The 57,671-nt window shown below is 46.1% G+C and carries 43 protein-coding genes; 24 read left to right on the forward strand and 19 right to left on the reverse strand.

Features of this window, described 5'->3' with window-relative positions; translation table 11 throughout:
• Positions 1 to 153: 153 nt before the first annotated feature.
• From Q0852_RS09410 to Q0852_RS09430, 5 genes are all read right to left on the reverse strand, one after another.
• Positions 154 to 549, reverse strand: a complete 396-nt coding sequence (locus Q0852_RS09410) for a hypothetical protein (RefSeq protein WP_299017533.1) — start codon at positions 547 to 549, stop codon at positions 154 to 156.
• Positions 550 to 836: 287 nt separating this feature from the next.
• Positions 837 to 1,577, reverse strand: a complete 741-nt coding sequence (locus tag Q0852_RS09415) for a phosphatase (protein WP_299017536.1) — start codon at positions 1,575 to 1,577, stop codon at positions 837 to 839.
• Between the two features lie 59 nt (positions 1,578 to 1,636).
• A complete protein-coding gene (locus Q0852_RS09420) occupies positions 1,637 to 3,733 on the reverse strand; it encodes a GNAT family N-acetyltransferase (RefSeq protein ID WP_299017539.1) in 2,097 nt (698 codons plus the stop codon).
• A 146-nt stretch (positions 3,734 to 3,879) separates the two neighbouring features.
• Entirely contained in the window at positions 3,880 to 4,854 is a 975-nt protein-coding gene (locus Q0852_RS09425; protein WP_299017545.1) for a ParB/RepB/Spo0J family partition protein, read from the reverse strand.
• 8 nt (positions 4,855 to 4,862) lie between these two features.
• Entirely contained in the window at positions 4,863 to 6,077 is a 1,215-nt protein-coding gene (locus Q0852_RS09430) for an AAA family ATPase (protein WP_299017548.1), read from the reverse strand.
• Positions 6,078 to 7,337: 1,260 nt separating this feature from the next.
• On the opposite strand from Q0852_RS09430, the gene Q0852_RS09435 reads away from it, so the two are divergent.
• From Q0852_RS09435 to Q0852_RS09450, 4 genes are all read left to right on the forward strand, one after another.
• On the forward strand, positions 7,338 to 9,338 hold the full coding sequence (locus tag Q0852_RS09435) for a replication initiator protein RctB domain-containing protein (RefSeq protein ID WP_299017551.1): 2,001 nt from the start codon (positions 7,338 to 7,340) through the stop codon (positions 9,336 to 9,338).
• Positions 9,339 to 9,602: 264 nt separating this feature from the next.
• Positions 9,603 to 11,891, forward strand: coding sequence for a patatin-like phospholipase family protein (locus Q0852_RS09440; protein WP_367278126.1), 2,289 nt, complete (start codon positions 9,603 to 9,605; stop codon positions 11,889 to 11,891).
• A 488-nt stretch (positions 11,892 to 12,379) separates the two neighbouring features.
• Positions 12,380 to 13,453: an efflux RND transporter periplasmic adaptor subunit gene (locus tag Q0852_RS09445; RefSeq protein ID WP_299017554.1), complete on the forward strand. Its 1,074-nt coding sequence runs from the start codon at positions 12,380 to 12,382 to the stop codon at positions 13,451 to 13,453.
• The gene (locus tag Q0852_RS09450; RefSeq protein WP_299017558.1) at positions 13,453 to 16,551 is read left to right on the forward strand and encodes an efflux RND transporter permease subunit; all 3,099 of its coding nucleotides are present in this window, start codon (positions 13,453 to 13,455) and stop codon (positions 16,549 to 16,551) included. The genes Q0852_RS09445 and Q0852_RS09450 overlap by 1 nt, the downstream gene beginning before the upstream one ends.
• Positions 16,552 to 17,023: 472 nt before the next feature.
• Here the strand turns inward: Q0852_RS09450 and Q0852_RS09455 are convergent, their stop codons facing one another.
• The 3 genes from Q0852_RS09455 to Q0852_RS09465 all read right to left on the reverse strand — a co-directional run bounded on the left by Q0852_RS09455 (position 17,024) and on the right by Q0852_RS09465 (position 21,957).
• Positions 17,024 to 17,233, reverse strand: a complete 210-nt coding sequence (locus Q0852_RS09455; protein ID WP_299017561.1) for a hypothetical protein — start codon at positions 17,231 to 17,233, stop codon at positions 17,024 to 17,026.
• Positions 17,234 to 17,697: 464 nt separating this feature from the next.
• On the reverse strand, positions 17,698 to 20,544 hold the full coding sequence (locus Q0852_RS09460; protein ID WP_299017564.1) for a cation:proton antiporter: 2,847 nt from the start codon (positions 20,542 to 20,544) through the stop codon (positions 17,698 to 17,700).
• Between the two features lie 45 nt (positions 20,545 to 20,589).
• Positions 20,590 to 21,957 (reverse strand): ABC transporter substrate-binding protein, encoded by a 1,368-nt coding sequence (locus Q0852_RS09465; protein ID WP_299017566.1) that lies wholly within the window; start codon positions 21,955 to 21,957, stop codon positions 20,590 to 20,592.
• A gap of 210 nt (positions 21,958 to 22,167) precedes the next feature.
• On the opposite strand from Q0852_RS09465, the gene Q0852_RS09470 reads away from it, so the two are divergent.
• Together Q0852_RS09470 and Q0852_RS09475 are read left to right on the forward strand one after the other, a co-directional pair.
• The gene (locus tag Q0852_RS09470) at positions 22,168 to 23,952 is read left to right on the forward strand and encodes an adenylate/guanylate cyclase domain-containing protein (RefSeq protein ID WP_299017569.1); all 1,785 of its coding nucleotides are present in this window, start codon (positions 22,168 to 22,170) and stop codon (positions 23,950 to 23,952) included.
• 14 nt (positions 23,953 to 23,966) lie between these two features.
• On the forward strand, positions 23,967 to 25,106 hold the full coding sequence (locus Q0852_RS09475; protein ID WP_299017573.1) for an ABC transporter substrate-binding protein: 1,140 nt from the start codon (positions 23,967 to 23,969) through the stop codon (positions 25,104 to 25,106).
• A 74-nt stretch (positions 25,107 to 25,180) separates the two neighbouring features.
• On the opposite strand, the gene Q0852_RS09480 is transcribed toward Q0852_RS09475, so the two are convergent.
• The 3 genes from Q0852_RS09480 to Q0852_RS09490 form a co-directional block, all read right to left on the reverse strand.
• On the reverse strand, positions 25,181 to 25,516 hold the full coding sequence (locus Q0852_RS09480) for a hypothetical protein (protein ID WP_299017576.1): 336 nt from the start codon (positions 25,514 to 25,516) through the stop codon (positions 25,181 to 25,183).
• 132 nt (positions 25,517 to 25,648) lie between these two features.
• Complete coding sequence (locus tag Q0852_RS09485) at positions 25,649 to 25,867, reverse strand: helix-turn-helix transcriptional regulator (protein ID WP_299017579.1); 219 nt, start codon at positions 25,865 to 25,867, stop codon at positions 25,649 to 25,651.
• Between the two features lie 56 nt (positions 25,868 to 25,923).
• Positions 25,924 to 26,460 carry a dihydrofolate reductase family protein gene (locus Q0852_RS09490; protein ID WP_299017582.1) on the reverse strand — a complete coding sequence of 179 codons (537 nt, stop codon included), beginning with the start codon at positions 26,458 to 26,460 and terminating at the stop codon, positions 25,924 to 25,926.
• Positions 26,461 to 26,705: 245 nt separating this feature from the next.
• Here Q0852_RS09490 and Q0852_RS09495 point away from each other — a divergent pair, with 245 nt between their 5' ends.
• Complete coding sequence (locus tag Q0852_RS09495; RefSeq protein WP_299017585.1) at positions 26,706 to 27,719, forward strand: manganese-dependent inorganic pyrophosphatase; 1,014 nt, start codon at positions 26,706 to 26,708, stop codon at positions 27,717 to 27,719.
• A 100-nt stretch (positions 27,720 to 27,819) separates the two neighbouring features.
• Here Q0852_RS09495 and Q0852_RS09500 read toward each other — a convergent pair whose 3' ends face one another.
• Complete coding sequence (locus Q0852_RS09500; RefSeq protein ID WP_299017586.1) at positions 27,820 to 28,449, reverse strand: CatB-related O-acetyltransferase; 630 nt, start codon at positions 28,447 to 28,449, stop codon at positions 27,820 to 27,822.
• 398 nt (positions 28,450 to 28,847) lie between these two features.
• Positions 28,848 to 29,783, reverse strand: a complete 936-nt coding sequence (gene rihA / locus Q0852_RS09505; RefSeq protein WP_299017588.1) for a pyrimidine-specific ribonucleoside hydrolase RihA — start codon at positions 29,781 to 29,783, stop codon at positions 28,848 to 28,850.
• Between the two features lie 302 nt (positions 29,784 to 30,085).
• Here rihA and Q0852_RS09510 point away from each other — a divergent pair, with 302 nt between their 5' ends.
• From Q0852_RS09510 to Q0852_RS09530, 5 genes are all read left to right on the forward strand, one after another.
• Positions 30,086 to 30,532, forward strand: coding sequence for an HAD family phosphatase (locus tag Q0852_RS09510; protein WP_299017590.1), 447 nt, complete (start codon positions 30,086 to 30,088; stop codon positions 30,530 to 30,532).
• A 142-nt stretch (positions 30,533 to 30,674) separates the two neighbouring features.
• Positions 30,675 to 31,922: an L-2-hydroxyglutarate oxidase gene (gene lhgO / locus Q0852_RS09515; protein ID WP_299017592.1), complete on the forward strand. Its 1,248-nt coding sequence runs from the start codon at positions 30,675 to 30,677 to the stop codon at positions 31,920 to 31,922.
• Between the two features lie 88 nt (positions 31,923 to 32,010).
• Positions 32,011 to 32,349, forward strand: a complete 339-nt coding sequence (locus Q0852_RS09520; protein ID WP_299017594.1) for a hypothetical protein — start codon at positions 32,011 to 32,013, stop codon at positions 32,347 to 32,349.
• A 76-nt stretch (positions 32,350 to 32,425) separates the two neighbouring features.
• Positions 32,426 to 32,842 (forward strand): VOC family protein, encoded by a 417-nt coding sequence (locus tag Q0852_RS09525; RefSeq protein ID WP_299017597.1) that lies wholly within the window; start codon positions 32,426 to 32,428, stop codon positions 32,840 to 32,842.
• Between the two features lie 139 nt (positions 32,843 to 32,981).
• Positions 32,982 to 33,674 (forward strand): DUF4336 domain-containing protein, encoded by a 693-nt coding sequence (locus tag Q0852_RS09530; protein ID WP_299017600.1) that lies wholly within the window; start codon positions 32,982 to 32,984, stop codon positions 33,672 to 33,674.
• Positions 33,675 to 33,732: 58 nt separating this feature from the next.
• On the opposite strand, the gene Q0852_RS09535 is transcribed toward Q0852_RS09530, so the two are convergent.
• Positions 33,733 to 34,266, reverse strand: coding sequence for a hypothetical protein (locus Q0852_RS09535; RefSeq protein ID WP_299017603.1), 534 nt, complete (start codon positions 34,264 to 34,266; stop codon positions 33,733 to 33,735).
• Positions 34,267 to 34,600: 334 nt separating this feature from the next.
• On the opposite strand from Q0852_RS09535, the gene Q0852_RS09540 reads away from it, so the two are divergent.
• The 6 genes from Q0852_RS09540 (at position 34,601) to Q0852_RS09565 (ending at position 40,573) form a co-directional block, all read left to right on the forward strand.
• On the forward strand, positions 34,601 to 35,533 hold the full coding sequence (locus tag Q0852_RS09540) for a LysR family transcriptional regulator (protein WP_299017608.1): 933 nt from the start codon (positions 34,601 to 34,603) through the stop codon (positions 35,531 to 35,533).
• A 234-nt stretch (positions 35,534 to 35,767) separates the two neighbouring features.
• The gene (locus Q0852_RS09545) at positions 35,768 to 36,781 is read left to right on the forward strand and encodes a substrate-binding domain-containing protein (RefSeq protein WP_299017611.1); all 1,014 of its coding nucleotides are present in this window, start codon (positions 35,768 to 35,770) and stop codon (positions 36,779 to 36,781) included.
• Positions 36,781 to 37,539, forward strand: a complete 759-nt coding sequence (locus Q0852_RS09550; RefSeq protein ID WP_299017613.1) for an ATP-binding cassette domain-containing protein — start codon at positions 36,781 to 36,783, stop codon at positions 37,537 to 37,539. Before Q0852_RS09545 ends, Q0852_RS09550 begins: the two co-directional genes overlap by 1 nt.
• Positions 37,536 to 38,519, forward strand: a complete 984-nt coding sequence (locus Q0852_RS09555) for an ABC transporter permease (protein ID WP_299017615.1) — start codon at positions 37,536 to 37,538, stop codon at positions 38,517 to 38,519. The genes Q0852_RS09550 and Q0852_RS09555 overlap by 4 nt, the downstream gene beginning before the upstream one ends.
• 10 nt (positions 38,520 to 38,529) lie before the next feature.
• Positions 38,530 to 39,897, forward strand: coding sequence for an alpha-glucosidase/alpha-galactosidase (locus Q0852_RS09560; protein WP_299017618.1), 1,368 nt, complete (start codon positions 38,530 to 38,532; stop codon positions 39,895 to 39,897).
• Positions 39,898 to 40,081: 184 nt separating this feature from the next.
• A complete protein-coding gene (locus tag Q0852_RS09565) occupies positions 40,082 to 40,573 on the forward strand; it encodes a hypothetical protein (protein WP_299017621.1) in 492 nt (163 codons plus the stop codon).
• 43 nt (positions 40,574 to 40,616) lie between these two features.
• Here the strand turns inward: Q0852_RS09565 and Q0852_RS09570 are convergent, their stop codons facing one another.
• The gene (locus tag Q0852_RS09570; RefSeq protein ID WP_299017623.1) at positions 40,617 to 41,066 is read right to left on the reverse strand and encodes a DUF3429 domain-containing protein; all 450 of its coding nucleotides are present in this window, start codon (positions 41,064 to 41,066) and stop codon (positions 40,617 to 40,619) included.
• A 1,453-nt stretch (positions 41,067 to 42,519) separates the two neighbouring features.
• On the opposite strand from Q0852_RS09570, the gene Q0852_RS09575 reads away from it, so the two are divergent.
• A complete protein-coding gene (locus Q0852_RS09575; RefSeq protein WP_299017628.1) occupies positions 42,520 to 43,488 on the forward strand; it encodes a porin in 969 nt (322 codons plus the stop codon).
• 86 nt (positions 43,489 to 43,574) lie between these two features.
• Positions 43,575 to 45,230, forward strand: a complete 1,656-nt coding sequence (gene ushA / locus Q0852_RS09580; RefSeq protein ID WP_299017629.1) for a bifunctional UDP-sugar hydrolase/5'-nucleotidase UshA — start codon at positions 43,575 to 43,577, stop codon at positions 45,228 to 45,230.
• A gap of 105 nt (positions 45,231 to 45,335) precedes the next feature.
• Here ushA and Q0852_RS09585 read toward each other — a convergent pair whose 3' ends face one another.
• The gene (locus tag Q0852_RS09585; RefSeq protein WP_299017632.1) at positions 45,336 to 46,256 is read right to left on the reverse strand and encodes a VirK/YbjX family protein; all 921 of its coding nucleotides are present in this window, start codon (positions 46,254 to 46,256) and stop codon (positions 45,336 to 45,338) included.
• Positions 46,257 to 46,458: 202 nt separating this feature from the next.
• Here Q0852_RS09585 and Q0852_RS09590 point away from each other — a divergent pair, with 202 nt between their 5' ends.
• The 3 genes from Q0852_RS09590 to Q0852_RS09600 all read left to right on the forward strand — a co-directional run bounded on the left by Q0852_RS09590 (position 46,459) and on the right by Q0852_RS09600 (position 51,705).
• A complete protein-coding gene (locus tag Q0852_RS09590; RefSeq protein WP_299017635.1) occupies positions 46,459 to 47,115 on the forward strand; it encodes an epoxyqueuosine reductase QueH in 657 nt (218 codons plus the stop codon).
• Between the two features lie 76 nt (positions 47,116 to 47,191).
• Positions 47,192 to 47,710: a GNAT family N-acetyltransferase gene (locus tag Q0852_RS09595; RefSeq protein WP_299017638.1), complete on the forward strand. Its 519-nt coding sequence runs from the start codon at positions 47,192 to 47,194 to the stop codon at positions 47,708 to 47,710.
• A gap of 776 nt (positions 47,711 to 48,486) precedes the next feature.
• Positions 48,487 to 51,705, forward strand: a complete 3,219-nt coding sequence (locus tag Q0852_RS09600; RefSeq protein WP_299017641.1) for an Ig-like domain-containing protein — start codon at positions 48,487 to 48,489, stop codon at positions 51,703 to 51,705.
• A gap of 65 nt (positions 51,706 to 51,770) precedes the next feature.
• On the opposite strand, the gene Q0852_RS09605 is transcribed toward Q0852_RS09600, so the two are convergent.
• Together Q0852_RS09605 and Q0852_RS09610 are read right to left on the reverse strand one after the other, a co-directional pair.
• Positions 51,771 to 52,673, reverse strand: a complete 903-nt coding sequence (locus Q0852_RS09605; RefSeq protein ID WP_299017644.1) for a prohibitin family protein — start codon at positions 52,671 to 52,673, stop codon at positions 51,771 to 51,773.
• A gap of 330 nt (positions 52,674 to 53,003) precedes the next feature.
• Positions 53,004 to 54,539: a bifunctional GNAT family N-acetyltransferase/carbon-nitrogen hydrolase family protein gene (locus tag Q0852_RS09610; protein ID WP_299017647.1), complete on the reverse strand. Its 1,536-nt coding sequence runs from the start codon at positions 54,537 to 54,539 to the stop codon at positions 53,004 to 53,006.
• A 758-nt stretch (positions 54,540 to 55,297) separates the two neighbouring features.
• Here Q0852_RS09610 and Q0852_RS09615 point away from each other — a divergent pair.
• Entirely contained in the window at positions 55,298 to 56,581 is a 1,284-nt protein-coding gene (locus Q0852_RS09615; protein WP_299017649.1) for an HD domain-containing phosphohydrolase, read from the forward strand.
• Between the two features lie 114 nt (positions 56,582 to 56,695).
• On the opposite strand, the gene Q0852_RS09620 is transcribed toward Q0852_RS09615, so the two are convergent.
• The gene (locus Q0852_RS09620; protein ID WP_299017652.1) at positions 56,696 to 57,577 is read right to left on the reverse strand and encodes a LysR substrate-binding domain-containing protein; all 882 of its coding nucleotides are present in this window, start codon (positions 57,575 to 57,577) and stop codon (positions 56,696 to 56,698) included.
• Positions 57,578 to 57,671: the final 94 nt, after the last annotated feature.

Genomic DNA, 57,671 nt, shown 5'->3' on the forward strand with positions numbered 1-57,671 from the left:
ATAACATTATTGGCATTGGTGATATTTGGGCACAAAATTCGCTTATTTATAAAGACCAGCCTCGGACTACAAATTACACATTGCTGTTAGTTCCCCCGATTCAACAGCATGTCTTAGTCCAATCTTGCCCCGAACTTCGGGGCATTTTTTTACTTATTCAAAATCGATAGCTAGCTTCATCAACTGATCGTCTGTAAGCCATGTATTTGAATGAAACTGGTAACAGTAGTGAGTTTTGTCCGAACATTCTCGATCCATCAGCGTTAGATAACCCGCCAAAACATCAAAACTTTGTAACGCAAGTTCATACGAAGCTTTCAGCTCCAGTGGTGATGTCGCTTTCAAATAGATATAGCGCTTATTAAAACGAGACACCGAGACTTTCGCGCCAACTTCGCATGGACTTATATCACAATCAATCGAGCACTTACGAAGGCGGGCAGCCATCCCATCCTTGCCAGGAGAATAATCAATATCACGATGCACACAAGGTGGTACAGGCATCATTAACTTTTTAAGGGCTTTGCTTTGAACTTTCACTAGACTCATGGCACCCCCATAATCAATTAATCCATCATCTATTATAAAAATTTATGACAAATATTTATTACCTAAGTCTATTAACTCTAGACTATTTTTGACAATCAATGCCAAAATTTTTACGTTAATAAATATTAATACAGATACGTATTGTGAATTTTAGAGGAGATAAAAATGAGATTAAGAAGAGGGATAGGTACAGTGTTTATATACGAAGTGATTTACACTGTAAACCGAACGTTCAACTAAAAAGAGATTCGAATTTACAGTGTAAATAAATGAGAAACAGGACGACTTTACAATGCTGAAAATTCTTCAATTGGTTGCTGCCCACGCTCTTCTAGAAAATCAAGAAAACAACGTGGATGGCGAGTCACTACCAGATCTAACGGAAATTGAACTTTCTGCAGAAGTTGATTGACTCGGGTAAAGTTACCGACATCTGGAGCAAAGTGAGCATCGGACCCCGTAGTAATACGCGCCCCACATTCTTTAGCAATCGCTGCAATGTCTTCACAACGACACTCACTTCCCGAACGTGAGCCAGACAGCGACGAATTATTAATTTCAACCAAAACACTGTGTTTTGCCGCTTCGCTGATCACAGCTTCAAAATCAAAGTCAAAGTTGGGATTTCCAAGATGGCCTAACGCATGAACCCGTCCAGAACGAATCACATTAATTAAAGTATCGGTATGGGTTGTTTTTGTTGCTGGCTTATAAACAGGCTCATGGAAGCTGGCGATAACCCAATCAAGTTGCTCGGAGATCCGTGAGTCAATATCAATCTCGCCTTCTGAATTGAGAATGTTCGCTTCGACACCACGTAAAATTCCAACCCCATGAACGAATCGCGGCAATATACGCTGATTAGCAAAATGCCAAAAATGTGGAGCTCCAGGCATCGTTGGCGCGTGATCAGTTACACAAAATAAAGCAAGACCTTTATCCGCAGCCGCCTTGGCATTCTCTAACAGGGTGCTATAAGCATGGCCACTCGAAATAGTGTGGGTGTGGGTATCAATAACAAACGGCATAAACTCTACTCCTAATAATTTAAATTCGACAATCTAGTCACATCACCATACAAACAACACTAATCGGGAAATAGCAATAACTGAGATGCGACCCAATCACGCAACGCTTTCTCGGCCATCTTTTTACTGGCAAAACCGTAATCAACAACAACCTTGTCCCAGCTTTGCCGCTGCATGACTTTTGACACAGCCATTCTGACTACAGGGGCAGATTCCACAAGATATTCGCCGAGCTTATTCTGCAGCCAATATTCAAGGTTTGCCACAACGAGATCATAACCAAGCCCGCCTCTGGCATAGGTCTCTAACTGTTGCAGAATCAGGGGATTTTCATCCGTTAGGCCAGAGTCATGGAACGCCTTAACAAAACAGTGTAATTTCAGAAAAAGTTCGGTATCCAAATCGCTGAATTGCTCTACCCGCTGAGCCTGAAAATTCAGCGCAAATATAACCAGAGCTTGACTAACCCAAATATGAGCCGGACGCGAAAGCGGCAATACCATAAGCAATGAATGCGCACCACTGGCCGCATCCTTCTTTATCCCGAGACGTACAGCTAAGTAACCCGCCTTATGCCAGAAATCAAATAATTCGGATACCAAGCCAAAACTGGTACCAAGATAATCCAGCTGCTGCTCTTCGGCCAAACGTCGACAAAACACCAACAATTCAAGGCCGATCCCCTGTTGCTGCAACTCTGGGTGAACAGCGATCCGCATAATGCGCGCACTACGCTGAACCGCACCTTGCGTTAGGCCGATATGTGCCGCAACAGACTGAGCCAGTAAATGTCCCTTCGGTCTCCGTTTGCCCAGCATGATGTCGTTCGCCATCTCGTCAGAGAAACCGCCCTCAAGGCTAAGCAAACAACAGCCTACAATGACATCATCCAGCTCTGCCACTACCAGTTGGACAGTATTATCGTCCAGTAACTGGACCATATCCGCAGGCGAAGTCTGATAATGAGCATTAATTAACAGTCCGAAGACTTGCGCCAACAAATTCTCATCTTCAACCAGTTCATTACTGGCAACGACTCGGTATTTAATAACGTCATCGCCAGATGCCATATTTGCAAGTGAGGGGTAATCAGCGTCAAGCAGCAATGTCCTGAAAGTCCATTTTTCCAATGGGTCCGGCTCAGCCCAACGAATAGGCTGACAAAGCTGTAGCTGGCGCCATTGTGGTGATACGACATCAAGTTGTTGACGGAATTTAATTGCAAACCCTCTCCCCGTACCTTCATAACCATGAACGGTACTGGCAAATGCAATCCGGTTATAACGGCTCAGCAAACGCGTTAAGATCGGGGCAGGAATAGCAGCTGCTTCATCCACAATAAGAAAATCCAGCGCCACCGCTTCAGCCAATAACAAATCAGGGGCAAAAAACTGAAGCTGACTACCATCATATTCGAGTAATTTCTGTTGGTGATAATCCAACTGTAGCCGACGAGCAACATGCGAAATCAATGTATCAGCATTGGCAAAAGCAGGAGCCGTAACTCCAATACGAATCTTTCGCTCAGTCATCAAACTGGCAGCCGCAATCCCCAGAGCTGTCGACTTCCCGCGTCCGCGATCAGCAGTCAGAACTAAAGGGCGTTTACGATGACCAGTGACAACCCGACGGATAGCAGCAACAGCTTCATGCTGATCTGCGGTTAGGCATCCGAATTCCGAATCCGAATAGGCTTCGCTAACTACCGGCAGTTCCGGCAAAGGTGGCAAAGGTTGCCCCTGACGTACATAAAGCACTTCAGGCAAAGAAAGCAACTTGGTTAAGCGACGGATAGATGGACTCTGGCACTCGTGTTTATTAAACCACTGAGGTGGGAGCAGCATTAACATTCCCCCACCACCAATCACGGTGCCAGACAACGCACCAAGAGCTTCTACATCAAACCCATGATAGGCGTTAAAAATAAGGCAATCACACTCCTGGCCAAGCCATTTCTTGGCCTTTTTTAGCGCAACCGAATTCAATAACTCCGGAGCCAAATCTCCGGCCCAAAGCGGATAGTTATGTAGAGAAGCAAATTGACAGGCAAGCTCACTTCCCCACTCAAATGTCCCCTCAATAGCAACTAAGTAACGGACGTTTGCCTGCTTAGCGCGAATGATCAGCGCAGAGCAGAAATCGGTTAGTTCTGACATTTCAATACTCAACAACTTCTGACACGCCGATCATAGCATGCCACTGTTGCTGAACAGCATAATTTAAGTACTTGAGTCTGTTGTACCAAATACAGGCAGGTATAAAAAAACCACGCCGGTTGGCGTGGTTTCGAGAAGGTAAGTAGCTATTTTAGATAATCTGCCAGATAAGCAAGAATATCGTCGGCCTGACGTTCAGTTAACTTTTTCAGCCTTAACTGCAATTTATCACCGTCACGGGTAAAGCTGGCTTTACCCTTGATCAGCTCCTGCGCTTTTGGTTTTTCAACTTCAACTTTTGGCTGAAGCGCATCACTCATCTGCTCGAGCTGCATGGTAACTTCACGAGTAATGCGGGTGATACCCTGAGCATCAATCTGTTTCCACATCGCCGTCTCACCATCAGTGATTTTACTAACCAACCGCTGTTGCTGTTCGTTATCCAAACCGAAGTACAAACGGTGCAACTTCACGATAGTTGGACGCCCCAATTCACCGACACTTGGGTATGCCATCAGCAGCTCCATTGGTAAGCTCGCCGCTTTCAGCGCGCCGCTCACCAATGCCTCACTGCACTGGCAATATTTTGCCAGCTCTTTCTGATCAGTAACTTTTCCCGACGTCAGCAACAATTGCATCTCTTTACCCCTTTCATACAGAGAAAGCGGCTTATGAGCATTTGCGACATCAGACAGAAATTTTGCATGTTCACCATTGATACCCTTGGCAACATAAACCAGGAAATCTTTATTAGCCAGAATACATGACATACGACGGCGGCTACCGTCCAAGACTTCGATATCACCATCATCAAGCCAACGGCCGACAGCCGGATATTGCTGGCCACGATCTTTAAGTGTGGACAGAATATCAGCCAGAGCATGCTCATTCAGGAACGCTTGCTCACGGGCATTTTCAGCAAAAACGCGGGTTTTATTTTCAACCTCGCCAGCTGCGATCTTAACCAGCTCAAAAGCAACGGTGTCTTCACCGGCCACTGCCAGCTCGATCACGGCCGCTTTATCACGTGCTGCAGTCTGCGCCTCAGTCACATTTGTCGCCCGGCGCTTATCAGCTTTTCCGAACAGACGAGCATTGAGATCTTTGGTTTTGATTGCCATCTGTTATATTACTCCTGATTCAAATTTGCCCAATGGCTGTGCATGACACGCTCAAGTTCCAGTCCGACACGCTGTATTGCTTCCTGGGCTGTAGACAAAGTTTTTTTGCCACCTTCAAATTCTGCCGCAGTCAAATCAAACACCGTACTGTAGGTATCAGCGCAGGTTTCAAAAGCACGGCTTCGCGGTACGGTCGCCATCATAACTTGATCTCGAAGCAGGTAATTCATCTCGGTCAATACCGATACCTGCTTCTTATTATCATCCTCGAACATCGTTGGCATCAAACGAATAAACTCCAGTCCGTGCCACTCCTGCGGGAACATTTCATAAACCGTTGGTAGGTGCTGGAAAAAGTTCACCGTCGATGCCCAGTCCAGGCGCTTGGCCGCACATGGAATGATCAGCGCGTTTGATGCATACATTGCATTCCATACCAGCGGATCGATGTGCGGGCCGGTATCAATCATAATAATGTCGAACTCATCTGCAATCTGATCGATAACGCGTTCTTTCAACAAACGAACGATATCGAGATCCTGATTAACCGCCAAATCCTGCCACGCATCGGCATTGAACATGGCATCTTCCGGGAAAGCAGCAATCGTTTTCAAGTTCGGATATTGGGTTGGCATCACAACGTTGTCCATCATGAAATCTTTATTCATTTCCTGGCCTTCAGGCACGTTACCCAACATAACATCGACCGCAGAATAGATCGTTTCCTGATCACCAACGCTGATTTGCGGGTTAAGGAATAAACGAAGTGACCCCTGCGGGTCAAGGTCGATAAGGCAAATCCGATAACGCTTATCCAAGTCCAGCGCCAGGCATGCTGCCAGGTGGACTGCTGTCATTGATTTACCAGTCCCACCTTTTTGGTTCTGAACATTAACCACCCAAGGATTACGGCCAGCTCCCTCTCGTTCGTAAAAAGCAGGCTTCTTTGCAGCTTCCATCAACTGATGAGCTTCTTCAAGCGTAATAGAGTAGTGGTTTGCATTATTCTTAGTGAACTGATGCCCCTTCGCTTCCATACGAGAAATTGCATCATCAAGTTTGCGACGGGTAAGCCCTGAACGCGTTTCCATTAGCGCTTTTGACATTGGCGGGAAAAGCTCTTCTCGACGCTCTTCCAATACAATTTCGATTCGGTCAGCCTGAACCTGTTTCGTTTGCTCAGCAATGTTGAGCAAATTTTCAATCGTCTGTTCCCTATTCATTATTATTGTTCGCCATCGTTAGTATTTCCCTACATTGTACAGCATATAAGACCACATACAATAAAAAGCTGAACAAACCTGTGTGATATTCATCTCAAGTGAAAATAAGTAAACTAAACAAAAAACATCATATTTTAAGGCAACGATTTATTAATCCTTACGAACATTTGTCCGACCAAATGGATTTAATAAAAATGTTACGACGTCACTATTTTACAATGTAAATTACATATATCACCGGAAGCGTATAAAAAACGCCTAATTTACGGAGAGTGTGATTTCAATTCTCAAGACAACAGCTTCAATCATTAGCTTTAGCTGCAATTTCATATTGAAACGATAAAATTTAAATGAAATCAGCCTGAAAATGAACTTACAACCGAGATTGACATTTGCTGCGTAATCTTTATCCAGTATCACTTGATCATCGTTCCAAGATATATCGACTGATCTGAAACAATGATCAAGGAAACTTATGCTGTAAATCCAAACGTAAAAGAAGAGAGGATCGATAGAAACAATACGGAAAAATGATCAAGTATTAGATCACGGTTTAGTTAATAAGCCGAGCCTCGCCGGAAGCATATAAAAACGATGCTAATTTACGGTGGTTGCAGGTTCTAACTGGCTTTATTCCCTATAAATGGCCAAAACAAGCAACCGAATACGACAAACAGCAATCAAATTGAAATACGGCGTAACCCACTTGATCATGCATCCAGTACCGGACACATGATTAATACGGGATTGATTACGGGCAGTGTGATTTCAATTTCGCTCAATCTATGAGCAATAGACGGAAAAACAGCTGATCAGCAATTGAAATAACACTACTATGATCATTTTTCCGGATGAGAAAACCCAAATAAACACGCGTTAAGCAACAAAGATACGTCAGTTTATGTATAAAGCTGTGGATAACCTGTATTAAGTCCATGATCATTGTTTCAATAGTGCAATGATCATAGTTACGAGCATATGGTGATCATGCTTCCTCAGCACATTTGATCATCGTTTCATGCTCTTTATGATCAACGTTCCGATAATGCGTTGATCATCTTTCCAATAGCCGTAAAATTAAACTGGTATAAAAACAGTTGGTTACGAAGTTTTTGGCGCCCGGATCATAAGATCACTAAATCAATAAGATCAAAATAAACAAAAAGATCAGTAATTAACTTATTAAATAAAAAGAGCTTTATTTCTTGATCTTTTTCTATTAATCTTTCGGAAAAATGATGCTTCTACGGCTAATGACAAATGAAATCCCCCAGCGGCACCGATAATAAAAACAGCGAAAAAATATTGATCCTGGCTCCACGATCCCACAAGGATGGTCATTTATTTGCGATCCCATCAGCTTTGGTTGACTGGTTACCGCAGTACCAACACTTTAAGGGCGTGACTAAAAGTATTGTCGAACTACTGAATCTGATTTCATTGCGTGGCCTGTCAAGCCAAGATGGTATGGTGTCAACTACTGAACTTGTAGAAGCAACGGAAGGTCAATTAACACGTGCTGCAATTCAGCAGCGCTTACGTGCCGCCGTCAATGTCGGTTTATTTAATCAACAGCCTGTCCGCTTTGAAGAAGGCCTGGCAGGCAAAACCATGCTTCATCATTTTGTAAACCCGGCCTTGCTGATTTCACAGCTCGGTACTGGAAGTCTTAATTCGGAACAAAGCAAGGCCAAAGAGAAACAAAAACGTTCAAAGGCATTAGCCCAGAATCACGTCAACCGACGCCTGCTTAATGAATACGGTTTAGGTACTCCACCGACAATGCCGGATGAAGCTGATCAAATTGTGGTATCGCCAACCAGCTGGGCCGGGATCATTGATCAAGCATTAGCGCCGCCGCGAACTAAGAAAAACTACCAAAAATCGATGGTTGCGATTAGTGGTACCAAGGCTATCATTGAAACTCGATCATCAAAGTCGATCATGACGGTTGATGATATGATGACGCTGTTTGCGCTGTTTACGCTAACGGTTCAGTACCATGATCACCATTTGTCGGAATATGAGATCCAAAGCCGGATTATGGGGAACAAAACCCCAATCTATATTACTGACATTCTTGCCCTGCGTGGCAAGAAGGATAGTGGCCCTGCGCGTGATTCGATCCGCGAGAGTATCGACAGGATCGAGTTTACTGATTTTCAGCTGCATGAGCTGACAGGCCGCTGGCTGAGCGAGAATATGCCGGAAGGTTTTAAAAGTGATCGTTTCCGTTTCCTGGCGCGAACGATAACGGCTTCAGAGGAAGCGCCGCAAGAAGGCGATGACGGTGAAATCCGGATCAAGCCAAACCTGTATATCTTGGTTTGGGAACCTTCGTTCTTCGACGAATTGCTGACCCGTGATTATTTCTTCCTGTTTCCGCCGGAAATCCTGCGCCAGCATACCCTCGTATTCCAACTGTATACTTTTTTCCGTAGCCGAATGTCGCGCCGGGTCAATGATTCAATGCTGCTAAGTGAATTGAACCAGAAGCTAGCCCGAAATATTGAATGGCGTCGCTTTTCGACGGATTTGATCCGCGAACTGCGAAAGTTGGCGAAAGACAAGATCAGCGATGAAGTGTTTGCTGTTAATTTGTGGGGCTATCATTTGATGATCACGCCGGAAGATCAGGACAAACGTTATACTGATTATCAAATCGATATTAAGTGTGATGCCGATGAGGTGATCCGTTATTGCCGGGCAAAAACTACTAATGAAGGTAAGCGCTCAATGGCACCAACCATGCCGAACCCGCTTCGCAATGAAATTATGCCTAAGCGCGAGCTTGATCAGCTTTCCGAGATCATCGATGGTGAGTTTGAACCGATCCAGCGCAAAGAAGGCCGCACTCGTGGCCGATTAGGCCGCCGGGTGAAATTGAGAAAGCATCTGGTTGAGATCAATGCCGATGAATTGACGATTACCTTATCTAAATATACCTCACCAGAAGCTCTACAACGCAGTATAACGGCTTTATCGGCAATGACGGGGCATTCTGCGGCCTCAATCACGGAAGAGTGCCACAGCTTACTTGAGAAGCTTGATTGGCTACGTGTTGGTGAAGAGGTTATCACTTACGAAACCTTGAGCAAAACGATTGAGCTTTACAATGGCCAGCAGGATGAAAGCCATCTGTCGATTGAGCGCTTAATTTCAGGTCTTGCCGTGCGTCGTAAGGTATGTAAGCTGGTCATGCAGGGGCATTTCAATGAACAGGTGATGACGGCACTGGAAGATATGGCGCGGGGAATCTAGTTTTAACCTGAAGACATGCCTGAGGTATGGTGATATTTACACTGTAAAGATCACCTCCGATTTGTTTGTATTGTGAGCGCCTTTGTTATAGATGCGTCAGAGAGCCGGGGAAGCAAATTGTTTCCCCGGCTTTTTGCTTTCCAAATCCCGAGAAATGGTATTGGTTACTTGCAATAAAGCCGTTTATTGTTGGTTGCGCTGCTGTGGGGAGCAGCCTAGTTTTACTAGGCAAGTCTCTGTTGTGGGCAGACAAAAGGAACAGATATGTTATGGATGGGACGGCTTGGCTTCGGTGGTTCGATGGTGCTACTGATGTTGTTGGGCTCGGTTGCCGTTACGGCGCAGGTGCCGAGTACACCAGAGGGCGATCGCGACAAAATCGGCCTTGTACTCAGCGGGGGAGGGGCTAAGGGGGCTGCTCATATCGGTGTGCTTGCCGTTCTGGAAGAAAACCGGATCCCCGTCGATGTAATCACTGGTACCAGTATGGGAGCCTATGTCGGTGGTATGTATGCGATGGGACTGTCTGCCGAGGAAGTGAAAAACCGTACACTGGCGGCGGATTGGCAAAGTGGCTATGAGGACCGTGCCAGCCGCAACGATCTGAACCTTCGCCGAAAGAAACAGAGCGATGACTACCAGGTTTATGCTGATATCGGTGTCGATATTGACGGTGAGTTTCGCGACAAGCCCGGTGCTTTTCAGGGACAGGGAATGGCTGTGCTGCTTCGTTCTCTGACCGATAACCTGCCGGAAATGGCGAGTTTTGATGAATTGGCGATCCCATACCGGGCGATGGCGACCGATATTGCCCAGGTGAAGCCGGTGGCTATTGATAAAGGTCATCTGGCTACGGCCATGCAGGCATCAATGACGGTGCCGGGTGCGCTTAAGCCGGTACGATGGCAGCAGCACCTGCTTGTGGATGGGGGCGTTGTCAATAATATGCCGGTCGATACAGCCCTTCAGTTGGGGGCAGATGTGATCATTGCTGTTGATTTGCGTGACGTATTATACGGCGAGGGTGAACTGGACAGTGCCCTGAATATCATTGCTCAGTTGACGACATTTATGACCAACAGTAGTGCGGATCGGCAAAAATCATTGATGAAGCCGAAAGATATTTACCTTCAGCCGGAAGTGTCATTCATGCTGGCACCTGACTTTGACAAAATGGCGCAGGCCTATAATGCCGGGCGAAAGGCTGCACTTGATGCTTTGCCACAGCTGCGGCGCTATCAGTTATCACCGGAAGATTACCAGGCTTATCAGAAACTAAAATTTGACAGTCGTAGCCAGGTCGTTGCTAATTCGGCTTATTTTATCGATAGGATTGAGCTGGAGAACAATACATTGCGCTCTGATCAGGCATTGCTTGCCTTGCTGGATCTGAAGGTTGGCCGGGTGGTGCCGAACGAAGAGCTTGAATTGGCCGTCAACCGCCTTAATGCCCATGACATTTTTGCTCGGATTACTTATCGGATTAAACAGCTGGATCATGAGAACGTTCTGGCGTTGGAAGTTAACGAAAAATCCTGGGGGCCGGGTTATTTGAATTTTAAGTTTGCCTTTGAAGATGACTTTGCCAACCGATCTGATTTTTCATTCGGCGCCCAATATCTTTATACCAACCTGACAGACAAAGGTGGTGAGTGGCAGTTTGAATGGTTGCTAGGGAGTTGGAAAGAAGTCAGCACTGAATTTTACTTTCCCCTTGATTATCGCAAGCAGTTTTATACTTCGTTGGGACTGGGATGGAATCGTGAGATCCGGGAGTTTACCCTGAATGAACAGCAGAGTGAGGAGATTGGCCGCAGCGGGCCGTCGGTGATTGATACCGAATATAAAAATTATACGGGGTTTGCCGAGATCGGCTGGAACCTCAAGCCATGGACTGGGGTGGCAGTCGGTTATCGCGGACTGTCTGGCGAAGTGAATGAACTCAATGCAGGTGAGCGCCAGGAGTATTCCTCTCATGGACCATATGTGTCATTTGCTTATGATGATTTGGATAGTTATTACTTTCCGGCGGAAGGGGGATTGTTTGAGGCTGAACTCGGGCTGGGCTTTAACCGTAGCCGGCTTAATGGTGGTGAACAGCTCAAGGACAAGAACCTGTATTACGAGGCCAGGTTCTCAAAGCCATTAAGTTACCAGCGCCATACTATTTTGATGGCACTCAAAGGAGGCGGCTCTGATACTGATGAGCTGATCCCTATTTATGTCCAGGATTTGGGCGGATTGTTTAATTTGTCGGGCTTTCATCGCTATGAACTCAATGGGCGCTACCGGGCTTTTGGGGTGTTGCTCTACCGTTATCGCTTGCTTGATAATAATTTTGGTGCGTTTTCAGCACCTGTTTATGTCGGTGGTTCGCTTGAACGCGGTGGGGTATGGGATGAAAGCAGCGATATTCGCTGGCAGAGCACTATCGGTGCGGCCAGTGTTTATCTGGCTGTGGATTCGCCTTTAGGACCGCTGTACTTTGCCTATGGTCAGGCTGAAGCCGGCGAAAGCTCGTTTTATTTGTCGGTTGGTAGTGCTCTTAATTAACGTGCTAAAAATCCTGACATTTTACTGACAATTAAAATGACAAGACAGGCACAATAGAACACGGATATAACCTTTGTCCTTTCGTTGTGAGAGATGAAGTCCCCGGTATGGATGTCGGGATCTTTTTCTCACCACCCATCGAAAAGCAATATATGAGTTTTTTTGCGAGCCATCACCAGGCTCGCTTTTTTTTGCTTGTTTCTCGCTGCAATCATCTTTCGCGCTTTATCTCCGTTTTCCTATTAAGTGTTTTCTTGCGTTGGTATGTTGGTTTATCTGTGGTTATTACACCACCATTTCTTCACATCCATAAAGCGCGTTACTCATTCAATTATTGCTGTGCTATTGCGCTACCATCAACAGATATCAGTTAGTTACGACAGCACTATACTTAAACCAACGAAATATCCGGCGTGCTTGTTGGCCATTTTTATAGCGTGACGTTTTTTGCGCTTATTCAGATGAGGTTTTATTTTTTGGCAGGGACGATGAGAATCACTTTGATTGTTTGCGGGTTGCTGTTGGCTAGCCTAATAGCCGCGGTGTGGTTCAAAGAGCAGGAAAGCAATTCGCCTCGGGCCTATAAGCATGGTGGAGTGCCGAGTGTCGTGGTTGCGGTGGTCAGCAAACAAAATGTCCGGCGTGAAGTTGAGGCCCTGGGCACGGTGAAATCCCGTGAGTCGGTGGTACTGTCGGCTAAGGTGACTGAAAAAGTTGAGTTGCTGCATTTTAGTGATGGCCAGCAGGTCAAAGCCGGTGATCTGCTGGTGACCCTGAGATCGGGTGAGCAGCAGGCTAAGGTTCGTGCAGCAAAAGCTAATTTGAAAGAGCAGCAGCGGGAATATAAGCGAATTGAGGGACTGGTAAAACGCAATACGGTTGCCAGCTCTGAGCTTGATAAGCTCTATACCGATATCGAAATAGCCCGTGCGGTACTGGCGCAAAATAAAGCGGAGCTGGACGCCAGGTTTATTCTGGCTCCGTTTTCTGGCTTGTTGGGCTTTCGCCAGATCAGCCCCGGGGCATTGGTGACTCCGGGAACCGTGATCACGACGCTTGATGATCTGGCGCAGGTGAAACTCGATTTTACCATTCCCGAACAGTTTATCGGCGAGCTGCAATTGGGCTCAGTGATTGAAGGGCAGGTAGCCGCGTTTCCTGAGCGGCAGTTTGCGGGTGTGGTTAAGGGGATCGACAGCCGGGTTAACCCGTTGACCCGGGCTATCGTGGTTCGGGCGGAAATTGATAACCCACAGTTGCAGCTGCGTCCCGGTATGCTGATGACCTTGCGTCTTATCGTTGAGCAACGTGAGGGGCTGGTGGTTCCGGAGGAGGCCTTAGTGCCCCGTCAGCGTAATAATTTCTTGTTTGTAGTCAACCAAGACAATGTAGTGGAGCAGCGTCAGGTCAAGGTCGGTTTTCGCAGCCGCGGTGAAGCTGAAATATTGAGTGGAGTAGCGGAGGGCGAGCAGATCATTACCCGCGGGATCCAGCGGGTCAGGCCGGGCCAGATCGTCGAAACCCGTACCAGTGAGCGCTTTACCTATCGGGAGGCTGGCTGATGTTGTTAACGGATATGTCGGTTAAGCGGCCAGTGCTTGGTTCGGTGATCAGCTTGCTATTGATCACTTTCGGCCTGGTCGCCTACAGCAAGCTGCCATTGCGGGAATACCCCAATATCGATCCGCCGATAGTAACCGTTTCGACGACCTACCGGGGAGCTTCGGCGGCGATTGTTGAAACCAGTATTACCCAGCTGGTGGAAGACAGGATTGCCGGGCTGGAAGGGATCCGCAATATCAGCTCGCAAAGCCGTGATGGACGCTCGACAGTGACGCTGGAATTTGGCATTGGCCGCGATATTGATGCTGCGGCCAATGATGTCCGGGATCGGATTTCAGGGATTCTGAACAACCTGCCAGATGAGGCGGAACCGCCTGAAGTGCAGAAAGCGGCTGGCAGTTCGGAAGTGATCATGTGGCTGAATTTGGTCTCGGATCGGCTCGATACACTGGAGTTGACCGATTACGCTCGTCGTTATCTGGTGGATCGTTTTTCAGTGGTTGATGGTGTGGCCAATATCCGGATCGGTGGCGGAAAAGAATATGCGCTGAGGATTTGGATTGACCGGCAGAAGCTGGCGTCCCGTGGGCTGACGGTAGGCGATATTGAAGAGGCCCTGCGTGATGATAATGTTGAGTTGCCCGCGGGCTCGATAGAGTCTCAAAGCCGGCAGTTTTCGATCCGTACCCTGCGTAGTTTTGTTGCCCCGGCAGATTTTACCAAGCTGGTGGTCGGAACCGGTACGGACGGCTATCTGATCAGACTTGGTGATGTGGCTCGGGTTGATCTGGCTGCGGAGGAAGAGCGCATCACTTTTCGCGGTAATACCCAAGATATGATTGGCCTGGGTATCAACCGCCAGTCAACGGCTAACACATTGGAAGTCGCCAGGGCTGTTAATGCCTTGGTGGACCAGCTCAATCCGACTCTCCCTGAGGGGATGGAAATAAAGCGCTCTTATGATTCATCGGTTTTTATTCAGGCTTCTATCGATGAAGTTTATAAGACCTTGTTTATAGCTCTGGGCTTAGTAGTGCTGGTTATTTATCTCTTCCTCGGTAGTGTCCGTGCGATGCTGATCCCCGCTCTGACGTTACCGGTTTCTCTGATCGGCAGCTTCATTGTGCTCTATGCGCTGGGTTTTACCATTAACCTGCTGACTTTGCTGGCATTGATTTTGGCCATTGGTATTGTGGTGGATGATGCAATCGTGATGCTGGAGAATATTCACCGTCGTATTGAAATGGGCGAGCCGCCTCTTAAGGCAGCGTTTCTTGGTGCTCGGCAGGTGAGTTTTGCCATCGTTGCGACAACAGTGGTTCTGGTGGCGGTCTTTCTGCCGATTGGTTTCCTTGAAGGGGACTTGGGTAAGTTGTTCCGCGAGTTCTCGATTGCGATAAGTACGGCTGTCGTGCTGTCATCACTTGTGGCGCTGACCCTGAGCCCGATGATGGGCTCGAAAATTATGCGCCGGGTAGAAAATGAATCCTGGCTGGTCAATAAAGTCAGTGCGGTACTGAGCCGTGTGACGTCATTTTATCGGATGTTACTCGAAAGGGGGTTAAGACATCCTTTGCTGGTTGTGCTGATCATGGTGGTTGCCGTGAGCGGCAGCTCTTGGCTGGCAAGCCGGATCCCGTCGGAGTTTGCACCGCGGGAAGATCGCGGGGCGATGTTTATTATTATTAATGGTCCGCAGGGAGCCAGTTTTGAGTTCATGCAGCCTTATATGGATGAGATTGAGTATCGGCTGATGCCATTGGTCGAGGCCGGAGAAGTGAAGCGTTTGCTGGTTCGTGCTCCGCGGGGGTGGGGACGAATTGAAGATTTTTCCAATGGGTTTGCTATTGTGGTGCTGGAAGATTGGGCAAAGCGGCGCGATGCTTTTACGATTATAGGAAATATCCAGCGCAGGCTCTCTGATCTGGCCGGAGTGCGGGCATTTCCGGTAATGCGCCAGCCATTTGGTCGTGGCGTTGGTAAGCCGGTTCAGTTTGTGTTGGGTGGCGGTAGCTACGAGGAGTTGGCTCAGTGGCGAGATATATTGCTGGATGAAGCGGCATCCAACCAGAATCTGACCGGGTTGGACCATGATTATAAGGAAACCAAGCCACAGCTGCGCATTCAGATCGACCGTGACCGGGCTGGTGATTTCGGTGTGTCGTTGCGGGATATCGGCCAGACCTTGGAGTCGATGCTAGGCTCGCGGTTGGTAACGACATATAAGTGGCGTGGCGAAGAATACGATGTGGTGATTGAAGGCCAGCGAGAAAGACAGAATACCGCCGCTGATTTGAGTAACTTGTATGTTCGTTCGGAGCGGAGTGATGAGCTGATCCCGCTTTCAAGCTTGATCTCGGTGGAAGAGTTTGCCGATGCCCCTCAGCTTAACCGTTATAACCGGGTCAGGGCGATTACCATCGAAGCCAACCTGACTGGTAGCTATACATTGGGTGAAGCACTTGATTATCTGAACGGGCTGGTTCGGCAGTACCTGCCTGCTGATGCTGTGGTGAACTACAAAGGGGCATCGCAAGACTATCAGGATTCCAGTAGCTCGATTTTGTTCATTTTTGCCATGTCGCTGGTGGTGGTATTTCTGGTGTTGGCGGCTCAGTTTGAAAGTTATATCCATCCGTTGGTGATTATGCTGACGGTACCGTTGGCAATGTTTGGCGCTTTGCTCGGGTTGTATTTTACGGGTCAGAGTCTGAACATCTATTCGCAGATTGGCATCATTATGCTGATTGGCCTGGCGGCCAAGAACGGAATTCTGATCGTCGAATTTGCTAATCAATTGCGCGATGAAGGGATCGCTTTCGAACAAGCGATCCTTGATGCGGCTGCGGCTCGTTTGCGTCCAATCCTGATGACCGCCATCACGACGGCAGCCGGAGCTGTACCTTTGATAATGGCGACGGGGGCGGGGGCAGAAACTCGGTTAGTTATTGGTATCGCGGTGATGAGCGGTATTTTGGTTGCCACATTCTTTACTTTACTGGTGGTACCTGTGGTCTATCGTTTATTGGCCCGCCATACCCATAGTCCGGAATTTGTAGCGAGGAAGTTGGAAAAACAGCTCAATCATAGTGAGTGAAAACAGCAAGGGAGGCTGTTTAGCTTCACGAACAGGGCTTATATTGCGAGTTGGGTAACATTCTGATCTATTGCCTGTTTGTGTTGGTTGTACCTTGCGATAAGCTTCCAACTGCCACTATGTCTATAGACTGGGAAAATAGCTGTGAGCAGGCTGGACCTCTCATCGGCTATTGGGCACTCCGCCACTGGGCAGTAGAAATCAATTCATGGCTATAATTGGTTTCTCTGTTCGGTGGCTTTTAATTTTTGGGGAATAAGCTAAGAGTTGCACAAGCCGGGCCTAATCGTCCTCGTGATTATTATTGCCGCATCAACTTCAAAAATTCTGCTTCCGTAATATCACCCTTAAAATTCCCATGGCAGGACTCCGGACTGAGTGGGTTATCGCGATTATTCAGTTTGGTATAACCAGAAACATAAACAAGGCCGGACATATAGCCCGGCCTTGTCGGTACGTAATTTCGTTGGTATCAGTATTTCGATGTTTCCTTGCTGGCTTGCTTAGCGTGTTCAGCCTTGAGTTTATTGCATTCTGTTATCGGCATAGAGGTTGTTCCCAACATTTTGCCATCTTGCATACAGACAACGTGTGGCACAGTGACACTGCTGCCGCCACCAAAACTATTCGCAAGAGTAAAGCCTGAAAAAAACAAGCAAAGTAGAACCAGAACCTTTTTCATTTGTTACCTCCGACAGTGTTGGGAGTTATTGGTTAAGCTATCAACCAGCCAGATTTTTATCTGTTTGATAATAATCGTAGCAGTTATGTGCTTTGTTGGTGTGGTGCCATTGGGTTTGGTGTTTTGTAATTACGTTATCAGCAAACTTAAAAAATTGATTTATCAGTAAATTGATTTTTCATTACGCGATAAAAGCTTATATTCCTAGATTAACGGTTGAAGCTGAAATCAGGCTGAATAGAGAGGTGTGATGGAGGATTTACATTGTAAAGAGACGAATAACCTTTAGGGCATTCAATTTTCTTGTTGTGAAAAGTCTAGCCTTGAGCTGTCTATTGCCACCCATTGTTTTCGATTTATTTTAAGTGGATTAAATGGCTGACTGCATCTTTAAACTGTTCATTGAGAGCCAGTATCTCGACGTCGACTTTGTCTAACAATTGGCAGGCATAAGTTAATGCTGGTTACTGTGAACGGATACTGATGCGTTTTTTCAGTTCGGGCTGTGCCTCTAGCAGGGAATAAAAATCATCACTTTGAAGTACCAGTAGTTCGCAGTAGCTGGCTGCGTCTACGTTGGCATTGCGCGGAGCCCGGTTTAGCAGGGCTTGTTCGCCAAAAAAATCGCCGCACTCTAGTTGGATCGGGGCTGATGATTCTGTGATTACCTCGACAGAGCCGGTCGCAATAAAGTACATCGCATTACCCGTTTCTCCTTGGGTAATAATACGTTGGCCTGGTGCGACAATTAGAGGTTTGAGCTGCTTAGTAATTTGTTCAATCTGCTGGTTATCGAGCTGCTTAAATAGCGGGACTTTGGCCACTAGGGCTTCTGGTTCCAGTCGTCGGCTGGCAATTTCTGTGATTCGCTGCTGCAGATCAGGATCGGTGGTGGTGATACGCCGGAAATCATCGACGTTTAGAACCAGAATCTGGCAATAGCTGATGGCGGTGACATCGGCGCTGCGGGGCTCCTGGGTCAGCAATGCCAGTTCTCCGAAAAAGTCCCCGCTGCCAAGACAGACTGCCTGGTGTTCTGTCGATGCTTCGACGGCGCCGCAGGAGATAAAATACATAGCGTCGCCTTCTTCTCCTCGGGTAATAATCTTTTCATCTGGCACCACCAGTCGTGGAGTTAGCACGGAAGCGATTTCGCTAATGCGGTGCGATTCTAGTTCAGATAAAAACGGCACTTTAGCGACGAGCTTGTTCGGCTCCAGTCCGAGATCCAGTTTGGGTTGGCGATCCATAACACGGTTGCGTTTATCCAGTTCCCGTCCCAGATCGTTAAATACTTCCTGGCTGATAATATTCTCATCGAGCATTTGGTGGTAACTGGCTTCCTCTAGACGCAGGGCGACCCGGACAAGGTGTCGCTTTTGCAGAGTTTCAGCATATTCCGGATATTGCAGGCGAAGGGCATCCAGAGCCTGCCGGGTTGTTTGCAGGCGGATGGCAAGCAGTTTTTCTAGCTCATGAGCCAGGTTGTCGCCAAACAGAGGCGGGATTTTTTCCCGGGAGTAATCGACCAGTGAAGCGACAACCGTTTCGCTGACCGTCAGGACCTCAAAACGGTTGGCCAGCTGGATGGCGAGTGGACGATGAAACTTGAAGTGTTGTTGTATCAGCAAAGTGATCCTGAAAATCTGCCCGAATTTTAAAGCCGAGTTATAAGTTTCCTGATATCCGTTTATTTTGCCGATTTTCAGTCCGTCTTGCAGGTCATCGGCTTGGAACAAGAGTGAGCGGGTAATTTTGGCTGAGTCCAGCCCCTCTGCGAAGCGTTTAAGATAAAGGTGGCGTTCGTGGTTGGTGAGGGTACTGAGCCCCACACAGAGGGTGACGGTATCTGGCTGTTTTTCACAGCTCTTACTCATTGAATGTTCGACCCGGCTTAGCCGTTGTTCGTAGATATCCGCAACCCCGGTCGCGATGGTCGGATTGATTTTATCTTCATGTGCGGCATGCTTGAGTCCTTCCCGGATATGTTTTATCGACAGGGCCATTACCCGATTGCGGATCAAACGTTCGGTTGGCGGCAGCCGATCTAGCCCGAAAAAACGCATCATCGATCCCATGGTTGGCGCGTTGATAAACAGGGTAAAAAGCACAAATCCGGTGACCAGAGAGGCAACAAAGGCTTGTATTTCTGGCGCGATCCCCGGAGTTTCGAGGATCACCAGTGCCAATGCCAGAGAGACGGCACCGCGCAATCCCCCCCATAGCATGACAGTGCGAAATGCGATGCTGATTTGTTGCCCGAGTCCAAGCTTGTTGAGTAGTGGCAGTACCAGATAAAGCACTACGCTACGAGCTGTAAACGCGGCAATGGTCAGGGCGAGCAGTGACCAGAATTGGCCTGAGGTAAAATCGACCAGAACTTTGGGCACCAGCAAGCCGACTAAGAAAAAAATCAGTGAGTTGGCCCAGAAGACCAGCTCTTCCCAGGTTTCGGTCAGAGTATGCCAGGTATTAGCTGAGATCTGGGTTCGGCCGAATGAATTAACCACCAGCCCGGCCGTGACTACGGCCATGACTCCGGACACATGCAGGTAGTGTTCTGCCAGTAGGAAGCTGAGGTAGGCTAGGCAGATAGTCAGGGTTATTTCCACCAGCGGGAGATTACGTAGCTGTCCGATCAGTGAAATGACCAGCCATGAAGTGACAAGGCCTACCAGGATCCCCCCGAAGAAGACTTCGAAAAATTTTCCGGCGGCTGACAGCATGCTTGCTTCTGTCCCGCCGACCAAAATCGCGACCAGGATGGTAAAAAGCACGATAGCAGTGGCATCGTTAAACAGGCTTTCTCCCTCGACCAGGATTGTGAGCCGTTTGGGTGCGCCGAGGTTTTTGAAAATGGCTACGATGGCCACCGGATCTGTGGCGGAGACAATAGCACCAAGCAGCAGGCAGGCAATGAGGCTGATATCGGAGACACCCCAGACAACGATGCCGACCAACATGGTAGAGATCAAAAGTCCGATCACAGCCAGTAACAAAATGGGGCCGATATCAGTTAGTAGATGGCGGGCATTGATATTCAGCGCCGACTCAAAGATAAGTGCAGGTAGGAAGACAAAGAACACCACTTCCGAGGTAATATCGAGAGCCTCAAGTGCTGCCAGAAAATCACCGACGATACCGGGCGGGTGGATATCGCTGGCAGCCATCACTATGCCGCCCAGCAGACATCCGGCGACAGCGAGCAGGACGGTGTAGGGGAAGTTGATGCGGTTGGCTATTGGGAGCAGTAAGCTGGCAATGGTTAACAGGCCGACCAGTCCGAGTACCAGAAGAAATGTCTCATGCATGCCTTTGCCTCCGCGGATTGTAGTTAATTACCTGTGCTTATGGACTTATCCGATAATGCCGCTGCCGAGCTGCTTGTTTTTATCCGTGAGCCATGGTGGTTGTCTGAAGCGTTGTTCGGCATATTTGAGTGGCCAGATTATTTTTGCTTCACCGCCGAATAGCTGGACCATCGGATGGTAGAACCCCTTCATAAAGCGGCCTGTCATCACTTCATTGGCCGACAGGGCGTGTGGGCCCGGAGCGGTTGAGAAGCGGTAAAGGTTCCAGATCCCCTTGTGTGATATCTGATGTAGGGTCGCGGTCAGGGTATCGAAATCCAGCGTGCTTGCCGTATTGAGTGCCCGGATCGCCATCCGGGTATAGTCGTAATGAAGGCCTGCTGCTTGGATACTGGGCTCCTGGTTATATCTTGCCTGAAAGCGTCGAACCCACCATTGCTGCCACAGGGCGATAGGCATTGCTGAATCCATAGCAACTACGAAGTCGGAAGCATCTCCTGTCATCTTATGCCAGTTATGTAGCCAGCGGATCCCGTGCCCCAGCAGCAGCGCTGTGATACCTTGCTGCTGGAATTGCCTGACAAAGTTGCTGACAGCGACATCCCCGCTTGAGGTCATTGCCACCAGTGAGACTTTCCGTTGCTTGAATTTTTTGAGCATGGGTGTGAATTCGGTCTCGTCCAGATCGGTAACCTCATAGGGGTACGGGTCGAAGCCTACTTCTTTAAGGCTGGCGCTCAAGGCTTCGCCCCAGCCATGACCGTAGGCACTGTTTTCTACCAGGATGGCAGCCCGGTAGTTGGCGGGACGCCATAGCCCTTGCTCAATGAAGTAGCGAAGAGGTTGACCATACAAGCCTGCCAGCTTAGGCGGGGAAGGCCAGCCTTTGAACCAGCCCCGGTAACGTTCAGGGTTGAGGTTGATTTTGTTGGCAATGTACTGTGATGCCCCTAAGTGGCCAATATGGATCGTATTGAGGTTGGCTTCGGTGTCCATCAGAGCCAGCGCGACCGATGAATGCCAGCCTCCGATCATTAATTTGACGCCTTTGTGTGTGATGGCATGGCTGGCTGCTCTGATGGCGGCGGTGGGATTGGACTCGCTGTCGACCCAGACAATTTCGATATCACGCAGATTACCGTCGATGGCGATAGGGATCTCTCCTGTTTTTCGCGCATCTTCCAGTGCCATCAGTATGCCTTGTTTTATTGCATTACCGGTATGTTCTGCTGGTCCGGTAAACGGCCCGCAGGCACCGATCTTTAAAGGAGAGCCCAGCCCCTGAGCCCGAAGGATACCCGGGGCAAGCGCGGAGAGTGTACCTGAAATACCAAGTAGACCTGTGGTTCGGAGGATCTGCCTCCGGCTTATTGTTGGTTCAGGCTGCCGTTTGTTGTTGGTGTTATCAGTCATCCGCTTCCTCGGGAATATCGCCGCTGCTTATGATTGCTTGTATTTCCGGTTTGGATGGCGGTAATTAGCGCCATGTTTTCTATTTATTCAGGTTAGTTCAAAGCTGGTAACTTTAGGGTGGGGTTTCAGGTGGTAATTCAGAAAGGCACGCAGTCAGGGCGTCTATACTGTGACTGAAAAGAATATTTTTTTGTTTTTCAGGGGGATTTCATGGGGCTTTTGCAAAAAAGTCTTAAGGCTCGGATGACGGCCTATTTTTTGTTGGTTTCTGTACTGGTAGTCGTGGCGCTGGCGGCGGTGACATATTTTCTTGCGGCAGAAACACAAAAAGAGATGGCGATCGCGCAATTTGAGGTCACTGCAGATCACAAAGAGTTTGAGATCAACCGTTATATTGCTGAGCAGATTTCAATCGTAGCTAAAATGGCAGAGCTCGATGAACTGCGAAGAGCTGCTGATACTTTGTTGTCTGAACAGATCGGTACTCACCAATACGAATCAGATTACTTTAAATTAGCCGAGGCGTTGTTTCTTTCTACTTATCTTGATTTCGGCCTGGAAACAGCCTCGGAGCTGACAGAAATATTCATGTTGACAAAAGTTGGCGGGCGGGTTTTTTTTTCGACTATGCCGGATGATGAGGGTGACTATCGCCTTAGCGATCAGTATTTCATTCAGGGGCTCAGGCAGACGTTTTTACAGAAAGTCTATCCCAACCCTGATACCGCAGCTCCGACATTAACGGTTTCCACGCCATTGTTGAGTTCGGAAGGCAAGCTATTGGGGGTATTGGCGGCCCACATTCGCTTGTCGGTGCTGGCTGAGATAGTTAACAGAAAAACCGGGCTGGGTGACAGTGGCGAAGCCTACCTTATTGATGCCCATAACCGTTTTATTTCCGCTGATCGGCTTGGTGAAGATCCATTTCCTCGCGGTGTACATAGTTCCGGGATCGATGCTGCGCTGAAAGGTGAAAGAGGCGCTGGTCTTTACGATAACTACGCGGGTGTACCGGTAATTGGCAGCTACCGTTGGTTACCGGACTTAGGGCTGGCGTTGATCTCCGAAGTGAAAGCATCCGTTGCACTGGCTCCGGCCAATCAGTTGGGATCGATGCTGCTGATGGTTGGTTTTATGGCGGTCGGTGTGCTGAGTATCGGGATTTACCTGATTACCCTCAGGATCACCCGACCGATTCTGGCGGTAACGGATACTACGATGAAGATCACCGCCGGTGATCTTAGCCAGCAAGCGCCAGTGTTGGCTGATGATGAAACCGGGCTGCTGGCAGAGCACTTCAATCATATGATTATAAGGCTGAAAAATACCTTGGATGATTTGGCCGAAGAGCAGGAAAGATCGGAACATTTACTTTTGAATGTGTTGCCGGCTCCGATTGCCGAACGCCTTAAAGACGGTGAAGAAACCATTGCTGACAGCTTTTCTGAAGTCACTATCTTGTTTGCGGATCTCGTTAATTTTACGCCGATGTCCGCTCGGCTTTCTGCTCCTGAAGTGGTGGGCTTGCTCAATGAGATATTTTGCGAGTTCGACCATCTGAGCGAGCGGCGCGGGTTAGAAAAGATCAAGACTATTGGAGATGCTTATATGGTTGGTGCCGGGATCCCGATCCCACGGGACGATCATGCCGAAGTTATTGCTGAGATGGCATTGGACATGCTGGATGTCATTGCTTGCTTCAACCTTAAACATAACAAAAGTCTTAGCTTGCGAATTGGCATCAATAGCGGGCCGGTGGTTGCCGGGGTCATTGGCCGTAAAAAGTTTATTTATGACATCTGGGGGGATGCCGTTAATACAGCCTCCCGTATGGAGTCGCAGGGACTTAAAGGGGGCATTCAGATCACTGAAGCGACTTATCAGCACTTGAAAGACCGCTATGAATTTACAGACCGCGGGATGATCATCATTAAAGGTAAAGGGAAAATGCACACCTATATTCTAAAAGGGCGTAAGGAAGAAGCGATCAAATAAGAGGGATACGTATTATGAAGTTATTAACGGTCTTGCTCATTATTGGAGGCTTTTTCCTGACAGCTTGCTCCGAACAATCTGAGCGGGGGCGAGAGCTAAGGATAGGCTTAATTGCGCCGGTTACCGGGCAGATACCTGAAGTCGGGCTGTCAACAATCGAAGCGGCCAAATTGGCGGTTCAGGAAGTCAATGATCGCGGTGGGCTGATTATTGACAATGAGCGCTATCGGGTTGTGTTGCTGATTGAAGATAACCGGGATAATCCTGAGTATACCATCAGTGCGGCATTGGAGCTGATTAACCAGCAAAATGTCAGCGCTATCATCGGCCCGCAGGCAAGCCGTAATGCAATCCCGGCAGCAAAATATGTTGAATATGCTCAAATACCGATGATCAGTCCCTGGTCGACTAACCCTGAAACAACTAGCCACAAAAAATGGGTCTACCGAGTTGCTTATGTTGATACCTTTCAGGGTGAACTGATGGCGAAGTTTGCATTTGACACCCTGGGGCTTCGGAAAGCGGCAGTGCTGTATGATATCTCCAGTGATTACAACCGAAACCTGGCAGAAGTCTTCAGCTCTGCTTTCAAGTCACTCGGTGGTGGGGTGGTGGCATTTGAACTATATACCCGTGATGCGCCGGATGTGACTGAACAGCTGCGTCGTATAAAGGCGGCGCAACCGGAGGTACTGTTTCTGCCTAATTATTACAATGAGGTACCAGAGCAGGCGCGCCAGGCAAGAAAGCTTGGTATTACAGCTCGTCTGCTTGGCAGCGATACCTGGACGCAAATCTCGGCAGATGATCGGAGTGCTGTCGAGGGGGCCTTTTTCAGTACCCACTATGCGCTGGACCGGGCTGATGGAGAGGCGTTGAATTTTAGGGCGTATTACCGACAGGCATATAATCGGGAGCCGAATGATGTTGCGGCGCTGACCTATGATGCATTTGGACTTTTGTTCGCAGCGGCTAAACGGCATGGCGGCGTTGAACCGCAAGGGATCCGAGATGCACTAAATGAGCTTGAGCCCTATGATGGCATAACCGGGAAAATAGAGTTTCGGGACTCGGGGGATCCGGTTAAAAGTGCAGTACTGATTGAAGTTAAAAGTGGTGAATTTATCTTTAGTAAATGGGTCGAGCCGGAGTGAAGCTCTGACACCTAGGGGGCAATAAAGATATCCCCCATAGCGCAGATTTTAGAGCCGGTTGATGTCGTTGTGATTTATGCCGCCAGCCGGCTGTAGGCCTCTTCTTTAATTGAGTGAATAGCGGCGGTGATGTCGTCGGTAGAATGTTTGCCGACATGGCGTAGGTGGTCACCCCATTGTTTCAAATCGTCGGTATCAATTTTTCGGATATGGTTATCCTTGGCCCATTCTCGGCCGATCAGATCACCCAACTCATCCAGGAGTTGTTCGATTTCATCCCGTTGGTTGCCAACTTTGCTGTAAAGCTCACGTTTGATGCTGTCCCATCCTTTAACAAAAAAACTGCCTTTGTAAAAAGCACGCAGCCACTTTTGGTATTCCTGCTCGCTTTGGGTCTGAATATTTTGCATCTGCTCACTCTTATATCGCTAATCATTGTCACACGACTTTACGGTTAAATAATATACAGTTCATTGTGGCGCAGGATCAACCGGGATGCGAATATGGTGGGGTTAGAGCTCCAACTTTTGGTAAAAAATGTGCTACACGTCGTCTGATGCTTGTTCATCCAGACAGCATTCATCTTGCAAAAAGCCAATCACTGCCTGAAGTTTTTCATATTCCGCGATACAGAAAAGTGTCCGTCCTTCGTGACGTTGGGAAATTAAGCCGGCAGAAGCCAGACTGGATATGTGGTGTGACAGGGTTGAGCCGCGTATGCCCAGTTCTTTCAATGCTTTAGCAATGGCTTCGATATCCATAATCATGACTTGTGAGAAAATTATATTTCGATAATCGCCGGAAATATAATCAAAAATCACTCATATACTCTGATGTATCGGCTCTTCATCAGCGAGTTCAGCAATACTTCTGATTCGATGAATTTAAATGACTGCGGTTTGGTAAGTTCACCAAAAAGTGGCGATCCCCCGCCGAGCAGGATAGGGAATGTGGTGATGATCATCTCATCAATTAAATCTTCAGCCAGAAAGCTCTGGATAGTTTTGCCGCCGTCAATGTAGAGGTTGTGGTAGCCCTGCTGATTTAACTGATTGACGACTTGTTTTACCGGGCCACTGACGAGAAAGGCTTTGTCCTGATAGGAAGCGGGAATGCTCTCTAAGCTATTACTCAATACAAAAACCGGCTTGTTATAGGGCCAGTCGCAGTCAAAGCTGCAGATGATTTCAAAGGTGTTTCGTCCCATGACGAGGGCATCAATTCGTTGCATGAAATCGGCAAAGCCAAAGTCTAGGTTTTCAGGGTTAGGCACGCTGTAGAGCCAGTCCAGCTCACCTTGTTTGTCGGCAATATAGCCATCAAGGCTGGTAGCGATATAAACAATGTTTGACATGTTTTGTCTCCCGAATGTCGGCGAAGAAAATCTGGCCGTTGATTGGTATTTTCTGATTTTAATATTCGGACAAGGATGGGACAACAGGTTTGATCGTCGCGGCTTCACAAGCAGATATGACTCGAAGTTTTGATGGAAATATCGATTAATTTCATATGGATATGATTTCTGGCCTGTTATTGCGGTCTCGCGGGTGTTACATCTATGCCCGATTTTTCACCGTAATGAAAACAATGGAATGAATCATGAAATTACATCCTCTTTTTCTATGCGTTGCGCTGGCAAGTACAGGTGCAGCGGCATTTGATTTGAATGAGCCTGAGAAAAATGACACTAGTAACCTGGTCTGGACGGGACATCTGAGCCCGGATACGGATACCGTAACCTCTGCATTGATTGCTGCCTATATCTATGGTGGTACGCCGGTAGTGCCGGAAGCCATTAACCCTGAAAGTCAGTTTGTTCTGGAATACTGTAAGGCAACAACGCCGATGCAAATGGCTGATTTCAGCCAGAAGATGGTCGGGCTGGTTGACTTTAACCAGAAGACTCAGCTGCAGGAAAGCATTAAGGAAAGCAGTATTGTGGCGATTGTCGATCACCATGCCATTGGTGGTAATCCGGTGAATATGAAGCAGGTTACAACAATTGATATTCGTCCATGGGGCTCTGCTGCGACTATTCTTGCGGATCGTGCGGAGCAGATGGATATTGAGCTGCCTGAGCATATTGCCTGTACAACGCTGGGTGGCATTTTGTCTGACACTCTGGTTCTTCAGTCGCCGATCACCACTGAATATGATCGACATTACGCAGAAGAGCTGGCTAGTGAAGCAGGCATTGATGATATTGAAGCTTTTGGTCAGAAAATGCTGGAGGCAAAATCAGATCTCAGCCATGTTAGTGCGGCAGATATCCTGACGATGGATTATAAGAACTTTAAGTTTGCCGGTAAGAAAGTCGGGATTGGGGTTGCTGAAACACTGACAGCCCAGCAGTTGCTGGATCGGCGGGATGAATTTGTGGCAGCGATGAAGGCATATAAGCAGCGTCAGGGCCTTGATCATTTGTTCTTCTCGGTAACGGATACTAAGAATAAACGTGCGAACTTGTTGTGGATCGACAGTGCAGACGGCAAGGTGGCCGAGATAGCCTTTAAGGCTAAGCCGTCAAATGGCTGGTTGGTACTTGATGGCGTAACTTCCCGTAAACGCCAGATTGGTCCGGCAATTCAAAAGGCAGTAGAAAGCTTGAATTAACCACTGTCTGAATTAACGGAAAGACATAGGTTAATAAGTGATAAGGGAATGCGGCGTAATACCGCATTCCTTTTTGTCTTTTTACACGTTATTCAGCTGATTATTGATCACTATCGTAGGCCTGGTGGGCTAGCTCCAGTGCGTTAATATCAGAGTTGCAAATGAGCTTTTTCAGCGCATTGAATTTTGCTTCAGGCCAATCGTAAATTTTCAGTGCCAGCAGTCGATCAATCGTCTTTGGTGAAAAGCGAGGCTTGATCGGTTTAGCCGGTGCGCCACCGACAACTGTGTAAGGTGGTATATCTTTAGTGACGACACTGTTGGCCGCAACAATCGCGCCTTCACCGACACGAACGCCGGGCATAATCATCGCCCGCATTCCAATCCAGCAGCCGTCATCTAGGAAGGTATCGCCTTTGGACTGGTAGCTTTCTTCAATCATGTCCATGAAAGGATATAACGAGAACCAGTCACTACGGTGAGTATGATTCCCTCCCATCAGAATCACAGCTTCGGCACCGATACAGACATAGTCGCCGATATGCAGTTTATCGACTTCCCAGCGAGGTTCCCACTGGTTGCTGATCTCATCGCCGTGCAGATAGCGAACAACCGATTTTTCAAACCCGTTATCGTAGGCATCACTGTAGTAGCTGTGTGTACCTTTCAGGAAAATGTTTTTGTTTTTTACGGTTTCATGGAGCATTTCCATTTTGGACCAGTGTTTCATTTTGCTCTTACCTTTAAACCTGAAGGAGAAGGATCTGGATAGTAGCGCAAGGCCGGCATTTGAAATGTGGGTGTTGAGCCGGATATTAAAATTACGCCGCCGGAATCTTTCTCTATTCAAGAGACAGATGAAATACCGCAAAGTCAGGTTGTCAGATTTGCGGCAGTGAATTTGTTTTTACCTATTGGTATTTATTCACTGCCTCAGCTAAGCAACTTGTGGCTGCTTGAGATAGGCGATTTTGACAACAGTCGTGCATTCTGTTGCGCTGTTTTTGAGTACTGGCATATACACTCCTGTTGAAGAATTGAATGAAAGTCGGCTCATAATATATTTCTACAATGAGATGTCAATGAGTGATAGCCCGTGATGTTCTCGGGCTATGGAGATTGTTGACGTTAGCTGTAAAAATGCAGGCTTTCAGCCAGTAAACCGACAAACCCCTGACGATCGACATCAAACAGAACTGTGGTATTTGCCGGCTTTCCAGAAAGTTGGTAGCGGTCGACAACTGTCATGCCTTGGGTATATTCGCCTTTGGTTTCGATGCCTACCCAGCAGTCCTGTCCGGTGAAGAGTTCAGGTTTCAACAGCCAGGCAATGGTACAAGGATCGTGAAGCGGTGCGCCTGCCAGTTCCCATTTCGGGTCTCGGTGGTAGAGCATGAAGAAATCAAGCAGGCCGGCTACCACATCGGAAACCGGATTACCGATAGCACGAATATGTTCAATATCTTCATCCATAATTTGGGCTCGATGGGTGACGTCCAGCCCGCACATGGTGATAGGAATGCCAGAGCGGAAAACGGTATCAGCCGCTTCAGGATCGACATAGATATTAAATTCGGCTGTCGGAGTCCAGTTACCTGTTTCTGCACCGCCCCCCATCAGAACAATGCGTTCTATTTTGTCGGATAATTCACGATGAGTCGCAAGTAACAAAGCAATATTAGTCAGCGGCCCGGTTGGTACCAGAGTGACAGGTTCATTACTTTCACACAGGATACGCGCCATTAGCTCAACGGCATTTTCTTCAACAGGAGTAAATGCCGGATCTGGCAGCGATGGGCCGTCCAGGCCACTCTCGCCGTGGACATTGTCGGCAATGATCAGTTCCCGTGCCAGAGGTTTTAAGGCACCACCGGCAACCGGGATGTCACTGCGGCCAAGCAGGGTAAGGATCCGAAGGGCATTGTTCAGGGTTTTCTCTGGTGTTTGGTTACCGGCACTGGTTGTGACCGCCTTGATATCAAGGGACGGAGAGGCACAGGCAAGGATCAGGGCGATGGCATCATCATGGCCAGGATCACAATCGATGATAATTGGGCGAGTCATGAGGGTACTCCTTTGTTTTTGAAAGGAAATGTACCCACTTTTACAAGGTATTAATGTGAATGAAATCGAAAAGGGAGTTGCGCCCCCGTTTTGAATTCATAAATATATCAAAAAGGTGAAGATGTTATTGTTGAGCCGAATGCTTTTTAGTTGATACCGAAGGACTGTGCAAAAAGAGTTGGCAGTATGCAGTTAGTGAGCAGGGATTAGAGCTGACAGATAAATATTATCAACGGTTCATTGGAGTGCAGGATGTTGAGTGTGAACGTCTCTTGATTCAGGAATTTGGAAATTAGTTAGATATGGCCCGGTTCAGATTGGAACGGGACGCAAGCTTAGAAGCTGAAAGGGAAAAGGACATAGCGTTTAAAGCCGGGTTTACGGAGCTGTTTGCCGAGCTAAAAGGCAAAGCGCTTAAGTGCGCTTTGGTTACATCTTCGGCTTTACCACAGGTGCAGAACCATTTTGCTGATACAGATTATTTGTCACAGTTTGATTCAGTTAATACCGTAGAGAAAGTAAAAAATGGTAAACCGGCTCCGGATTGTTATCGCATGGCCAGTGAGCAAATTGAGATAGCCCCAGCAGAGTGCCTGGTATTAGAAGATTCCAAGAACGGTATGCGGGCTGGGTTGGGTACCGACTGTCATGCCGTAATGATTCCGGATTTGCTTGGGCCTGATTCTGATGTTGTTGAACGGGCAACAGCCGTGGTCGGTAGTCTGGTTGAAATAAAGCGATTTCTATAAGTCCGATTTTGAGAGAACTAGTGGGCTAAAGTGGGGATAAATTAACGGCTTTCGGCTGGCTTCCTGAAAGCGGTTACAATAATTATATGGCTATTATGCTGTAGGTTAGTGGATACGTTGCGATAAAAGGAGTGGTAACCAAGTGGATATGGTTTTCGATTACATCATTATCGGCGGCGGGATAGTCGGTGTGTCGACTGCGTGGCAATTGCAGCAACGCCATCCGGACAAAAAGGTATTGCTACTGGAGAAGGAAGCTGGTTTATCCCGCCACCAAACCGGCCACAACAGTGGGGTGATCCATGCTGGGGTATATTACGAACCGGGAAGTCTGAAAGCCGAATTTTGCAAGGCCGGCGTTGAAGCAACTATTCGGTTTTGTGCTAGATACAAAATTCCGGTTGAGAACTGCGGCAAGTTGCTTGTGGCGACAAATGCCGTTGAGTTGGAACGGATGCAGGCGCTTTATCAGCGTTGCGGCCAGAATGACATCGAGATTGAGCTGTTTGATCAGGCGGCACTCAAGAAGGAAGAACCCAATATAACCGGCTTGGGTGCGATTTTGGTAAAGGCAACCAGTATTGTCGACTACCGCCGGGTGACCGAGAAAATGGCGGAGGAGTTTGTTGAACTGGGTGGCAAGATGATGCTCAGTACTATGGTAGAAGCTTTGGATGAAAATGATGACGCAATCACGGTAAGTTGTAAGCAACAAGGGCGGACATTGTCGTTATCTTGCCGTTTCCTGATTGCCTGCACGGGATTGATGGCTGACAGGGTGACCCGGATGTTGGGCATTGATACTAATTTTCAAATCATTCCTTACCGTGGCGAGTATTATCGCTTGCCGGAAAAGTACAACCGTATTGTCAATCACCTAATCTATCCGATCCCGGATCCTGATTTGCCGTTTCTTGGTGTTCATTTAACCCGGATGATAGACGGCTCGGTTACCGTTGGCCCGAATGCGGTTCAAGGATGGAAACGTGAAGGTTATGGAAGGCTCAATATGAGTTTGACAGACATCCGGGAGATGCTTGCCTTCAGCGGTTTCTGGAAGTTAGTCCGAAAGCACTTGAAGACTGGATTGGTCGAAATGAAAAACTCCTGGTGGAAGCTGGGATATCTCAAGTTAGTTAATAAATACTGTCCGCAAATTACAGTCAGTGATTTGCTGCCCTATCCGGTTGGAATTCGGGCTCAGGCGGTATTAAAAGATGGCACCTTGGTTCATGACTTTCTGTTTGCTGAAAGCCCGCGTAGCTTGCATGTTTGTAATGCCCCTTCTCCAGCCGCGACCTCCGCGATCCCTATTGGTGAGTATATTTGTAATAAGGTTGAAGAAAAGCAGCGGTTTGATCAAACCAAAGAAGATATAGCAGTGTTGTGAAGATGAATTGCTGTCGTACTGGAGCGCCGGGCAAGCCTGAGTCATAATGGCCAACTTAACAGTAGGATGTGTATTTAGAGGGAACAAAATGAATAAGCTTGTTTGTGCGGTACTTTTAGCTGTCAGTTTTGCCGCTCACTCTGCTAGCTGGAGCTGGTCCTCTTCTGGTAACAGTTGTGCAGTCTCTTCTAATGGTTCAACTACTTCATTTTCTAAGACTGAAAATGGTCAGAGTTCTGCTATCTGTGGGTTTACCGGTTCGGAAGGTTCAATCAGCCTCGGTAATGACAAGGTTGAATTGAGTGACGGTGTTCTGAAATGGAATGATAAAGCTTTGCCGGAAAATTATGACAGTGTTGAAGTACAGCTACGTAATTCCGGTGATACAGTCACTCTGTGGATTGACGGTAAAGAAGTTGCGCTTTAAGCCAAGCACGATTTCGATTTACAGTGTTAATTGTTTATTGAAGCCAGTTCTCAATAAAAAATTATCAGGAGAAAACGTGAAACAATCTCTGTTTCAAATTGCACTTGTCGTAAAAGATTACGATGAAGCCATCGATTTTTATACAAATAAACTTAAGTTCGAATTAATTGAAGATACTTATCAGCCGGAGCAGGATAAGCGTTGGGTGGTAGTGTCACCTCCGGGATCTGATGGGGCCGCGGTTTTGTTGGTCAGGGCGTCGAAACCGGAGCAGGAAGCATTTATCGGCAATCAAGCAGGAGGCCGGGTGTTTTTGTTCCTGCGTACCGATGATTTCTGGCGTGATTACCACAGGATGAAAGACGTAGGTATTCGGTTTGTGCGTGAACCTCTGCAGCAGGATTACGGAACTGTAGCGGTATTTGCTGATCTTTATGGCAACTTGTGGGATTTGTTGGAGTTAGATCCAAGTCATCCTATGGCAGGGCGCTAAGCCGTCTTCTTTCTAGTGATGAGAGTATGATCATTGTTTTCATCAAGCTTCCATAGCAATCTGTGATCCAGAGTACATGCGAAAGCGCAGGGCTCTGGCAATATAATCGAATAGATTCAGGTAGCTAACGAGGCTGAGTATGCGAAAAATCGGTGACGATCTTTGGGTACATGATGATTCGATGAAGATGGTGGGCACCCGGTTGGGATTGCGGATGACGGTCGCAAAACTGACAGGTGGTGGAGTGTGGGTTCACTCTCCAACAGCGATATCTCCTGAGTTAAGACGCGAGATAGATGAGATCGGTACTGTTGAGTGCATCGTCGCGGCCAGTAATGCTCATAACCTATGGTTGCAAGACTGGTGCGAAGCCTATCCTGATGCGGATGTTTACGTTAGCGCCGGGATCCCGAGAAAGGTGCCATTGTCGAAATACCATATTTTGCAGCGGGGGATGGAAAATCCTTGGGAGGCAGATTTTGACTGGGAAACCATGCCTTCGGTACCGATGTTCAATGAAACTGTCTTCTTGCATAAAAAGACCAGCTCTGTGATTGTCACTGATCTGATTCAGAACTATTCTGATGAATTGCCGTCAGGTTTTGCCGGTGTAATGACCAAGTACGTTTTCCAGCCCATCGGCTTTAAGGGGACCTGTATTGCGCCGCCGCTTCGGATCGGATACATGATCAAGGACAAGCCGATGTTCACCAATTTCATTCGTCATGTTCAGGAGTGGGATTTTGAGCGTATTATCGTGACCCACGGTGACATTATTGAGGATAACGCAAAGTCAGTGTTTACTGATTTGTGTACCCGCTTCCTGAAGTAATATTTATGCTGATTGGTCGTCTATATTGCGCAAGAGCAATCGTATCTGATTGCTCTTGCTAGTTTCCCCCACCCTCTTTTATATCGCTCGTTTTTTTGCCCTCTGGTTGTTTGCGGGTTAGCTGGATCACAACGTGCTCTTTTCCTCTGAGGTTCATTGTAAATAGATACCCTTTTTTTATTCGCTGTACGGCAACGTGTAGTGGGTGAGTATTTGTGGCGGCAAATTCAAGTTGATCAGTTCCTGCTTTGATTGCTGGGAGATTGACTGGTGTCAGGTTGTCAGCAACGGTGGATAAAAAGCGGAGTCGGCTATTCTCACCGTCGAGGAAAAAATACCAGTGATGATTCGAGATGTTCAGATCAGCAATGCCATATAGAGTGTCGTCTTTAAGGCGTTTGAAACAGACCGGGTAGGCCATGGGGCCACGGGGTGTTTTAACTGCTTCTCCTTGCCAGCAGCCTATCAGCGGAAGTAACAGTTTTTCGACTTGGCTTTGGGTTTTTTCGCTGTCAGAAAGCGTAAAAAGGAGCAAGGTTGCCAGAAAGATCATGATTAATGGTTTGGTACGCTTTGATATCAGCTCGGTCATGATAAGTGACGGTTTCAGTACATGGATGTAGGTTAATAGAGTTCTTCAATTACAGGTGTAGATAACGGTAAGGTCAAGTTCTACCTCATGGCTATTGATCTCCATAGATTCGGTTGCTATTGCGCCGTGGCAGGCTGAGCCTTAGTAGTCGTCGAAAAGTGTGCAGTCTATATAACGAGATTATCAGACTAACAGTGAATTTGATTTGTTATGGCTGCTCGCATCGCGTCAGGATGAAGTGAATTTTAATAACTTACTGAAACAGCTTAATATAATGACAATTATTGGCTTGTTGGCTAACAGTGGCCGGCGTTAATTATCAGGTTGTAAGGCTTTGAATCACTTCGACTATAACTTACTTAAAGTACTGGAAGTTTTACTGGAAGAGCTAAGTGTGACTGCGGCTGCATCGCGGTTGCACCTCAGCCAGTCGGCAGTCAGTAAACAGCTGGCAAAACTGCGGGAAACCTTTGACGATCCTTTGTTTGAGCGTACTGCGCATGGTCTGCGACCGACGCCGAGAGCCAGGCAGCTGGCTCCGGATCTACATCAGATATTACAGAGGTTGGAACAATTTACTCGCCCGGAGGCTTTTGAGCCGATACAGAGCTCCCGTGAGTTCAGGATCCATTTGGTAGAAACGGCTTATTCGCTGACTTATCCTTTTTTTATGCCCTCTATGCTCAGTCAGGCGCCTCATGTCAGCCTGAACAGTCAGACCTGGAATCATGAAAGCAAAGAGAAGCTGCTCAAGTGCGAAATTGACATGGCGATATGCAGCCGTGAGTGGGATGAGCGTTCGCCATTGCACGTCAAAAACATTCCTCAGGAGCTGAATTATGTCGAACTGGTGCGTGACTATCCGGTTTGTATGTTCAGAAAAGACCATCCTTTGCTACAGGAAGAGTGGAATCGGGCAACATTCCTGAAATACCGGCACCTTCAGGTGACATTCGGCGGGATCGACAGGTGGCTGCTTGATGAAGTGCTGGCTCTTGATGGATTATGCCGTGATATCGCGGTTAACATGACTGATTTTTATAGTGCCATGAGTCTTTGTGAGCAATGTGATCTTATCCTCTGTGCTCCGGCTCGTTATGCGGCAAAAATGGCAAAGCATTTTGAACTGATCACTCGTGACGTACCGGTGGATGTTGTTCCTGGCAACTATGTACTGCTCTGGCACAGCCATTTTGAACATGATCCCGGCCATTGCTGGTTACGTGAACTCATTATCGGTAATGTGAACGGTGAAGTTCGCAGCTAATTTATTACTGGTAAATAGCTATATCGCACTGAAAATATTTAACTTCATTTGTATTTAAGCCCGTTCCAAACGATGGAACGGGCTTTTTTTGTCTGACATTTGCGAGCAAGATCATATTTTCATGACTCCCCATTTATCAAATACTCAAAAACCAAACTTTATTTTGATTTTAAAGGGCCAACCGTGGATTATCATGCGCAATTAGTATTTATGCCAGTTAGGAGTATCAGTGTAATGAATCTTGGTAGTGTTTTAACTCGTCGAAAACGGAACTCGGCTTGTGCCTTGTTATTGTCTGCTTTTGCGACACTGGGGATGTCGGATGCAATGGCCGCTCAGTCCGGTAAAGACATGTCGGTATGGTTTGATGTCGGAGGGCCTGTTGGCGGTCCTTATGCGACCGTGGTGCAGAACGGGGCTAGCCAGGCGGCAGAAGATCTCGGGGTTGATTTGCGAGTTATGTATTCTGATTGGCAACCGCAAAAGATGATCGAGAACTTTAAGCAGGCACTGGCGGCTAAGCCGACCGGGATTGTGGTGATGGGCCATCCAGGGGACAGTGCTTATTCCCCGCTGGTGGACGAAGCATTCAGTAAAGGTATTCAGGTTACGTCGGTGGATACGGCATTGCCGGCTGTAATGAACAAGGACCAGAGTGCCGGCTTTGGTTATGTCGGTGTCAGTAATGCTGCTCGCGGTATTTCTCTTGCCAATGAGGCGTTGCGCCGGGGCAAGTTCAAGTCGGGTGAACGTGCCATGGTTTGGGGTATCAAAGATATCGCTGAGCGCAGTGATTCAACCCGAGGGTTGATCTCGACGTTGGAAAAAACGGGTATTAAGGTCGATTTTCTGCAGATTTCACCTGAAACCGATAAAGATCCGTCACTAGGAAGCAATGTGATCACGGCTTACCTCGCTCGTCACCCGGATGTGAAACTGATCATGGTCGATCATGGTGCGCTGACTGCGCAGATGGGAAACTTCCTGCGTAATGCCGGCGTGCGTCCACAGGAGCTGTACGTGGCTGGTTTCAGTTTGTCGCCAGCGACTGCGGATGCGATCAAAACCGGTTACGTCCAGTTAGTTGCTGACAGCCAGCCATACCTGATGGGATACCTGTCAGTGGTTCAGGTTGTGCTGAGTAAGCGGTACGGATTCTCCGGCCTGGATATCAATACCGGCGCCGGGTTTGTCAGTCGTGACAATATTAACTTTATTGCCCCGCTGGCAGCAAAAGGCATCCGATAATGGATTCGCCGGTACTTGAATTGAACGGGCTGAACAAATGGTTCGGCTCGGTTCATGCGCTGAAAGATATTCACTTTTCCCTTCATTCCGGCGAAGTTTGTGCCTTGCTTGGCGATAACGGAGCAGGAAAATCAACCCTTATCAAATTGATTGCCGGGGCCGAACAAATTGATCATGGCGAATTACGCATTAGTGGTAATCAGGTGCCAGCCAGCAGGTATTCGGTACAGCAGGCTCGACGCTTAGGGATAGAAACCGTTTATCAGTCCGGTTCCCTTGGTGAGCAGCAGAGCGTATGGCGTAACCTGTTTGTCGGGCGTCATCTCCGTAATCGTTTTGGTTTTATTGATCATCGGGAAGAGCGCCGCTGTGCCGCCCGCTTATTGAAGACGCTCGACTTTCGCGGGGTCGGTGCCAATATCGAAGCGCCGGTCAGCCTGCTGTCGGGAGGCGAGCGTCAGGGACTGGCGATTGGCCGCGCAATGCTGTTTGATGCCCGGGTGGTGATTCTGGATGAGCCAACCACCGCGTTATCCGTCGGAGAAGTTGAAAAGGTGCTCTGCTTTGTTGAGCAGCTTCGTGAACAGGGCAGAGCTTGTTTATTGATCACCCATAATATGAACGATGCCTACCGGGTTGCCGATCGGTTTGTAGTAATGGATCGCGGCAAGATTGTGGCTCAGTACCGCAAATCCGCAATGACCCGGTCATCGTTACAGCAGGCATTGTTGGATGCTGTCGGGCAGGGGGCATTATGAATCATCATTTTGTCTCACGTCACCGGGTTCCGGTGCTGACAGCTCTTATCCTGGTCGCGCTATGGAGCATTTTTACTGCGTTTAGCCCGGAAACGTTTCTTCATGGTCGTATTTATATCTCCTTCATGTCGACTATTCCCTTCACTGCCATGCTGGCATTAGCCCTGACCCTGCTGGTGATAGCCCGTGAAATTGATATGAGCTTTCCGGCTGTTGTTGCTTTGGGCGGTTATCTTTTCGCTGTTACGTTTGAGTCAACCGGATCGCCTTTACTGGCGTTGGGTTGTGCGGTTGCTGCCGGTTTGGCTTGTGGGATGTTGAATGGTGTGCTGGTGGTTTTTTTTCGTATTCCGTCAATCATTGCCACCATCGGTACGCTGTTTTTCCTAGGAGGCCTGACAACCGTGCTGGCCGACGGCATTGCCCTCAGCATTCCGCAGGTGCGTGAAACCTGGCTGCACTCCGTTATGGTCGGGCGGATTGCAGACGTTATTCCGGCACAGGTGCTTTGGGCGTTGCTGATCCTAGCCTTGCTATGGTCTCTGCTTTCTCATCATGTGTTCGGCGATAACATCAACTTTATCGGTGATAACCCGAAGGCTGCGCAGGTTATGGGCGTTCCGGTAAAAAGAACCCGTATGTTGCTGTTTATGCTCATGGGGGGAATGGCTGCGCTGGTCGGGGTGTTTGTCAGCCTGGAGATGAGCAGTTGGTGGCCGAATCAGGGACAGGGTTACATGTTGCTGGTGTTTGCCTCGGTTTTCATTGGGGGCACGTCGGTGCTCGGCGGGCGAGGCACGCTGATGGGAACGCTGTTCGGTGCATGTATTATCGGCATTCTTGAAGCGGGCATTATCAGCGCCGGTCTGGCCGGTTTCTGGACCCGGCTTATTTACGGTATCACTATTTTGGTTTCGCTTATGGTTCACAGTATGTTGCTGAAACAGCATATGGGATCGTGGCGACGTTTGCTTTCCTGAGGATTTGCTTATGACACAGATAACAATTGTCGGTGCTGGCAGTGTGATGTTCACTCGCCAGATAACCTCGGCGCTGCTTTCCTATCCGGCCCTTGACGGTGCTGTGCTGGTGTTGATGGATATTGACAGTCAGGTTCTCAGGCGAAGTTTTGAGCTTGTTACCCGGATGATTGAGCAGGCAGGCCTGCGTGTTCAGGTGATGATGACAACTGATCGTCGAAAGGCACTGATGAATACTGATTTTGTGATTAATGCCATTCAGGTTGGCGGGCTGGAACCATGGCGGCTGGATATGGATATTCCGGCTAAATACGGCGTCATTCAGGAAGTTGGGGATACGATGGGGCCGGGTGGCATATTCCGCGCCTTGCGCCATATTCCGCCAATGCTATCTATTTTGCGTGATATGGAAGCTTTGTGCCCTGATGCCCTGTTTATTAACTATGCCAACCCGTTGGCTCCGCTCACCTGGGCGGCGAAAGATTATAGTCTGGTTAAGTCTGTCGGGCTTTGTTACGGTGTGCGATATACAGTCGCGCAGCTGGCTGGTTACCTTGGCGAAGGTGACTGGGTTGAACATCCGTCCACCCCGGAACGCTGGCAACGGCTGATGTACCATGAGGTGCCGGAACATATCGATTATGAATTTGCCGGTATCAACCACATGACCTGGATCACCAAAATGACGGCGAATGGTAAAGATCTGTTACCTAAATTCCGTGAAATGGCAGGAAACCCCAAAGTGTACCAGGCCGATGCTGTTCGTTGTGAAGTGCTAAAATTCTTCGGTCACTGGTGTACGGAAAATCACTGGCATTGCAGCGACTACCTGCCTTATTTCCGTAAAAATGAAGCGATGATCAATCACTTTTTGCCGCAACGCTGGAACTTACTGGCGCTTGAGGAAAAAGTACATGCAGCAGGTGAGGCTGAAATTGATGCTCAGTTGGCTGGCAGCCAGAAAATCGTGATTGCACCGAACATGCTCAATGCGCCCAAGCTGATTAATGCCATGGTCAGCGGGGAGCGAACCCGGATTAACGGTAATGTACCGAATCATCAGCCGGGAGGGTTGTTGGTTGAAAACCTGCCGGAAAATTGTGTGGTAGAGGTACCAATCCAAGTTGATGCCAGAGGCTTACAGCCTCAGCAAATAGGGCGTTTACCGATGCAGTGTGCCAGCCTGAACAAGACCAATATTGCCGTGCAGGAATTAATTGTTGAGTCAGCGCTTACTCACAACCTGGATGCGGCGCGCTATGCGTTGTCATTAGATCCGGTTACCGCTGCGGTTTGTACCCTTGAGCAGATTGATGCCATGTTCAATGAGCTGTTTGAAGCCCAGCAGCACTGGTTGCCACAATTTAACCATTATTAAGCTGGTATTCTTCTGCCTAGTATCAGATAGGGGCAGCCATCTTGGTTGCCTCGCCTGATTCTATGCTGAAAATATAATCACACCCGTCTCTTATGCTCTATGAAATCATCGGGTCTATTGATGATTTCAAAAATTCATATTTCTTCAGTAGATTGTTTTTAAACTATTATAGAAAGGAGCCACTGTGATCCGTTTTATTCAGTTTTTGTTAGCCTGTTCAGTTTTAGCTGGAATGGGGTATTTCATTTTGCACGACGTGGATCTGGTACAGGAAGAAAAGCATGAGAAGTACCAGTTCTTGTCTGTCATGTATAAGCCGGAGAGTGATGAATACAGAAATCTGTATGATTATCACGCGACGCTGGAAGAAGTGCCTTTGCCAGTCGGTACATGGGAATCTCAGCATGACCCTGACTTTCATTACTTATTGAAAGTTAACAGCAACGGCGGGTTTGTGCTCTCAATTAACCCCCATGCCAATGACCATTCTGAAGGGGCGGTAACCGGCGCATTGAATGTCACAGGGAAGGCATATAAAGCCCATCATGTGGTTGGAACCGCTAAGCACTTCATTCCTAAAAGTGGCCACATTGTGGTGAAAAGTTTCTCTGGCAAGGAACTTCAGCTTGTTCATCCTCAATCAATGAAGCCGATCATTTTCACTTTTGTCGGCTAACTGAATCCTTTGAAGTCAGTGTCATTGCCAGCTTAACCGATTATCAGCTGGCAATAACAACAAGGTGCATTAGGGCAACTAGCCCGGTCAGCCGGTTACGCATCGGCTGGTAACCTTCGGGTTTTCCTTCTTTTTCTATTTCACGGATCTTCATTTCAGCAAACCACACCGCGACAAAACCGAACAACAGCACCAGTACTGAAATTACATAGCTTTCCGGTGAATGCAGTAGTACTCCCCATGCGATCAGCGCAAACAGATTACTCAACACTAGTGCGTTGCGGCTGAGCTTATGCTTGATGTGATCAATTGCATTTCCCCATAGGATCCCGGCAAGAAAACTCAATATCACCGCACTGTAAGCGATAAACACCTTTTGGGCGCTAAGCCCGAACAGGGTTTTGTCAGCCCATATACACAGAATGCTGATGATAAATGGCAGTAATCCGAGGTAGGCAAGGCGTGACATGATTTTGTCTGGTGATTGATTCATGGTGTTCTCCTCGGTATGACATGACGCTATTTTTTATGGTTGGATATTTTAGAGAATAGCAGAGAGGTTTTTCATCCTTAATAAGAAAGAATGTTGAATGAATTTTGGACTTTAATTTGGTCAGATTACTGTTTAATTCGTTATTAAATTCAATTTAAGTGTGACGGAGATCATGATAAGTGATGTGTTTTATCTTTAGTAAGGGAGAAATAGCTGTAAACTATAAAAGTTATATCGTCTGATTAACACTCGCAATAGTCATATTTTTTGACATATAAAACCCTTATTGTTTATTTATAAGGGTTTTTATTTGTGTGAATTTGTCTAAACAAGTTTGTAGGAAATTGAGTTGGCTACGACGGACACAGTGAGAGCTATATGGATTTGATGTAGTTATTAACAGTCAAAGCTTGTAGCTCTCACCTTAAATTAATCTTGTAAGTGTTTTATTAATTTTAAAACTTAGTGCTCGATGTCTCCGTGTTTGTCACGTTTTTCTACAATTTGGTCTGGTTCAGGTTGATAGGAGTTTTCATAGATACTTGGAGTGGAGCAACCAATCATTAGTAGTGGTAATGCAAGTAATAATATTCTCATGATTTTCCCCTTTTTGAATACACAAGTAAGGTTAGCATAGGATGTGTATTCTTCAATTTTACTCTATATAGTCAGAGTGTTTGGTATCTATGGCATTTCAACATTGAACTTGTACTACTTGTTTTGTATGAGTTAAGCCTACTTATACAGTGAAGTCATAATGGACCTTAAAGAATGAGGTCATGAAGACCGTAGTTTGGTACTTTGCTGTGAATATCACTTCGTGTTTAAAGGTAAATACTTGCTGTTATCTGAGATTTATTTACTACATTTTTCTTATTTAATGTATTAATAAAGTAAAATTAAACGCGCAAACCCAAATAGTACCCATTTTCATCTACCTTTAGGTGGTTAAATTTCGTTCAACATAATGCGTGACTAAAAAGTGAATAATAAAAAATTAAATAATCTGTCGTTGTCTTGAATACTTATTAGATGCGTTTTATTGATTTATGATTTTAATGAATAATTCACCTATTGTAATAGCGTTAGTATTTGTTAGAGCTTTAGCTCTATTGTTGGGCTTGATGTTACTGCATTTTTGTTGATTGATTATTTATTTTGATGGGGCTGTTTGTAGTTATTCATTTATCTAACGGTGGTGTGTTTACAAATTGATTGTGCGTAAAAATGCGTGCAATGTGTATATTATTCATTTTAATGAATAAGGCTGATGCGATTTTTGTGATCTGAATATGGTTTTTTCAGTACATGTAATGCAATTGATTACATGTGAAATCATTCACGTTTTGAATTATTTACCATTCAAACAGTTACTAGAAACTTGAATCTGAATCATTCTTTCGTTTAATGTTTTCCCGATTTTGAATACAAAAATATTTTCAGGAAAATAAAAATGAAAAAAACAATATTAGCAGTGGCATTGGCATCTTTATTTGTGGGTTCAGCTAGTGCTGCAACTGTTTATAAAAATGATAGTGGCGACAATTTAAAAGTGTACGGTGGCATGGAAATTGGTGGTACGTTTGTTGCTGATAAAGATAAAGGTGCTTTTAAATCAAATAAAACATATGTTGATGATTCATTTTTGACTATCGGTGCTAAAGGCCAAACGGGTGATATTTTCGCTAAATTTGAATTGGATGCAGAGCGTACAGATTGGACTGTAGATAACAATTTCCGACTTGTTATTGATAAAGCTTATATTGGCTATAACATTGCGCCTAAACATTCTATCGAAGTAGGTCGAACAGATACAGCCTATGACCATTATGATGCATTCGGTGACTTTTCAAATGAGCTTGCAGCAGAAGTTTCAGAAGCTGGTGATCAGGACAATACGATTAAATATCGTGGCCAGTTTGGCAGTGTGAAAGTAGGTGTTTCACATTCACTAGAAGGTTGGGATGCAGAAACGGACGGTAAGGGTAAGGTTACTAAAGGTTATATTACTGACTCTCGTGAAGGAAAGGTAACGAATGGTTATGTTGGTTACTTCGCAGAACAGTTTACTGTAATTGCTGCAGCTGAAACTGTTGATGATCGAGGCGAGCTTTACTCGTTACACGCTGAGGCAAGCTTCGATAAATTTGGTATCGGTGGCTTTGTTTCGTCTTCAGATAAAGAAAAAGACCAAGATGATTCAATGACTTATGTGCTTTCTGCTAAATATGGCATCACTGAACAGTTGACACTGCTGGCTGTGGGTAACGTTGTTGATCATGACCAAGACAAGAAAGATGACGAGTGGGTTGTTGTTGGTGGCGAATATAAATACGCCAAGAACGTTAAGCTAGCTGCTGAAATTGCTGCAGGTGGCGAAAAAGGCACATTAGGTTACGTAAAAGCTTACTACTGGTTCTAATACCGTTAAAAATATTCCTGCCTAATAAAAGGCCTTCAAAACGAGAAGGCCTTTTATATCCTATTTTTTGTTTCAAGGTACTTACCATGAATTACAAGACTCTCGCTTTATCTGCTTTAGCATTAGCTATTTCTACTGGATGTTCAGCAGCAACACAAGATCAAGAAAATGCGTGGATAAAAGATAAAGAATATAAGATTACCATTCTTCATACTAACGATAACCATGGCCATTTTTGGCACAATAAATATGGTGAGTTAGGTATGGCTGCGCGTGCAACCTTGATCAATGATATTCGTTCCGAAGTAAAAGCTGAAGGTGGCGAAGTATTATTATTATCTGGTGGTGATATTAATACTGGCGTTCCTGAATCAGATTTGCAGGATGCTGAACCTGATTTCTTGGGTATGAATATGATTGGTTACGATGCAATGGCAGTTGGAAACCATGAATTTGATAACCCACTTGAAGTACTTGCTCAACAAGAAGGCTGGGCTAAGTTCCCATTTCTTGCTGCGAACATTTACCATAATGGTGAACGTATGTTCGACGCATATAAAATCTTCAATAAGCAAGGTATTAAAATCGCAGTAATCGGTTTAACAACTGAAGATACGGCGAAAATCGGTAACCCGGAATACATTGGTGATGTTGAATTCCGTGATCCGAAAGAAGAAGCGAAGAAAGTGATCGCTGAAGTTAAGGCTGAACACAACCCCGATATTATTATCGCAGCTACACACATGGGTCACTATGATAACGGTAATCACGGTTCTAATGCGCCGGGTGATGTAAAACTTGCTCGTTACCTGAATGAAGGCGATTTGGATATGATCGTTGGTGGTCATTCACAAGAGCCTGTTTGTATGGAAGGTAATCACGAGGCTGCCGCTTATAAGCCTGGTGATGAGTGTAAGCCTGACCGTCAAAATGGCACCTGGATTGTTCAGGCGCATGAGTGGGGTAAATATGTTGGCCGTGCCGACTATACCTTTAAAAACGGTGAGTTTAATTTAGAGTCTTATGATCTTATTCCGGTAAACTTGAAGAAGAAGATTAAAAATAAAGACGGTAAAAAGATTCGCGTTTTGATTGAAGATGAAATTAAGCACGATCAAACTGTTTTTAATGCATTAAAACCGTTCCAAGATAAAGGCCAGGCAGCACTAAACGTAATTATCGGTAAGATTAATGGTGACCTGGTTGGGGAGCGTAAGATCGTCCGTAGTCAGCAAACGAATTTAGGTCGCTTGCTTGCAACTGCTCATATGGAACGTGCTAAAGCGGATTTCGCTATTATGAATTCTGGTGGTGTTCGTGCATCGATTGCCGAAGGAGATGTAAGTTATAAAGATGTTCTGACGGTGCAGCCGTTTGCAAACATCATTACTTACGTTGATATGACGGGTAAAGAAGTACAGGATTACCTGAATGTTGTTGGTACGAAGTCTAAAGATTCCGGTGCTTATGGTCAGTTTGCCAACCTGTCAATGATCGTTGAAAACGATAAGGTAACTAACGTTAAGATTGGCGGCAAAGTGCTTAATGAGAAAGAAACTTATCGTTTCACGATTCCATCTTTTAACGCTGCCGGTGGTGATGGATATCCTAATATCACGTCACACCCTGCTTACGTAAATACTGGCTATGTTGACGCAGAAGTACTGAAAGAGTACATCGAAGCAAACTCACCGCTAGACGTAAATAAATTCCAGCCAAATGGCGAAATCACATATAAATAATTATAAGCCCCACTTTTAATAGAGTGGGGCTATATTGAGGCTGTTCATCTTCAGCCTCTCGCATTCACGCTTAAACCTCTTGCTAATATGCAAACGAAGAGTATTTTAGCTTACGATCTGAGCTAAGTGGCTATTGATGGCTTGTTCAGTATCGGCAAGCCACTGATACCTTTTGGTATAGAGTTTACGCTTCGTCTTTTTCAGCTCAGATGGATCTTTCCTTGGGGGATGTACAGGTAAGCGGAAAAGATATTTATCGACATTCTCGCCGCCATATTCATTCCACAAATCATCATAGTCGAAAGTCACGGCTTTACGCTTTGAGCCAATATACCTTATCGCTTGGTAAACGTGGCCTTTGTTCGACACGCCTTTTACCTCATTGATGTCCCAGGCTCTTGCAAGCATTAAAGCAACTTCAATCATAAGTGCTTTCGTACGTAAGCCATGAAGCGAACGCGTCAAGGTTCTGATTAGATCTTGTCGTTCGGATATCGATTGGCTTGGTCCCTGGACCATTCCTATATACATAGCACGTTGATTTGTACCGGATACATTAAATGTCAGGGAATAGATGCTTTGATCTTCTTCATTAATCAGCTTGATCCCTAATCCGCCTTCTCTTCTTGAGCCGCGATATAAGTTGATTCGGTACTGGGAGCCTTTAGAGTCTTCAAAAGCAAAAATGGTCACCCCAGAGCCAGAGACAACAGCATTTGAATGTTGAGCGAAGACTTGGCTGATAAACTGGTAGTGTTCTTTTAAATGTTTTATTCGAGTAGCACTAGACCAGTTGACACACAGGTATGGCTTCAGTGGCTTCTCAATGATGTCTGGATTGTTGCTCAAAACTGATTTTAGATCTTTGTTTTCAAAGACTTCAGCCATGGTTTTTATAGCCTTGCTGTTTGTGACACCCCATAGGCAAAATCGGGCATTTTTTCTGATTTTCTGTATGCCTTTTGAGTGGGGATGAACTTGACTGGCTAGTTTAGGTAAACTTGAAATGTAACTAATAACGCTCAAAATAGACTTCCGGACATTTACTTTGCCTATAATAATACACCGTTTTTTACGGGTTGGAAGAGTGAAAATCCGCTACGGGAATATTTTATTTTGCTTTAAGATATAAACTTAATAAAATCAGTAAGATATTTTCGTATTGGTATGTGTGCAATTGTATTAATGCGAAGATATCATTCGTGTCCAGATTGAAATCGGAAAAAGTATGCGTTTACCTGAAGATTATGGTGATAGCCCTAAGAAAAATTTAGTCGCACCCAGTGACCGCCAGCATGTATTGATGCATTGTTGCTGCGCACCTTGCTCCAGTGCCATGATAGAAGCATGCTTGTTTCACGGGATCCAGCCGACTATTTTTTTCTACAATCCAAATATTCACCCGGAAAAAGAGTATCTGAAACGAAAAAACGAGATCATTAAGTTTGCTCTCGTTCTTGGAGTGGATTTTGTGGATATGGATTACGATCCTAAGACCTGGTTCAAGGCAACGAAAGGCTATGAACATGAGCCGGAGAGAGGCAAGCGTTGTTTGCACTGTTTTCAGCTGAGGATGGAAAAGACGGCAAACTACGCTAAAGAGCATGGTTTTACTCACTTTACGACAACCTTAGCCAGCTCCCGCTGGAAAGATATTAATCAAATTCGGGAAGCTGGCCTGCTTGCCACATTGCAAACGGGTAATGTGGCCCAATATTGGGATCAGGACTGGCGAAAAGGTGGTTTATCGGCACGGAAAGACAGTTTGCTAAAGCAAATTGGTTTTTATAATCAGCAATATTGTGGTTGTGCCTATAGCCTGAGAGACAGTAATAAATGGCGTAAGGCAAAAGGTAGGCCGCTTATCAGTTTTGAGGATGAATAATCGTGGATCTTCAGTTTTTGCTGCTCTTTTCGATAAGTCTTATTAGTACAGAGAAATTAACAAGGACAATTGCTACATGGAGTTAGTATCCCCGTCACGTGAGTATGAAGATGTTTTCCTTGAGTTTCTGGATGACATTAAGCGATTTGACGCCCCTAATGCTGAGTTTTATGAACCGGCCTGCTCATCTTTCCCTAAATACGTGAAGTCTTTAATTGATGAGTCCAGGGGCGTTAATCTGCCTAAAGGGTATGTTCCTTGTCATCATTACTGGTTTTTAAATGAACAAGGGAAAATCGTCGGTGTGCTTCGGATTAGACATCATATTAATACGCCTTTCCTGTCCCATGAAGGCGGGCATATTGGTTACGACGTTGCACCGAGCTATCGTGAACAGGGTTACGGCACTCAAATGCTTAAACATGGTCTGAGTAAGGCTAAGACATTGGGGCTGGAGCAAGTTTTGATCACCGCTGATGACGATAATATCGCATCAAGAAAGGTGATTGAAGCAAACGGTGGTGTTCTGGAGCAAGTCGTTATGGGGCGATTTTTTCCCTGTCTGGTTGCTAAGTACTGGGTTAAGTGTCACTAGGTTCCTGGAATTATCCTTTGGTTTCTCGCTGAGAGGCCAAGGGATAATTCAGTTGGTATTTGAATGTAGATAATAATTAAATTTTCGTGTAACAGCTTAATAGTATATTCGACTCGGTTAGCAAAAAATAACAAAAAGAATGAAAATATAAATTAGAGGGAGTTCACAGGTGAATGGTAATAGATATTATTGTTCGGGGGTATTTTCTGAAAGTGTATCTAAATGAATCAATCTTGTGTCTAATTCTTTCATGGTATTAATCAATGAGCGTGCTTGAATTGATTGGAGTGAATTCACAGTGATATGTAATTTACAAATTAAGCTTTAACGCTGGTTTGATTTAATGCTGCCTCTGTTTTTGTGCATTAAGTTATTGTTTTAGATGGTTTAAATATTGGTGGTGTTTGTCGGTGATATTATTATCTAAAAATAAAATTATCTATTTTATTTGTTCCTTTTAGCTATTTTTAGTGCTTCTATGTTTGTTTGAATTATATGTTGGCTCCAATTAATGTTCGCGCTTAATAGAGCTTGCAATGAAATTTAACGGTTTAACAAAACTGGTATGAATACATTGCTAGAAATGGACTTTGTAATAACTCTAAAAGTAAATCGTTATTAAAAGCCATCTGAAACCTAAGCGTAGTAAATCTTAAGGAGAACGAATGTATAGGCCTATGTTGATGAGTATGCCGCTCATCATGATGTTGACAGCTTGTGGTGGGGGCTCTGATTAAAGTCCGGCTCCTGATTCGAAGAAAGTGCCTCAAAAAGGCATGACTTTTAGCGGAATGGTGTACGACGGCCCGATGGCAGATACAACCGTTTCTGTATTTGCCGGTAAACATCTGCTTGCCAAAGCGGTAACTGATCAAGATGGTAAATATTTGGTCGATGCTTCGATCTCTGTTAAGCATTACGAACAAATCAAAACACAGCCAATTACCTATCGTGCCCAGCGAGGCGATATCTTCTTGTATCAATATGCCGGTACAAGCCTGGAAGAGGCATTAGACAACAATAATAATCAGGCGTTGATTACAAACTTCTCAACGGTTGAATATGTTATTGCTGATTTTGATAAAAATAATTTTGTAACGGCTCAAGAATGGCTGGATTACCAAAAGCTCGATCGCACGTCTATTGAGACGAATATTGTCCGTTATGGTGTTGGCCTGAAAGCGGTGATTGATTATTCCGCAAGCTTGGCTGGTTTTGATAACAGTACAGTTTGGTTACGTGCTTTGTTTAATAGTGCTGCCTGGGATCAGTGGTACAGCATGAACCATGCGTCTTACCGTGATGCATGGCAGACATTGTATAGCGATGAATGGTTCCTTGAGCAGGAAAAAGATCGTTTTACCGAGGCTGATATTACGGTGTGGAAAGATCAGATCGATAACGTTGTTGTTCCCGAGAATCCTGTACTTAAAAATGTGATTGTTGCCGGGTTGCCACAAAGGGTGAGTGTGGGCGATAAGTTGAGTCCGACACTTTATGCGTTATGGTCTGATGAAAGCTCGAGTGACGTTACTTCACTGGTAGAATGGTCAGCGACACCTGCTGATGCTGTGGTTATCACGGATGGCTATCCACAGGTGATGAAAACCGGCCCTATTACCCTTACAGCAACATACCAGGGCGCAACGGCTACCATTCAACTTGATGCCGACGCTGCTGTACTGGCTTCGCTGCGCTTGGATGCAACTCAGCGTTATCCGTATCTGCATGATCAATTTAAGGAGGTTGCTTATGGTGTTCACAAGAATGATTATTTAGTTGATTACAGTGAAGAAGCCGAGTGGACTTCGAGCAACCCTGAGATCCTGGAATCTTTAGGTGACGGCGAGTTCCTTGCTAAGAAGGTTGGTTCGGTGAAAGTCACCGCCACCATGGGCGAACTTACTGCCGAGCATGAATTTAATGTAACCGCTAAGCTACTCGGTATTAGCCTGAACCTGCCAAATAATCTTATCTCTCGAGGTGAAACACTGCAGCTTACCTTAAATGGTGAATTCAATGACGGCACTGTAGCCGTAATTAATGAAGCAGTTACCTGGAGCAGCAGCAATTCTGAAGTACTGGAAGTTGCGAAGAATGGCGAGGCCAAGGGGATTAAAGAAGGCGAGGCTGTTGTTACAGCAAGTTATAACGATTACATCCTGGAAGAAAAGGTCAAAGTAACCCATCCGAAGATCGTCAGTTCAACACCAAACTTTGTTGATGGTGTGCTTACCATGACAGAAGGCGACGTACTTGAATACAAATTCAAGTTTGTTCGTTCGAATGGCGTTGAGCATGTGTTTACTGCAACTTCTGCTTATGGTACTGATGAAATTCAGATTAGCGATAATGCACTTAGAGAGAATAGGGATGAATCCGGAATTCAGGTTGCTCAGGTCGATACTGAAAAAGAGCGCATCTATGCGGTTCGTTCCGGAGAGGATAAATTAACCATTAATAATGTGCCGGATGAATTTAAAAATATTCTTTTTGAACTTGGTGCCATTGAATATGTCAGTAGTGCAGATTCAGTAACACTGAAAGTCAATGTTACTGATAATCAAGATGTCTATCAGTGGAATCGCTTTAAAGGAAACTCTCCTGTCAGCGGCGAAAACAACGACGAAACAGCGAATGTGATTCAGGCTATTCAAAGCGGAGACACCCTTTATCGTTTCTGGTTTGTAGATGGTACTGAAAAAGATGGTATTTACATTACTAAACTGACGGATAAAGGCGAATCGGCTCCGGAATTTGTTCTGGCTGCAAATAAATTTGTGAATGAGTACGATTATACGTATACACACAAATTAATTAATAATGGTATTATCCATGATAACTATGGATACGTATTGTTGATAACCGATAACGATAATCAGGTTTCGGAGAAGCAACAAATCGTTTACCGTTATAAGTTAAGTGACGGCACCTTAACCGAAGTGGATATCTCTGGATTTAACCGTGATATTTTCAGGACAAATGGTCATAGTTTTGCCTTTACACAGTCAGGTGATCTGGTTGTTATTGATGATAGGGGCTCATCAAGTAGTCATAAGCTTGTAACTCCTTATATTTATCATTTTGACACCAATACATGGGAAGAAAAAGATCAGATACTTGGTCAGCATATTCAGCTTCCGTCTGATAGTTCACACATGGCGGTATTAAATACCAATGATATGTCAAGAGAACCATATGTGACTCCAGTGTTGAGCATTATGGATCTGGAAACGCTGGAAGTAACCAGTCAGGAATTCGTTATACCGGGTGATGCTGAATATGTTTGTCGTGACATAGAAAACATGAGTATAGCAACCGGGGAGAGTGTACTGGATTCCGGCGCTGGTTGTATGGTGGTGGAAAAAGGTGATTCGAATGGTGTCGGATACTGGCTATGGGATTCGATTGCCGAGCTTCCTAAGCTTCATCTCTTTAATGAGGGAGAAGTAGAATATACTTCTAATAATTATGCTGTTGCAGCTCGTAAGCCAGACGGTAATATGCTCTTCAGTAGCGGGCGAATTACTATAGATAGCGACACCCGTGGCAGTTGGACGGATATTGCTGAGATAGTTGATGTTGAGGTTGATGGTATTGTTGAAAAGCAAGTTAAATCTCAGCGTTATATCGTAAATAACAATTACCTTGATGCAAATATCGATACTGAGATTAAGGAAGGTAATCAGTATTTAATCCAGAACCCGAATGTGCCGAATGAAACATTTGCCGTCTCTAATCGCCGCACAATCGTGATTGATGAGCATGGCCAATGGCAAAGTGATAAATTTATGTATCAGTTGCCGGAAGTTATTGTTGGTAAATTCAAGTTGTTCAATCTTGGCAATGCTATGGTAATCAGTCCGGAGTCAGATAAGGACTCATCTGAGTATTGGCTTCTGCAAATGCGTAAGCCTGTGGAAGCAGAGCAGCCGGAAGAGCCTGAGCAGCCAGTAGTGTCAGAAAAGCCAACTGAACCTGCACTGGCAGAATAATTGGGCTGATATCAATAAATATAGTAAGGGCTACATTCGTAGCCCTTTTTTCGTTTGTTCTGCGGTTACTTGTTGTTGCGAAGATCGATGATTGGCATAGACTGTTCGCCCATTACCGTCGTTGGCACTTCGCCGCCCCAGCGCTGGATTTTTTCCAGTTCGATCACCAAGCCACCAGAGACTTTAAGCGCAGATGCCTTTGCTCGGATGGCGGCAGCTTCGGCTTCACCTTCACGTTTTACTGCAGCAGCTCTTGCAATGGATTTTTGCTCAATGGCATAGGCTTCACCGTCGGCGCGTGCTTTTGCAGCATCACGATCAGCATTTGCTGTGTTAACCGCTTGCTGTGCTTCCAGATCCTGGCGTTCAAGGCGAAACGCCTCTGCATCGCGTAGGTTTTTCTCGTTTAGCTTACGGTCGATAGAGTCGCGGAACTTTTGAGGCAGCACGATATTTTCAATCTGAATGGAATCAACGGCTACCGGAATGCCTTCCAGTTCTTTGGCTAGTTGGGTTTCAACGTCGGCAACGGCGGCCTGACGATTCTGGATCAAGCCTTCAGCTGTGTGTTTTGCAACCCCCATTTTTGCGGCATTACGTAGACGCGGCGCCAGGATGCGTTGTTCGAATTGTTTTAAGTCACCGTATTGGCGGAATAACTCAAGCGTGGTTGCCGGGTTGACAGTCCAGTTGGCGGAAATGCTGGTTTTGATTGCCAGTTGCTCGGAAGTTGCAGCGGCAAGCGGCTCTTCCATACGCTTGGTACGAATTTCAATTTCTTTGATTGATTCAACAAACGGTATTTTGAAATGCAGGCCTGGGGTTTCTTGTTTGATGGCTTCGCCGAATCGGCTAACAATGCCTCGGTGGCCTTCCGGGACGGTATAGAATGAACCTGCCAGTGTAGCGACTACAGCAACGGCAATAATAGTTTTTACGGGGTGAATTTGTGGCAGTTTAACTTGCATGAATCCTCTTGTGAGTTTTGTTTTAGTACCTTGTGGCAAAAATGCGCTGTGATTTTATATCTTTGATTACAGAGTAAACAATATAAGTCACTGATATAAATGCTATTATCTTTATTTGTGCACTCGCGCGCATTGATGTTCGATGAGTAGGTGATTTGGAAGCATAAAAAACTATAGGAATGGTGATAACACTGAATTGATACTGTTCTTTTGCGGGAGGCTATGATGTTTTGCTCATGGGGGATGGGCATTATGCAGTTTTATAAGAGGAGAGCTGGAGGGCGAAGCCCGCAATTGCGGGCTTGGGGTATTGTTTGGAGCACGGTATTGTTATTTTTTTTTCGGCTGGGTAAATCCGCCATAAAGATCTAATCGGCGGTGGCGAAGGTTGGTAACGGAGCCTTCGGTATTGAGGTATTTCAATTTATCGAGTTCAATATCGGCAAAGACGATCATTTCGGTGTTCGGGCTGGCTTCGGTGATAGTGGCATCGTGGGGGAAATAGATATCTGACGGGGAAAACACTGCCGATTGCGCGTACTGGATATCGACATTATCGACCCGGGGCAGGTTGCCGACACTGCCGCCAATGGCAACATAGCATTCATTTTCAATGGCCCTGGCCTGGGCACATAACCTGACTCGAAGATAGCCATTTTTTGTATCGGTCCAGAACGGAACGAACAAGATTTGTAAGCCTTGCTCGGCCATCATCCGTCCCAGCTCGGGAAATTCTGCATCGTAGCAGATCAGGATCCCGATGCGTCCGGCATCGGTATTGAATACTTTTACTTTGTCTCCGCCGTCAATTACCCAGTCTTTTTCTTCATGAGGAGTGATATGGATTTTGAATTGTTCGTCAATACAGCCATCACGGTGGAGAAGGTAAGAAACATTATAGAGCCGTTCATTTTTGGTTACCGGCATACTACCCGCGATGATGTTGATATTGTAGGTAACAGCCATTTGGGAAAAGCGTTCTTTAATTTCGTCGCTAAATTCGCTCAGAAAGCGGATAGCCTCTACCGAGCTCTGATCGGTTTGTAACCCCATCAGCGGGGCATTGAAAAACTCCGGGAAGAGGGCAAAGTCGGCCTGGTAGTTGGACAGTGATGAGACAAAAAACTCGGCTTGGTCCATCAGATCTTCAACCGACAGCATTGCCCGCATCTGCCATTGGACAAGCCCCAGACGAACCAGGTTTTTCTCTACGTCGAGAATAGAAGAAATGTCCTCTTCATAGAAAACATTATCCCACTCCAGCAATGTACCATAGCCGCGGGATTTTTCGTCTTCAGGTAAATAGTGTTTCATCAGGCGTTTGACGTCGAAATCATTGGCGAGCTGGAAAGACAGGATCGGATCATGGATCTCTTTACGCTTAACTTTTTCTATGTATTCGGGGACAGATAACTCACTGGCTACTTTGTGGTAACCGGGAATACGCCCACCGGCAAGGATTGCTTTGAGATTGCTGCTGCGACAGAGCTCTTTACGTGCTTCATACAATCGCCGTCCAAGCCGGAGGCCCCGGTAATCCGGATGGACAAAGACATCCAGACCATATAAAGCATCACCGCTGGCCTGGTGCTGGATGACATTTTGTTCGTTGATGATATCGGTGTAGGTGTGGCTGAGAGAAAATCGGTTGTAGTCGACCTTGATGGTGAGCGCAGCTCCAACGATTTTCCCACTGTCTTCAATGCAGAGCTGGCCGTCGGGGAATTGGTGGATTAAATCCATAATGGTCATACGTGGCCATGCTCCCCCGACATCTGGAAATACCAAGTTCATCAGGGCGGCTAGCTCCGGATAATCTCCAGACTCGATTTTGCGTAAGTTTAGCAGGGGAGTATTGCTCTCCATGCGAGTGATCTCCTTATAACTATTTTTGTTGGGAGTTTATTCACCGCTAGATGTCAGTACCAATTGGGCTGGTAGTGGAGCAGGATTTTATAATGAGCCTCTAGGGTGCTGATTAACTCAGATTATTCATCACCAAGTTTGGCACAAAAATTGTGGTTTTCCTGCAGAGTCGGATTTCTATATTCAAGAAAAAGCCACCGGGGGGGAGGTGGCTTGTTCACATTGGGTTTCGAAGTCTTGGGGGAATGTCGACTGTTCAACCCGAACTCTTGTGGTTGTTTGTGGTGCAAGGGATAGATCGTAGAGGCCGCGTAAGCGGCATTGTTAAAGTTTAAATTGCTTACCGCAATCTCGACATTGATGGATTGACTTGTAGAACAAGCGTTGCCAGATATTCCGTTTTATCCGTACTAGTTGAGTACAGTTACATTCCATGTCTCATATGCCTTGTTAGTTAGATTGTGCAAAATGTTTCGCATGATTTTACTGAACTAAGGTCACTGATTTCAACCGCATCTCAATGTGTTGATTCTATTGCTAATAATTATTTACAAAATAGGTATTGATGAATGCTTGCTGGTGTCAGGTGATATTTATTTGGTGTGATCAAGTGCATATATTCTAAGCCGGTTTAATAAAACTGCCCGGATATGTTGCTAGCCTAGTGAGAGAGACTCTTGAATATTTAATTTTGTAATAACTTCCCCCGGAATATAGCTCTGGAGATAACAAAAAGATTTTAATATCAAGGAGATAAAATGAATGGATTGTCAGGGTTACATATAGACCTCCGTCAGGTGATCATTGCTATAGAGGCCGCGGTTTCTCTCGTGGGAATGGACGATACAAATCACGGAAAACGCGTCGGTTATATTGCCAGTCAGTTGGGAAAACAGCTTGGTTTTAATGAACAGTCGATACAGTTTTCATTTGATCTTGGTTTATTGCATGACTGTGGTGTATCTACGGCACAAATGCACTCTTATCTTGTCAATAATTTTAATGGGAATGATGCTCACATTCATTGTGAAGCTGGTTATCGCTTATTGAAGGATTTTGAGCCACTTTCAAAGTTTGCAACGCCTATTCTTTATCACCACACACCGTGGGAAGAGCTAAAGAAACTCGACCTTAGTTCTCACGATGTAATTATGGCTAACCTTATTTTTCTTTCAGATCGTATCGATGTGATGGCTGCAACTCATTACAAGACTGATTTCTTATGCGCCAGAGAAAAAGTGGTTAAGTCAATTATTAAGTATGCTGGAACACTTTTTGCGCCATCACTCATCAAGGCTTTTCAACAGTTAGCCATGTCGGAAGTTTTCTGGATTGCACTGGAGGAGCGTCATATTACACGTTACACATGGGATATGGGGCAATTTGAAAGAAGCCAGCTATTAACTATTGCTCAGCTTAAACAGCTTTCATTAATTTTGGCTTATATCGTTGACCAGAGGAGACCCTTTACAGCTCAACACTCGATCAAGGTTGCTAGGTTAGCGCGATATATTGCATCTGCTTTTGGATTGCAGAGTGAACAATGCGATAAAATTGAAATAGCAGGTTTGTTGCATGCTGTTGGTAAGCTTTATATATCGGACGATATAGTTGAGATGCCAGGAACCTTAAGTGATGTTGAATTATCAATTATGAAGCAGCACAGCTATGAGACCTATGAAATTCTTAGACACATAAAGGGGCTTGGCGAGATTGCCCGTTGGGCTGCGTTCCACCATGAGGGGGGGAATGGTGTCGGGTATCCGTTTCATCCTGAAGAGAAAGATTTAAGTATTGAAGCTCGAATTATTGCTGTAGCCGATGTCTTTCAGGCATTAGTGCAGGGCAGGCCGTATCAGGATGGCACGCCATTAACCAAGGTAATTGATATTCTTGATGAATTAACAACTAGCGGAAAACTCGATCAAGATATTGTGAACCTCACCAAGAAGCATAAAGACGCGTGTTTTGATATTGCAAAGGAAAACAATGCTAGAGAAACAGCCTGTGCGGTTGAAACAACAGTATCTGAATATTTGTAAGTCATTGAGAGGTTCTATTTAGGCCGCTCTCGACACCATATCACTGGTTTTGTTAGAGCTAATGAACTAAGGTGGGGCGGATGACCCACCTTAGTGGAAGATATGGTTGTTTTATTAGGGAGCCGGCTTGTCAATCGCTTCACCAAGGTAGTCAACCAGCATCCTGACCTTTGGGGAGAGGTGGCGATTGTGCGGGTAAAGCGCCCAGATCCCGTCGTCTTTTTCGGTGAACTGGGACAGTACCGGAATAAGCTGGCCGCTGTCGATATACTGTTGAACATAATAATCAGGTAGCTGAACAATACCGACCCCTTTTAAAGCTGCATCGGTTAAAGCATGCCCGCTATTGCATCTCAGGTTGCCTTTGACCCGAATATTGCGAGGCTTCCCGCCTTCCTGAAAGCGCCAGTAATCCAGAGTGCCTTGCAGGCAGTTGTGTTGGTCCAGTTCCGACAAAGAATGAGGAACGCCTTGGGCTGCCAGGTATTTTTCTGATGCACAGACATATTGGGTACGGGAGCCGAGCCGTTTGGCCATCATGCTGGAATCCTCCAGCTTGCCGAGTCGGATTGCCAAGTCAAAACCTTCGTCAATTAAATCGACTTTCTTGTTTGATAACAGTAGCTGAACTTCCAGTTCCGGATATTGCATCATGAAATCGTTGAGTAGCGGTGCAATGGTGCCTTCTCCGTAGGTAACGGGAGCGGTGACTTTCAGTAGTCCGCGAGGGGTGCTCTGCAAATTAGAAATTGCTCGCTCAGCTTCTTCCAGTCCATCCAGTACCTGTCGGCAGTGCTGGTAGTAAATGCGTCCAACTTCGGTGACGGAAACCTTACGGGTCGTGCGGTAGAACAGCTTAGCTGCCAGCCGTGTTTCGAGTGCACTGATTTGGCGGCTAACCTGAGCCGTTGAAATTCCGAGCTTTTTTGAGGCCGCAGTAAAGCTTTCAGCCTCAGCTACAGCGACAAATTCGCTGACACCTTCCCAGTTAAACATTGTTACTACCACGTACAGGTTGCTTGCTATTGCCCGTGATTATCGGTGAACAGGTAGTAATTGCAAGTTGATTGCTGCGAATCAGTTTTTAGTG

Origin of the sequence: uncultured Photobacterium sp. (assembly GCF_947502415.1) — a bacterium.
Lineage (GTDB): Bacteria > Pseudomonadota > Gammaproteobacteria > Enterobacterales > Vibrionaceae > Photobacterium.

Coding starts and splice junctions, on each gene's coding strand:
- Q0852_RS09410 (WP_299017533.1), bottom strand. CDS start 549: ATGAGTCTAGTGAAAGTTCAAAGCAAAGCCCTTAAAAAGTTAATGATG.
- Q0852_RS09415 (WP_299017536.1), bottom strand. CDS start 1,577: ATGCCGTTTGTTATTGATACCCACACCCACACTATTTCGAGTGGCCAT.
- Q0852_RS09420 (WP_299017539.1), bottom strand. CDS start 3,733: ATGTCAGAACTAACCGATTTCTGCTCTGCGCTGATCATTCGCGCTAAG.
- Q0852_RS09425 (WP_299017545.1), bottom strand. CDS start 4,854: ATGGCAATCAAAACCAAAGATCTCAATGCTCGTCTGTTCGGAAAAGCT.
- Q0852_RS09430 (WP_299017548.1), bottom strand. CDS start 6,077: ATGAATAGGGAACAGACGATTGAAAATTTGCTCAACATTGCTGAGCAA.
- Q0852_RS09435 (WP_299017551.1), top strand. CDS start 7,338: ATGAAATCCCCCAGCGGCACCGATAATAAAAACAGCGAAAAAATATTG.
- Q0852_RS09440 (WP_367278126.1), top strand. CDS start 9,603: ATGTTATGGATGGGACGGCTTGGCTTCGGTGGTTCGATGGTGCTACTG.
- Q0852_RS09445 (WP_299017554.1), top strand. CDS start 12,380: ATGAGAATCACTTTGATTGTTTGCGGGTTGCTGTTGGCTAGCCTAATA.
- Q0852_RS09450 (WP_299017558.1), top strand. CDS start 13,453: ATGTTGTTAACGGATATGTCGGTTAAGCGGCCAGTGCTTGGTTCGGTG.
- Q0852_RS09455 (WP_299017561.1), bottom strand. CDS start 17,233: ATGAAAAAGGTTCTGGTTCTACTTTGCTTGTTTTTTTCAGGCTTTACT.
- Q0852_RS09460 (WP_299017564.1), bottom strand. CDS start 20,544: ATGCATGAGACATTTCTTCTGGTACTCGGACTGGTCGGCCTGTTAACC.
- Q0852_RS09465 (WP_299017566.1), bottom strand. CDS start 21,957: ATGACTGATAACACCAACAACAAACGGCAGCCTGAACCAACAATAAGC.
- Q0852_RS09470 (WP_299017569.1), top strand. CDS start 22,168: ATGGGGCTTTTGCAAAAAAGTCTTAAGGCTCGGATGACGGCCTATTTT.
- Q0852_RS09475 (WP_299017573.1), top strand. CDS start 23,967: ATGAAGTTATTAACGGTCTTGCTCATTATTGGAGGCTTTTTCCTGACA.
- Q0852_RS09480 (WP_299017576.1), bottom strand. CDS start 25,516: ATGCAAAATATTCAGACCCAAAGCGAGCAGGAATACCAAAAGTGGCTG.
- Q0852_RS09485 (WP_299017579.1), bottom strand. CDS start 25,867: ATGGATATCGAAGCCATTGCTAAAGCATTGAAAGAACTGGGCATACGC.
- Q0852_RS09490 (WP_299017582.1), bottom strand. CDS start 26,460: ATGTCAAACATTGTTTATATCGCTACCAGCCTTGATGGCTATATTGCC.
- Q0852_RS09495 (WP_299017585.1), top strand. CDS start 26,706: ATGAAATTACATCCTCTTTTTCTATGCGTTGCGCTGGCAAGTACAGGT.
- Q0852_RS09500 (WP_299017586.1), bottom strand. CDS start 28,449: ATGAAACACTGGTCCAAAATGGAAATGCTCCATGAAACCGTAAAAAAC.
- rihA (WP_299017588.1), bottom strand. CDS start 29,783: ATGACTCGCCCAATTATCATCGATTGTGATCCTGGCCATGATGATGCC.
- Q0852_RS09510 (WP_299017590.1), top strand. CDS start 30,086: ATGGCCCGGTTCAGATTGGAACGGGACGCAAGCTTAGAAGCTGAAAGG.
- Q0852_RS09520 (WP_299017594.1), top strand. CDS start 32,011: ATGAATAAGCTTGTTTGTGCGGTACTTTTAGCTGTCAGTTTTGCCGCT.
- Q0852_RS09530 (WP_299017600.1), top strand. CDS start 32,982: ATGCGAAAAATCGGTGACGATCTTTGGGTACATGATGATTCGATGAAG.
- Q0852_RS09535 (WP_299017603.1), bottom strand. CDS start 34,266: ATGACCGAGCTGATATCAAAGCGTACCAAACCATTAATCATGATCTTT.
- Q0852_RS09545 (WP_299017611.1), top strand. CDS start 35,768: ATGAATCTTGGTAGTGTTTTAACTCGTCGAAAACGGAACTCGGCTTGT.
- Q0852_RS09550 (WP_299017613.1), top strand. CDS start 36,781: ATGGATTCGCCGGTACTTGAATTGAACGGGCTGAACAAATGGTTCGGC.
- Q0852_RS09555 (WP_299017615.1), top strand. CDS start 37,536: ATGAATCATCATTTTGTCTCACGTCACCGGGTTCCGGTGCTGACAGCT.
- Q0852_RS09560 (WP_299017618.1), top strand. CDS start 38,530: ATGACACAGATAACAATTGTCGGTGCTGGCAGTGTGATGTTCACTCGC.
- Q0852_RS09570 (WP_299017623.1), bottom strand. CDS start 41,066: ATGAATCAATCACCAGACAAAATCATGTCACGCCTTGCCTACCTCGGA.
- Q0852_RS09575 (WP_299017628.1), top strand. CDS start 42,520: ATGAAAAAAACAATATTAGCAGTGGCATTGGCATCTTTATTTGTGGGT.
- ushA (WP_299017629.1), top strand. CDS start 43,575: ATGAATTACAAGACTCTCGCTTTATCTGCTTTAGCATTAGCTATTTCT.
- Q0852_RS09590 (WP_299017635.1), top strand. CDS start 46,459: ATGCGTTTACCTGAAGATTATGGTGATAGCCCTAAGAAAAATTTAGTC.
- Q0852_RS09595 (WP_299017638.1), top strand. CDS start 47,192: ATGGAGTTAGTATCCCCGTCACGTGAGTATGAAGATGTTTTCCTTGAG.
- Q0852_RS09600 (WP_299017641.1), top strand. CDS start 48,487: ATGACTTTTAGCGGAATGGTGTACGACGGCCCGATGGCAGATACAACC.
- Q0852_RS09605 (WP_299017644.1), bottom strand. CDS start 52,673: ATGCAAGTTAAACTGCCACAAATTCACCCCGTAAAAACTATTATTGCC.
- Q0852_RS09610 (WP_299017647.1), bottom strand. CDS start 54,539: ATGGAGAGCAATACTCCCCTGCTAAACTTACGCAAAATCGAGTCTGGA.
- Q0852_RS09615 (WP_299017649.1), top strand. CDS start 55,298: ATGAATGGATTGTCAGGGTTACATATAGACCTCCGTCAGGTGATCATT.
- Q0852_RS09620 (WP_299017652.1), bottom strand. CDS start 57,577: ATGTTTAACTGGGAAGGTGTCAGCGAATTTGTCGCTGTAGCTGAGGCT.